Source organism: Pseudomonas chaetocerotis (genome assembly GCF_015712105.2).
Lineage (GTDB): Bacteria > Pseudomonadota > Gammaproteobacteria > Pseudomonadales > Pseudomonadaceae > Aquipseudomonas > Aquipseudomonas chaetocerotis.
On sequence record NZ_JACFYX020000001.1, the window covers coordinates 457371 to 515041 of the forward strand.

47 protein-coding genes (2 of these 47 cut by a window edge) are annotated in these 57671 nt (G+C 63.5%); 26 read left to right on the forward strand and 21 right to left on the reverse strand.

The window, feature by feature from the left end; genetic code table 11:
- From H3221_RS02145 to H3221_RS02155, 3 genes are all read right to left on the reverse strand, one after another.
- Positions 1-191, reverse strand: the 5' end (the start) of a protein-coding gene (locus tag H3221_RS02145) for a substrate-binding periplasmic protein (protein ID WP_397427951.1). It extends 568 nt beyond the left edge of the window; 191 of the gene's 759 nt are visible here — the first part of the coding sequence; the start codon lies at positions 189-191; its stop codon lies off the left edge, out of view.
- Between the two features lie 55 nt (positions 192-246).
- Positions 247-1017, reverse strand: a complete 771-nt coding sequence (locus H3221_RS02150; RefSeq protein WP_196473874.1) for a substrate-binding periplasmic protein — start codon at positions 1015-1017, stop codon at positions 247-249.
- A 79-nt stretch (positions 1018-1096) separates the two neighbouring features.
- Complete coding sequence (locus H3221_RS02155; RefSeq protein WP_196473875.1) at positions 1097-2020, reverse strand: substrate-binding domain-containing protein; 924 nt, start codon at positions 2018-2020, stop codon at positions 1097-1099.
- 165 nt (positions 2021-2185) lie between these two features.
- On the opposite strand from H3221_RS02155, the gene H3221_RS02160 reads away from it, so the two are divergent.
- From H3221_RS02160 to H3221_RS02190, 7 genes are all read left to right on the forward strand, one after another.
- Positions 2186-2914 (forward strand): VC0807 family protein, encoded by a 729-nt coding sequence (locus H3221_RS02160; protein WP_196473876.1) that lies wholly within the window; start codon positions 2186-2188, stop codon positions 2912-2914.
- 34 nt (positions 2915-2948) lie between these two features.
- Positions 2949-3386 (forward strand): YqaA family protein, encoded by a 438-nt coding sequence (locus H3221_RS02165; protein WP_196473877.1) that lies wholly within the window; start codon positions 2949-2951, stop codon positions 3384-3386.
- Positions 3387-3567: 181 nt separating this feature from the next.
- Positions 3568-4539, forward strand: coding sequence for a lysylphosphatidylglycerol synthase transmembrane domain-containing protein (locus H3221_RS02170; protein WP_196473878.1), 972 nt, complete (start codon positions 3568-3570; stop codon positions 4537-4539).
- Between the two features lie 221 nt (positions 4540-4760).
- Positions 4761-6074 (forward strand): ferredoxin reductase family protein, encoded by a 1314-nt coding sequence (locus H3221_RS02175; RefSeq protein ID WP_196473879.1) that lies wholly within the window; start codon positions 4761-4763, stop codon positions 6072-6074.
- A gap of 253 nt (positions 6075-6327) precedes the next feature.
- On the forward strand, positions 6328-7593 hold the full coding sequence (locus H3221_RS02180) for an Hsp70 family protein (protein WP_196473880.1): 1266 nt from the start codon (positions 6328-6330) through the stop codon (positions 7591-7593).
- A gap of 88 nt (positions 7594-7681) precedes the next feature.
- Complete coding sequence (locus tag H3221_RS02185) at positions 7682-8215, forward strand: hypothetical protein (RefSeq protein ID WP_196473881.1); 534 nt, start codon at positions 7682-7684, stop codon at positions 8213-8215.
- Positions 8212-8640: a bleomycin resistance protein gene (locus H3221_RS02190; RefSeq protein ID WP_196473882.1), complete on the forward strand. Its 429-nt coding sequence runs from the start codon at positions 8212-8214 to the stop codon at positions 8638-8640. Before H3221_RS02185 ends, H3221_RS02190 begins: the two co-directional genes overlap by 4 nt.
- A gap of 78 nt (positions 8641-8718) precedes the next feature.
- Here H3221_RS02190 and H3221_RS02195 read toward each other — a convergent pair whose 3' ends face one another.
- From H3221_RS02195 to H3221_RS02215, 5 genes are all read right to left on the reverse strand, one after another.
- Complete coding sequence (locus tag H3221_RS02195; RefSeq protein ID WP_196473883.1) at positions 8719-9888, reverse strand: iron-containing alcohol dehydrogenase; 1170 nt, start codon at positions 9886-9888, stop codon at positions 8719-8721.
- A 10-nt stretch (positions 9889-9898) separates the two neighbouring features.
- A complete protein-coding gene (locus H3221_RS02200; protein ID WP_196473884.1) occupies positions 9899-11287 on the reverse strand; it encodes an aldehyde dehydrogenase family protein in 1389 nt (462 codons plus the stop codon).
- A gap of 94 nt (positions 11288-11381) precedes the next feature.
- A complete protein-coding gene (locus H3221_RS02205) occupies positions 11382-12755 on the reverse strand; it encodes a glutamine synthetase family protein (RefSeq protein WP_196473885.1) in 1374 nt (457 codons plus the stop codon).
- Between the two features lie 231 nt (positions 12756-12986).
- Positions 12987-13763, reverse strand: coding sequence for an SDR family oxidoreductase (locus H3221_RS02210; RefSeq protein ID WP_196473886.1), 777 nt, complete (start codon positions 13761-13763; stop codon positions 12987-12989).
- Positions 13760-14089: a nuclear transport factor 2 family protein gene (locus H3221_RS02215; RefSeq protein WP_196473887.1), complete on the reverse strand. Its 330-nt coding sequence runs from the start codon at positions 14087-14089 to the stop codon at positions 13760-13762. The genes H3221_RS02210 and H3221_RS02215 overlap by 4 nt, the downstream gene beginning before the upstream one ends.
- An 86-nt stretch (positions 14090-14175) precedes the next feature.
- Here H3221_RS02215 and H3221_RS02220 point away from each other — a divergent pair, with 86 nt between their 5' ends.
- A complete protein-coding gene (locus tag H3221_RS02220; RefSeq protein WP_263482648.1) occupies positions 14176-15123 on the forward strand; it encodes a LysR substrate-binding domain-containing protein in 948 nt (315 codons plus the stop codon).
- A gap of 62 nt (positions 15124-15185) precedes the next feature.
- Here H3221_RS02220 and H3221_RS02225 read toward each other — a convergent pair whose 3' ends face one another.
- From H3221_RS02225 to H3221_RS02245, 5 genes are all read right to left on the reverse strand, one after another.
- Complete coding sequence (locus H3221_RS02225) at positions 15186-16238, reverse strand: twin-arginine translocation signal domain-containing protein (RefSeq protein WP_160019258.1); 1053 nt, start codon at positions 16236-16238, stop codon at positions 15186-15188.
- Positions 16239-16365: 127 nt separating this feature from the next.
- Positions 16366-17691, reverse strand: a complete 1326-nt coding sequence (locus H3221_RS02230) for a TRAP transporter large permease (protein WP_196473888.1) — start codon at positions 17689-17691, stop codon at positions 16366-16368.
- Positions 17691-18197, reverse strand: coding sequence for a TRAP transporter small permease subunit (locus H3221_RS02235; RefSeq protein WP_196473889.1), 507 nt, complete (start codon positions 18195-18197; stop codon positions 17691-17693). Before H3221_RS02235 ends, H3221_RS02230 begins: the two co-directional genes overlap by 1 nt.
- A 158-nt stretch (positions 18198-18355) precedes the next feature.
- Positions 18356-19303, reverse strand: coding sequence for an alpha/beta fold hydrolase (locus H3221_RS02240; RefSeq protein ID WP_196473890.1), 948 nt, complete (start codon positions 19301-19303; stop codon positions 18356-18358).
- Between the two features lie 93 nt (positions 19304-19396).
- The gene (locus H3221_RS02245) at positions 19397-20296 is read right to left on the reverse strand and encodes an AEC family transporter (RefSeq protein WP_196473891.1); all 900 of its coding nucleotides are present in this window, start codon (positions 20294-20296) and stop codon (positions 19397-19399) included.
- A gap of 272 nt (positions 20297-20568) precedes the next feature.
- Between H3221_RS02245 and H3221_RS02250 the strand changes: the two genes are divergently transcribed.
- Positions 20569-20952: a hypothetical protein gene (locus tag H3221_RS02250; RefSeq protein ID WP_196473892.1), complete on the forward strand. Its 384-nt coding sequence runs from the start codon at positions 20569-20571 to the stop codon at positions 20950-20952.
- Positions 20953-21013: 61 nt separating this feature from the next.
- Here the strand turns inward: H3221_RS02250 and H3221_RS02255 are convergent, their stop codons facing one another.
- Positions 21014-22093 (reverse strand): fatty acid desaturase family protein, encoded by a 1080-nt coding sequence (locus tag H3221_RS02255; protein WP_196473893.1) that lies wholly within the window; start codon positions 22091-22093, stop codon positions 21014-21016.
- Positions 22093-23181, reverse strand: a complete 1089-nt coding sequence (locus tag H3221_RS02260) for a ferredoxin reductase (RefSeq protein WP_196473894.1) — start codon at positions 23179-23181, stop codon at positions 22093-22095. The genes H3221_RS02255 and H3221_RS02260 overlap by 1 nt, the downstream gene beginning before the upstream one ends.
- A 148-nt stretch (positions 23182-23329) precedes the next feature.
- On the opposite strand from H3221_RS02260, the gene fabR reads away from it, so the two are divergent.
- From fabR to azu, 10 genes are all read left to right on the forward strand, one after another.
- Complete coding sequence (gene fabR, locus H3221_RS02265) at positions 23330-23965, forward strand: HTH-type transcriptional repressor FabR (protein ID WP_196473895.1); 636 nt, start codon at positions 23330-23332, stop codon at positions 23963-23965.
- 163 nt (positions 23966-24128) lie between these two features.
- Positions 24129-24629, forward strand: coding sequence for an urease accessory protein UreE (ureE, locus tag H3221_RS02270; RefSeq protein WP_196473896.1), 501 nt, complete (start codon positions 24129-24131; stop codon positions 24627-24629).
- A 52-nt stretch (positions 24630-24681) separates the two neighbouring features.
- The gene (locus H3221_RS02275; RefSeq protein WP_196473897.1) at positions 24682-25356 is read left to right on the forward strand and encodes an urease accessory protein UreF; all 675 of its coding nucleotides are present in this window, start codon (positions 24682-24684) and stop codon (positions 25354-25356) included.
- A gap of 16 nt (positions 25357-25372) precedes the next feature.
- A complete protein-coding gene (gene ureG, locus H3221_RS02280) occupies positions 25373-25987 on the forward strand; it encodes an urease accessory protein UreG (protein WP_003246865.1) in 615 nt (204 codons plus the stop codon).
- Positions 25988-26009: 22 nt separating this feature from the next.
- Entirely contained in the window at positions 26010-26582 is a 573-nt protein-coding gene (locus H3221_RS02285) for a HupE/UreJ family protein (RefSeq protein WP_196473898.1), read from the forward strand.
- 216 nt (positions 26583-26798) lie between these two features.
- Positions 26799-27713 carry a glycerophosphodiester phosphodiesterase gene (locus H3221_RS02290; protein WP_196473899.1) on the forward strand — a complete coding sequence of 305 codons (915 nt, stop codon included), beginning with the start codon at positions 26799-26801 and terminating at the stop codon, positions 27711-27713.
- A gap of 522 nt (positions 27714-28235) precedes the next feature.
- Positions 28236-28850, forward strand: coding sequence for a LysE family transporter (locus H3221_RS02295; protein ID WP_196473900.1), 615 nt, complete (start codon positions 28236-28238; stop codon positions 28848-28850).
- A gap of 236 nt (positions 28851-29086) precedes the next feature.
- Complete coding sequence (locus tag H3221_RS02300; protein ID WP_196473901.1) at positions 29087-29674, forward strand: LOG family protein; 588 nt, start codon at positions 29087-29089, stop codon at positions 29672-29674.
- A gap of 66 nt (positions 29675-29740) precedes the next feature.
- Positions 29741-30676, forward strand: coding sequence for a DUF808 domain-containing protein (locus tag H3221_RS02305; RefSeq protein WP_196473902.1), 936 nt, complete (start codon positions 29741-29743; stop codon positions 30674-30676).
- Between the two features lie 390 nt (positions 30677-31066).
- The gene (gene azu, locus H3221_RS02310) at positions 31067-31516 is read left to right on the forward strand and encodes an azurin (protein WP_196473903.1); all 450 of its coding nucleotides are present in this window, start codon (positions 31067-31069) and stop codon (positions 31514-31516) included.
- Between the two features lie 49 nt (positions 31517-31565).
- Here azu and H3221_RS02315 read toward each other — a convergent pair whose 3' ends face one another.
- The 3 genes from H3221_RS02315 to H3221_RS02325 form a co-directional block, all read right to left on the reverse strand.
- Entirely contained in the window at positions 31566-32459 is an 894-nt protein-coding gene (locus H3221_RS02315; RefSeq protein ID WP_196473904.1) for a transglutaminase family protein, read from the reverse strand.
- Positions 32456-34942, reverse strand: a complete 2487-nt coding sequence (locus H3221_RS02320; RefSeq protein WP_196473905.1) for a circularly permuted type 2 ATP-grasp protein — start codon at positions 34940-34942, stop codon at positions 32456-32458. The genes H3221_RS02315 and H3221_RS02320 overlap by 4 nt, the downstream gene beginning before the upstream one ends.
- 105 nt (positions 34943-35047) lie before the next feature.
- Positions 35048-38341, reverse strand: coding sequence for a transglutaminase family protein (locus H3221_RS02325; protein ID WP_196473906.1), 3294 nt, complete (start codon positions 38339-38341; stop codon positions 35048-35050).
- 222 nt (positions 38342-38563) lie between these two features.
- Between H3221_RS02325 and H3221_RS02330 the strand changes: the two genes are divergently transcribed.
- The 5 genes from H3221_RS02330 (at position 38564) to H3221_RS02350 (ending at position 51163) form a co-directional block, all read left to right on the forward strand.
- Positions 38564-39346 (forward strand): efflux RND transporter periplasmic adaptor subunit, encoded by a 783-nt coding sequence (locus H3221_RS02330; protein WP_196473907.1) that lies wholly within the window; start codon positions 38564-38566, stop codon positions 39344-39346.
- Positions 39343-40662, forward strand: a complete 1320-nt coding sequence (locus tag H3221_RS02335; RefSeq protein ID WP_196473908.1) for an efflux RND transporter periplasmic adaptor subunit — start codon at positions 39343-39345, stop codon at positions 40660-40662. Before H3221_RS02330 ends, H3221_RS02335 begins: the two co-directional genes overlap by 4 nt.
- Positions 40659-42755 carry an efflux RND transporter periplasmic adaptor subunit gene (locus H3221_RS02340; RefSeq protein WP_196473931.1) on the forward strand — a complete coding sequence of 699 codons (2097 nt, stop codon included), beginning with the start codon at positions 40659-40661 and terminating at the stop codon, positions 42753-42755. The genes H3221_RS02335 and H3221_RS02340 overlap by 4 nt, the downstream gene beginning before the upstream one ends.
- 201 nt (positions 42756-42956) lie before the next feature.
- On the forward strand, positions 42957-49625 hold the full coding sequence (locus H3221_RS02345; RefSeq protein WP_196473909.1) for an Ig-like domain-containing protein: 6669 nt from the start codon (positions 42957-42959) through the stop codon (positions 49623-49625).
- Between the two features lie 53 nt (positions 49626-49678).
- Positions 49679-51163 (forward strand): TolC family protein, encoded by a 1485-nt coding sequence (locus H3221_RS02350; RefSeq protein ID WP_196473910.1) that lies wholly within the window; start codon positions 49679-49681, stop codon positions 51161-51163.
- A 4-nt stretch (positions 51164-51167) separates the two neighbouring features.
- On the opposite strand, the gene H3221_RS02355 is transcribed toward H3221_RS02350, so the two are convergent.
- On the reverse strand, positions 51168-52274 hold the full coding sequence (locus tag H3221_RS02355; protein WP_196473911.1) for an SO2930 family diheme c-type cytochrome: 1107 nt from the start codon (positions 52272-52274) through the stop codon (positions 51168-51170).
- 2 nt (positions 52275-52276) lie between these two features.
- Complete coding sequence (locus tag H3221_RS02360; protein WP_196473912.1) at positions 52277-53518, reverse strand: parallel beta-helix domain-containing protein; 1242 nt, start codon at positions 53516-53518, stop codon at positions 52277-52279.
- 162 nt (positions 53519-53680) lie between these two features.
- Between H3221_RS02360 and H3221_RS02365 the strand changes: the two genes are divergently transcribed.
- On the forward strand, positions 53681-54409 hold the full coding sequence (locus H3221_RS02365) for a class I SAM-dependent methyltransferase (RefSeq protein WP_196473913.1): 729 nt from the start codon (positions 53681-53683) through the stop codon (positions 54407-54409).
- 121 nt (positions 54410-54530) lie between these two features.
- Here H3221_RS02365 and H3221_RS02370 read toward each other — a convergent pair whose 3' ends face one another.
- On the reverse strand, positions 54531-56819 hold the full coding sequence (locus tag H3221_RS02370) for a YgiQ family radical SAM protein (protein ID WP_196473914.1): 2289 nt from the start codon (positions 56817-56819) through the stop codon (positions 54531-54533).
- A gap of 288 nt (positions 56820-57107) precedes the next feature.
- Between H3221_RS02370 and H3221_RS02375 the strand changes: the two genes are divergently transcribed.
- Positions 57108-57671 carry the beginning of a diguanylate cyclase gene (locus tag H3221_RS02375; RefSeq protein ID WP_196473915.1) on the forward strand. Its footprint extends 1344 nt past the window's final position, so 564 of the gene's 1908 nt are visible here — the first part of the coding sequence; its start codon is at positions 57108-57110; the stop codon falls past the right edge of the window.

Consider the following 57671-nt stretch of genomic DNA (forward strand, 5'->3'; position numbering starts at 1 on the left):
ATCTGACCGCTGTCGCCGGTGCGCGCCAGCAACGCTCTGACCACCTCGACGGAGAAGCCGCTGGGCTCGCCCCCGCGCATGAAGCTCATCGGCGGCGCATCCTCGGTGAGCAGGCGCAGCTGTGCCGCTACAGGTACGCATAGCACCACCAGCAAGGCACATAAGCATCGACACACCCGCTTGCCCATCATCATCGTGCCCCTCCCGATTGCAGCCTAGCAAGCCGTGGAGCGCCATGCAGCCGCTTCACTCGAGGCGCAACAGATCGACCAACGTCCGCTCATCGGCCGTCGGCAACCAGTGTCGATAGATCCGCTCCAGGCTGCCGTCCTGACGCATATGCTGCAGCGCCTGCTGCCATCGCGCGACACGTTCGGCATCCGTCTGAAGGGAAAAGGCGATATAGGAGTCATTAGTCATCAGGTCGAACTGCGCCTGCAGTTGCCCGGCATGCATGCCCTGTTCGGCAAGCATGCCGTCGAGGGTCAGGGTGTTGGCCAGCAGCAGCTTGACCCGACCATGGCGAAACATGCGCAGCATGTCCTGAGGCGTCGGCACGCCATACAGGTTATCCAGCGCCTGTTCACGCAGCAGTTCGTAGCTGTACCACTGCTTGGGCACGGCGAGGGTGCCGAGGTGGCGCACGTCGTCCAGGCTGGTGACTCGCAGCCCGGCATCCTTGTACGTGTAGAAACGCGTATAGCCTTGCGCGATCGGCCCGACCCACTGAAATTCAGCTTCGCGCTGCGCCGTGCGCACGGTGGAGAACAATGCCGTGTCGGCCTGATGACGAACCTGATGATAGCCGCGCGTCCAGGGCACCAGTTCGATGCGCGCCCGCTCGCCGGTACGGCGGATCAATTCTTCGACCACCGCCACAGCCATGCCACTCGGCTCGCCATTCTCGAGATAGCTGAAGGGTCGATAGTCTTCGGTATACAGCCGCAACTCGGCAGCCGTCACGTGGACGCAGAAGCTGCAGAACAACAGAACTGCGAGCAGGTACTTCAGATTCATTGCACGCCACCGTCTAGAGCGCGCCCTACAGCGAATTCAGGGCGGCCAGGACAAGGATCATAAACCCACGCCTCGCCCATCACCAAGGCTGTTGCGGCGCGGTCATATCGGCCAAATCCCTGGCAGTCAGTACCCGTGGTTCGAGCAACAGTTGCAGGCGTGAAATGGCGCGTTCGCCACTCAAGGCCCGATGCACCAGGCGCACCGCATGATCGCCCATGGCCTGCGGCTGCTGAAGCAACAGGGCGTGAATCTGTCCTTCGCGCACGGCATCGAACAGCAGGTCGCCGCCATCGAAGCCGACGAAGTCCACCGCTCCGGCCTTGCCCAGTTGGCGCAGAGCCGCGAGGGTCGCTCGGGTGCTGGTGCCGTTGGGGCTGAACAGGCCGTCGAGCCTGGGCAACTGCTCGCTCAGGGCCTCGGCGATGCGCTGGCGGTCATCCCCCAGATAGGTGTCGAACACCACCTGCAGCCCTGACGCCTGTGCCGCCAGCAGAAAGCCGCGCTCACGTTCCTCGGTCGATTGCAGCCCGGGACGCAAACGCAACACCCCGACCCTGCCACCCTGCCCGAGACGCTCGGCCAGTTGTTGTCCGGCCAACTGACCTGCGAGGAAGTTGTCGGTCGCCACCAGCGCGTAGGCGCCATCTCCCGCAACGCCGCGGTCGACATAGACGGTGGGAATACCTTCGTCACGCAAAACCGCGATACGGGTATCGATGGCATCGCCAGCCGGGGCGATGATCAGCGCTTTGCAGCCCTGTGCAAGCACGCGATCTATCAGTTGCAACTGCACCTCCACGCTACCTTCCTGGGTCGGGCCGCGTGTATAGAGTTCCAGTTGCAGATCATCAGCGGTGCGTCTCGCACCAGCCTCCAGCTCGCTCCAGAACGCCGAAGTGCCGGCCGGTACCATACCGATGCAGTCCCGCGCCCAGGCCGGTACAGGCGCCAGGAAAAGAACCGTCAGCAACAGGCAAATGAAAGGGATGATTCTTGGCATGTTCGACTCCCAGGCGCTGCTATCACTTTAGCATCGCCCGTCGAGTCTTCTCTCCTGTCGGATGGCTGTCGACTCATACTTTTTCACATTCAAAACCGACGGTCGGACTAGCCCTGGCGAACCGGGCAGGCGATCATCGGCGCTCCCATGCAGACTCCAGCTACCATGACCGCTACTACTGACAGCCGTACCCCGACTCACAAACCCCGCCCACTGATCGACCTGGCCATCAGCATCCTGATTCCCTCGTTCATCCTGATGAAGCTCAGTGGCGAGCACCGCCTCGGCGCCGATGGCGCGCTGATCCTGGCTCTGGCATTCCCGCTGGGCTGGGGCGCGTTCGAGCTGATCAGATACCGCAAATTCAACTTCATCGCCCTGCTCGGCCTGATCAGCGTCGCGCTGACCGGTGGTATCGGCCTGCTCAAGCTCGACACTCAGTGGCTGGCAGTCAAGGAAGCCTTGATTCCCGGTCTGATCGGCATTGCCGTGCTGGTTTCCACCCGCACCCGCTACCCGCTGATTCGCACCCTGCTGTTCAACAAGACGGTGCTCAACATCGACAAGATCCACGACCGCCTGGAGCAAGGCGGTCACGTCGAGCATTTCGAAACGCGCCTGATGCGAGCGACCTACTGGCTTAGCGGCACCTTCTTCTTCTCCTCGTTCATGAACTACGTGCTAGCCAAGTGGATCGTGGTCAGTCCGGCCGGCACCGAGGCGTTCAATGACGAACTGGGGCGCATGACCCTGCTCAGCTACCCGATGATCGCCATTCCATCGATGATCATGCTGATGGCCATCTTCTACTACCTGTGGAAGACCATTCACGGCCTGACCGGCCTGAGCCTGGAAGAGATCATGGCCAACAGCGGCCAGGAATCGCAGTCCTGACCCCCGCCGGCCCAACGGCCGGCGTGCTCCTGCCATGCTGAGTCTGTCCGCCTATCCGGCATTGTTTATCTCTGCCTTCGGCGCAGCGACGCTACTACCGCTGCAGTCCGAAGCGGTGCTGGTCGCCCTCCTGCTGGCAGGCCAGCATCCACTCTGGGCCTTGCTGCTGGTGGCGACTCTGGGCAATGTGCTGGGCTCCTGGATCAACTGGTTACTGGGCCGTTCCATCGAACACTATCGCGAGCGCCGCTGGTTCCCGGTCAGCCCGGCTCGGCTACAGCAGGCACAGGACTGGTACGCGCGCTATGGGCGCTGGTCGCTGCTGCTGAGCTGGATGCCGGTGATCGGCGATCCACTGACCCTGGTCGCGGGAGTGATGCGTGAGCGCCTGTGGATATTCGTTGCCATCGTCACACTGGCCAAAGCCGGTCGCTACGCCGCGCTGGCAGCCATCACACTGGCCTGGGTATGAATCGGATACGTGCTTGCCTGTTGAGCGAAAGCAGTGCCTCGCTGATACTGCGCAGCGCGCCGCGAAGCGCAGCATCAGTCTGCGGCCGTCGCGAGCCGACCTACAAGGTCGTGAACATTAGCCTCGACAGGCTCCCTGGCCGGCACGATCGCCTACCGGGCCTGTAGAGCGAGGAGTTGCAGTGTCCGTTGTCGAAGCCAAACCCAAGCTGAAACGCAGCGACCTGATCTGGACGCTGATCGGTCTGGTCGCCGTCGTGGCGTCCTGTTTCCTGCTTTACCGCGAGTTGCGCACCATCTCCCTCGACGAGATCGCCGATAGTCTGCGCGCGATCAGCCATCTGAACTGGCTGCTGGCGGCCGGTGCCACTCTGGGTGCTTACTGGGCCCTGGCCTGGTACGACCGCATCGCCGTTGCCCATCTCGGCAAGCAGATTCCCTGGCGTTTCATCACCCTGTGCTCCTTCACCACCTACGCCCTGGCTCACAACATCGGTGCCTCGGTGTTCTCCGGCGCGGTGGTGCGCTATCGCGCCTACCGCAGCAAGGGCCTGACGCCACAGGAAATCGGCATCCTCATCGTCTTCTGTTCCTTCACCTTCGCTCTGGGCGCCCTGCTGGCCAGCGGCTGCGTGCTGATCGCGCAGCCTGACCTGATCCACCGGGTCGCCAACATCACGCCGCTGGTCTCGGTGGTCATTGGCAGCGCGCTATTGAGCCTGGTCGGCCTCTATGTGCTGGGCTCCTGGCGCCAGTTCAAACCCTGGACCCTGGGCAAGCTGCACGTGGAATATCCGCGCCTGCCCATCGTCGGTCGGCAGTTGCTGGCCGGCCCGCTGGAGTTGCTCTGCGCGGCGGCCATCATCTACTTCGCCCTGCCAGCCGACAATCACCCCGGCTACCTGGTTGTGCTCGGTGTATTCCTCGCTTCTTTCTCGCTGGCGCTGCTATCTCATGCGCCGGGTGGCCTGGGTGTGCTGGAAGTCACCTTCCTCGCCGCCATGCCCGAACTGCCTGCGGCTGACGTACTCGCAGCACTGATCGTGTTCCGCATGTTCTACCTGCTGCTGCCGTTTGGGCTGTCGCTCCTGGTGGTGCTGGGCTTCGAATGGAGCCAATGGCAACGCCGCCAGCAAGACGCCAGGGGATCATGACCGCCGGATACAGCACCTGACACCGTCGAAAACTCCGCTCTGACGCGCAGGCGCAGCCCGTCATGGCGGCTGCGCAATGTCACGCCAGCCAACCCGGTGCACAAGGGATTGATCCAACTCAAAGGGCGCGGATAGACATCGTTGTAATGTCCGTGAAAAGAATCGGCTCCCCATGACGGGCCGATGCATGCAATCCTTTTCACGTCCTGAGGGTAACTGTCATGAAACGCTGGTTCTCGCTGGCTCTTGTCCTACCTACTGCGATCTGGCTGATAAGCATGCTGCCGCAGGGGGGGCCGGGAAGCGATTTCTGGACACTGCGAGGCAACAGCATCATCCTCAGCGGCATCGTCGCCTACTCATTGATGGCCTTTATCACGCTGCTCGCCACACGCCCAATGTGGCTGGAGGGCCTGCTCGGGGGCCTCGACCAAAGCTACCGACTGCACAAATGGCTGGGCATCACCGCTGGCGTACTGGTGTTCGTGCACTGGATGATGGAGATCGTGCCAAAGTCGATGGCCAAGGCTGGCTGGCTGACCCGACCGGCGAAGTCTGGCAATGCCCCGGAACGCATCTTCGAGTTTTTGCGCGACCCGGCCAAGGATATCGGCGAGTGGCTGGGTTATATCGCCATCACGCTGGTGCTGCTGGCACTGATCAAATACATCCCGTACCACTGGTTTCGCCGGCTGCACAAAGTCTTTCCGTTGGTATTCATTGCCGCCACCTTCCATGCCATCGTCCTGCTGCCGGATGCCCTCTGGCCAACGCTGAGCGGGGTCTGGGTGGTGATCGTAGCGCTGGCTGGCTGCCTGGCTGCGCTGGCCATCCTGTTCGGTCTGGACCAACGCGGCAAACACTACGCCGGCAGCGTGCAGAACATCGTGCGTCACGCCGACGGCGTCATGGAAATCCACTGCCGCCTGGATGATGACCACCTGAGGTTCAAACCCGGTCAGTTTGCCTTCGTGCGTTTTGCCAATACCAAGGACCCGCACCCGTTCAGCATCGCTTCCTCCGACACCGACCCGAGAAACATCAGTTTCTGCGTCAAGGTACTGGGGGACGATACCTTGCGACTGATGCAGTCACTGACAATCGGCAGCCGCATGCAGCTCGAAGGGCCCTATGGACGCTTCACCTTTGCCGATGGCGACAGCGCCCAGGTATGGGTAGGCGGTGGCGTAGGCGTGGCGCCGTTCATTTCCCGACTGGAGCATCTGGCAGCCGAGCCGGCAGCACAGCGGTCAGACAGCGATCTGCATTTCTTCTTCTGCACACCCGAACAATCGCCCCTGAACAGGCGCGTAGCGGACCTGTGCCAGCGCGCAGGCGTGCACCTGCACCTGATTCATCAATCGCGCGATGGCAATCTCGATCTGGAGAAAATCCGCACGACGACTGGCGGCCTCCATGAGGCCAGCCTGTGGTTCTGCGGCCCGTTCGGTCTGGGCGACCGGCTGTTGCAGGAGTGGTCGGCCTGCGGCCTGCCAGATGCGAGGTTTCATCGCGAGTATTTCAGGATGCGCTGACAGCAGCGGGCTGAACGACCGGCGCCAACCCTGCAAGGTTGGCGCCCTTTAGCGTTACAGCGGCGCCCTGAAAAAACCATGGCGAACGGACAATCTCCACCGATGCCGCACGCATGTTCAGCACATTTGACAACCCCACGCACTGACATAGAATGCGCGGCCGTTTCGTGACCTGCCACCTCAGGCAGCACGCCGGGTGCGTCGTCCGACGACGCAAGACACTTTCCCGGCAATCATTCTGGTCCTGCGTTTCATGTCATTCTCCACGCCCGCCCGCGCCTGCGGCATCGACTTCGGCACCTCCAACTCCACCGTCGGTTGGCTACGCCCCGGCCAGGACAGCTTGCTCGCACTGGAAGACGGCAAGATCACCCTGCCCTCGGTGATCTTCTTCAACATCGAAGAGCGCCGCCCGGTCTATGGTCGTCTGGCCCTGCACGAGTACCTGGAAGGCTATGAAGGGCGTCTGATGCGCTCGCTGAAAAGCCTGCTGGGCTCCAAGCTGCTGAAGAGCGAAACCACCGTGCTGGGCAGCGCCCTGCCGTTCAAGGACCTGCTTGGCTTCTTCATCGGCGAGCTGAAGAAGCGTGCCGAAGCCCAGGCCGAACGTCCCTTCGAGGAAGTGGTGCTGGGTCGCCCGGTGTTCTTCGTCGATGACGACCCGGCTGCCGATCAGGAAGCGCAGAACACCCTGGTGGCCGTGGCGCACAAGCTCGGTTTCAAGGACGTGTCGTTCCAGTACGAGCCCATCGCTGCGGCCTTCGACTACGAGTCGAACCTGGACCGCGAGGAGCTGGTGCTGATCGTCGACATCGGCGGCGGTACCTCGGACTTCTCCCTGGTGCGCCTGGCACCCGAGCGCCACCACCTGGCCGAGCGCCAGGACGACATCCTCGCCACGGGAGGCGTGCACATCGGCGGAACCGACTTCGACAAACAGCTATCGCTGGCCGGCGTGATGCCGCTGTTTGGCTACGGCAGCCGGATGAAGAGCGACGCGTTCATGCCCACCAGCTATCACCTCAACCTGGCGACCTGGCACACCATCAACGCGCTGTACGCGCAGAAGACCCAGCTGGCCCTGCAGAACATGCGCTACGACATCGTCGACGCCACCGGCATCGACCGCCTGTTCGGTCTGATCGAACAGCGCGCCGGGCACTGGCTGGCGATGCAGGTGGAAGAAAGCAAGATCGCCCTCAGCGAGCAGGACGCGCGGTCCATCGATCTGTCACGCGTGGAGCCGGGCCTGGTCGCCGAGCTGACTCGCCCGCTGTTCGAGAACGCCATCGAGCCGCTGCTCGAACGCATCCGCGCCAGCCTCACGCAATTGCTCGCCGATGCCGGAGTCAGCGCCGATCAGGTCGACACCCTGTTCTTCACCGGCGGCTCCAGCGGTGTGCCGGCGCTGCGCCAGAGCGTGGCAGCCATGCTGCCCAACGCGCGCAGTGTGGAAGGTAATACCTTCGGCAGCATCGGCAGTGGCCTGGCCATCGAAGCCAAGAAGCGTTACGGATGACGGTCTGCTATGCGTCGTTCCTGACCGGAACGCTTCGCATACACCTGATGATATTCTTGCCAACCTTTGATCCCCGAGGACATGTCCGATGAAAGCTCAGCTGGAAGAACTGATCGCCAAGATAAGCTCCGGCTGCCTGCCCGAGGACGAGATCGCCCGTATCGCCGATGAAGCCACCCAGGCCTATGCCGATCCGGCCGCCTTCCTCGCCGCCAACCCGGACGTCAATTACGACGACGAATTCCCCATCCCCCTGGGCGAATGGGTGGTGGTCGGCAGCCTGCCGGATACCGTGCTGTTCCAGGCCGACAGCTATGAAGAACTGTTCCAGCGCATCACCGAATCCTTCGGCCCGCAGGTACAGTTCGTGCTCAAGCCCAAGCAACTGGCCAAGGCCGAGCCGCTCAAGGCGCTCAACCGCATTCAGGTGCAGCTCTCTGCGCTGTCGCCAGAGACCGGTGGCTACGTGCTGCTGGACTTCAGCGAAGCGCTGGATGACGAGTTGCAAGCGGTACTGGTGTACGCCAGCGACCTGCCGCGAGTGATGGAACTGGCGGTGGAAGTGGGCATCTATGCCGCACCGGCACTGGAAGCCTTGCAGGCGGCGCAGGACCAGGCGTGAGTCGCACGCGCCTGCCGGCACTTACGCCTGAATTGCAGGTCAGTGATCTGCAGGACAGCCTGGCGTTCTACCAACAAGTGCTGGGTTTCAACCTGCTGTACCAACGCCCCGAGGATGGTTTTGCAGCTATCGTTCTGGGCGAAGCCGCGTTGATGCTGGAACAGATCGCCCCACATGCTCGGCCAGACGACCCCTGGACGGTCCAGCCACTCGACCGCCCACTGGGGCGCGGCATCAATCTGCAGATCGACGTGGCCGATCTGCAGCCGCTGTATCAGGCTTTGCTCGCCAATGACGTGCCGCTGCGCCTGCCACCGGAGACGGTGGAATACCGCACAGGCAACAGCTGGATCAGGGTGCGCCAGCTGATGATCCAGGACCCGGACGGTTATCTGCTGCGTTTCAGCCAGGTTCTTGACCGCTGACGCACTCCACGGCCCAGCCCCGTAGCCCGGATGAAATCCGGGGCAAAGCAGCGCAAGCGCTCCCGGATTGCATCCGGGCTACAAGGTCCCGCGCAACGCCTTAGCGAACAATGCGCTGTACTGCTCGGCGCTAAAGGCGATGGGGTTGGTGCCTGCCGAGGGATCGACCTCGGCCATGCGCCCGACCTGCTCGATGCGCGCATCGTCGATACCGATCTCGCTCAGGCTATGGGCGATGCCCACCTCGCTGCGCAGCGCCAGCACCCAGTCCAGAACGACATCGAAACCACTGCCCGGTAGCGCCAGATAGCGCGCCATCTTCTCCATCTGTGGCTCGATGGCGCCGCGGTTAGCCACCAGCACGTAAGGCATCAGCACTGCATTGAGCAGGCCGTGGTGGGCGTCGTACAGCGCCCCCAGCGGATGCGCCAGCGCATGCATGGCGCCGAGGCCGCGCTGGAAGGCGGTGGCGCCCATGCTCGACGCCACCAGCATCTGCAGGCGCGCCTCGACATCCGTGCCCTGGGCCACAGCACGCGGCAGGTACTGCTGCACCAGGCGCATGCCTTCCAGGGCGATGCCTTCGGCCATGGGATGAAACAGCGGCGAGCAGAAGGCTTCCAGGCTGTGCGACAGCGCGTCCATGCCGGTGGCGGCGGTGATCTTCGCCGGCAGGCCGACTGTCAGCTCGGGATCAAGAATCACCAGCGCCGGCAACATTCGTGCGTGGAAGATGATGCGTTTGATATGCGCAGCATCGTCGGTGATCACCGAGGCGCGGCCAACTTCAGATCCGGTGCCGGCGGTGGTCGGCACCGCCACTACTGGCGCCATGCCGGCGACGTTGACCCGGCTGGCGTTGTCGCCGATGTCCTCGAAATCCCACAACGGCCGGTCCTGGCCAACCATCAGGGCGATGGCTTTGCCGGCGTCCAGCGCCGAGCCGCCGCCGAAGGCGATCACCCCGTCGTGGCCGCCGGCCTTGAACGCGGCCACGCCATCCATCACGTTGGCCCCGGTGGGGTTGCCCTTGATCGCCGAGAACAGCCCGGCCTTCAGTCCGGCGTCACGACACTGACGCAGCGCCGCCTCGATCATCGGCAGTGCGGCCAGGCCGGGGTCGGTACACAGCAGCGGCGCGCGCATGCCAAGCTGGCGACAGGCCTCGGCCAGCTCGGCAATGCGGCCAACGCCGACGCGCATCGAGGTGGGGTAGTTCCAGTTCATGCGGTACTGATTCAGGTCCATGGCGCGCGCCTCACAGCTGAGTCTTGAAGTGAAAGGATTTCGGCCGGGTCAGTTGCTCATAGCCGACCCGCGACAAGGTGCAGCCGCGCCCGGAGTGCTTCACCCCGGTCCAGGCCAGGCCGGGGTCGAGGTAGTCGCAGCGGTTGAGAAATACCGTGCCGGCCTCTACCCGATCAGCCAGGGCCATGGCGGCATCGACGTCGCGGCTGAAGATCGCCGCGGTCAGGCCGAACTCGCTGTCGTTCATCAGCGCCAGCGCTTCCTCGTCGCTGGCGACCTTCTGAATGCCCACCACCGGACCGAAGGATTCCTCGGTCATCACGCGCATTTCATGGTTGACGTTGGTCAGCACCTGCGGCGCCAGGTAGGGCGTACCTGGCGCATCCAGGGGAAACTCGGCCGGGTCGATATGCGCCCTGGCGCCCTGCTCGACCGCCTCGGCGATCTGCGCGCGGACGAAATCGGCGGCGTCGCTGCGCACCAGCGGGCCAAGGGTGGTCTGCGGGTCGTCCGAACGCCCCAACTTGTACTGGCGCACCAGCGCCACGGCGCGCTCGACGAACTCATCGAACAATGACGCGTGCACATAGATGCGCTCGATACCGCAGCAGGACTGCCCGGAGTTGAAGAAGGCGCCGTCGATGGCGGTTTCCACCGCGTGCTGCAGATCGGCGTCGGCCCTGACATAGGCCGGGTCCTTGCCACCAAGTTCCAGACCGACGCTGATGAAGCGTCCTGCAGCCGCGCGCTCGACCATGGCGCCCCCGGGCACCGAACCGGTGAAAGCGACGTGGTCGATGCTCGGCGAGCGAATCAGCGCCTCGGTCTCACCATGGCTCAGGTGCAGGTACTGGAACACGCCTTCGGGCAGACCGGCCTCGACAAAGGCTTCGACCATGCGTTCAGCGCACAGCGGTGTCTGCGCCGAGTGTTTGAGCAGCACCACGTTGCCCGCCAGCAGCGCCGGCATCACCGCGTTGACGGCAGTCAGGTAGGGGTAGTTCCAGGGGGCGATGATCAAGGCCAGGCCCAGTGGCTCACGACGAATGAAACGGGTGAAACCGGCCTTGTCCGGCAGGCGGATATCGGCCAGCGAGCCCTCGGCGATATCCGCCATATGGCTGGCGCGTTCGACGAAGCCACGGATCTCGCCAGCGGCGTAACGGATCGGCCGCCCCATCATCCAGCACAACTCCTCGGCCAACTGCGCCTCACGCGCGGCGAAGATCTCGATGGCGCGCCGGCCAATGGCGATACGCTCGCGCAGCGGCGTCTGCTTCCAGGCCTGCTGCGCCAGCTCGGCCTTGGCCAGCGCCACCAGTACCTCGGGATTGGACGCCAGATGACGTTCGACGTAGACCGAGCCGTCGATGGGGGAAATGCATTGCAGCTTGCTCATAAGGTGCTCCATAAACCTTGCACGCGCAGCCCGGATGCAATCCGGGACACTCGACGAAACCGCCCGGATTGCATCCGGGCTACGGACGGTGGAATCAGATGATTTCGAAGTAGCGATCCAGCTCCCAATCGCTGACATGCCGACGGTACTCGCGCTCTTCCCATTCGCGGCTGGCGGCGAAGTGCTCGACGAAGGCATCGCCGAACAATTCGCGGGCGGCCTGTGAGCCCTTCAGACGCTGCGCGGCGTCCCACAGCGTGCGCGGCAGCGCCAGTTCCTCGGGATGCTTGACCGCATAGGCGTTACCGCTGACCGGTTCGGTCGGTTCCCACTCCTGCATGACGCCGTACAAGCCCGAACCGATGGCCACCGACAGCGCCAGGAACGGATTGCCGTCGGCGGCGCCGAGGCGGTACTCCTGACGCTGCGACTTGTCGCTACCGGGGATCACCCGCAGCGCCGCGGTGCGGTTCTCCACGCCCCAGGTGGCGTCGGTAGGTGCCCAGAAGCCGGGGATCAGGCGCCGATAGCTGTTCAACGTCGGCGCCACCATGCACAGGAATTCCGGCATCAGGCGCTGCTGCCCAGCGAGAAAGTGCCGCTGCAGCTTGCTCATGTTGTGTGCCTGGCTGGGGTCGTAGAAGGCCGACTTGTCGCTCTTGCGGTCGCGCAGCGAGACGTGGATATGCCCACTCTGCCCCGGATACTTGCCGGACCACTTGGCCATGAAGGTGGCCATCAGGCCGCTGCGCTGGGCCAGCACCTTCATGAAGGTCTTGAACAGCGCGCCCTTGTCCGCCGCGGCTTCGGCACGGTCGTAGGCGATGGCTGCCTCGAGCACACCGGGGCCGGTCTCGGTGTGCAGGCCCTCGATGGGAAAGTCCATCGCCTCGCCCATTTCGAGAATCTGGTGATAGAGCTCGGCATGCACCGAATTGCGGATCATCGAGTAGCCGAACCAGTCCGGGGTGAATGGCTTGAGATCGCGAAACCCCTTGGCCCGTGCCGAGTCCGGCGTTTCATCGAACATGAAGAATTCATATTCCAGCGCGGCATAGGGCTCGAACCCCATGTCCTGGCAGCGCTGGATCACCCGGCGCAGGGTGCCGCGCGGGCACACCGCCTCGGCCTGCTGGTCGAATTCGGCGAGAAACAGCAGCATGCCGTTCTCGAAGGGAATCTCGCGGCAAGTGTGCGGCAGGATGCGCACCGGCGCGTCCGGATAGCCACTGTGCCAGCCGGTGTACTGAGCGTTGTCGTAGAGCTGATCCTTGACGTCCCAGCCGAGCACCACATCGCAGAAGGCGAAACCATGCTCGAGGGCAGAGAAGAACTTGCTGCGGCTCATGTATTTGCCGCGCATCACCCCATCGTTATCGAACAGGCCCACCTTCACGTGGCTCAGGCCACGCTCCTCGACAATGCGCCGGGCCTCGCCGACGGTCTTTACATCCCGTGGTTTGAACATGCTACCCCCTGTGTCTTGTTGTTATCGCGGACGGGTTCAGCGAAGGGCTGGGCATCCATGACCGGCCAGGCAGGGCCGACGACGCACGAGCGCAGTACGACGCGTGTGACAGCGTCCGTTTCAGGCTCATAGAGTGTGGTACAGGATTGCCGGGATGGCAGGGAGCTGGGCAGAAAAATAGGCGATGACGATCAAGGCGGTGGACAACCGCAGGCTGTCCACCGCGACGCACTATGCTGTCGGCACCGTGCCGCCATCGATCAGGAATTCACTGCCGGTGATGGCGGCTGCCCGAGGTGACGCCAGGAAAGCGATCAGTTCAGCGACTTCCGACGGTTTCGATGGGCGGCCGAGCGGAATGCCTCCCAGCGTCTCCATGATGATGCGCTTGCCGCCTTCGTAATCGGTGCCCGCCTTCTCTGCCAATCGCTCGGCCAGGGCCACCGATGCCTCGGTTTCGATCCAGCCCGGAGCAACCCTCACGACGCGCACGCCCTTGGGTGACACCTCCTTCGACAGACTCTTGCTGTAAGTCGAGAGTGCGGCCTTGGCTGCGGCATATGCGGTGGTCGCCTCGGGCAGTGGCAAACGACTCTGGATGGATGTCACATGAATGATCACGCCCGCTGCGCGCTGAAGCATGCCCGGAAGCAGCGCACGGTCCAGACGTACAGCCGGAAACAGGTTCAGATCGAGCTCGCGCTGCCATTGCTCGTCGTCCAGCGCAGCAAAACCTCCGCCGGGAGCAGACGAGCCACCCAGCACATGCACAAGGATGTCGACCCCGCCCAAGCGCTGCTCCGTCGCCGCCACCAGCGCAGCGCAACCTTCTCGGGTACAAAGATCGGCCTCAACGAAGATATCTGGCGGTACGGCGCTATCGGCCTGTCGCGCCGCGGTCAGCACCCGCGCACCCTCGGCGTGGAACAGACGAACCACTGCGAGCCCCACGCCTTTGGTACCACCGGTGACCAGGACCCGCTTGCCGGCAAGCTCAAGGTTCATCATGGGGCAATCTCCAGTGAGCTGATCCGCCCATCACGGAGCGTGAAGACATGCCTGAGCGGTAGCGGGCTGCCGGAAAAATCACCGCTCACCATTGCCGTGACGCTCAGTTGATCACCCTCGCCAGATGACTCGATGGGCTCCACCCGATAGGTGAATGCCTGCCGCGCGGCCCGCTGCCAGGATTCGATGGCTTCGATCCCCTGATGGCTGCGATTTTCATCGGTCACGCTGGCGTCCGCGCAGAAACACGCCGCCATGCGTGAGATGTCATCACCGTTGCTGATCTCGAAGTAGGCCTGAACGGCGCTCGGCAATTGCAGGTTCATAAGTTGGGTCCTCTCAGGGTTGTCAGGCTTGCAGGACTGCCATCTTGCCTCGCGCGAGATAATCTGCTCAATTGGGACAGATATTGATGACCAATCCCGCATGGCAGGACAATTCGATGTCCGATTCACGTCTTACCCTTCATGAGCTGGAGGCCGTCCTGGCCGTGGCCCGCCGCGCCTCGTTTCGGCGGGCAGCTATCGACCTGAATGTTTCCACCACTGCGCTGAGCAGCACCATCGCCAAGCTGGAGACGACTCTGCAGACGCGACTGTTCAATCGCACCACACGCAGCGTGTCGCTGACAGAGTCGGGCAGGCGGTATCTTGAGCAGGTGGAACCAGCCCTGCAGGCTCTGCGCGGCGCACTGGATACGGTTCGCTCGCACAACGCAGAACCTGCTGGCGTGATAAGAATCAACGCATTTGCCAGCGCAGCGCGCACAGCCCTGCTGCCACTGGTCCTTGAGTTTGCCGACCGCTACCCGCGCGTCCAGATCGATCTGGTGACGGAGGAGCGACTGGTGGACGTCGTCGCGGAAGGCTTCGATCTGGGCGTGCGCGCATCCAGCCTGATCCCCAATGACATGATCACCATCTCACTGGGCCAGACACAGCGTTATGCCGTGGTGGGAACAGCCAAGTACTTCGCCGAACGCGGCCAGCCGCAAACCCCTGTCGATTTGAAGCAGCATGAATGCCTGCGCATCCGGCTGCCCAACGGCGCCATCTATCCCTGGTACTTCGAACATGCGGGCGAAGTACTCAGGCTCGATATCGGGGGCCAGTTCACCGTGGACGAGCCGAGTGTGGCCAAGGCCATCGTGCAGGCGAACGTGGCGCTCGGACTCTTTCTGGAGCAGGAGGTCCAGGCGGAAGTCGACGCTGGAGACCTGCAGCGGGTGCTGCAGGACTGGACGCCGCCGAGAGATGAACTGTGTCTGTACTACCCCAATCGACGCAATCCGTCTGCAGCGCTCAAGGCATTCACAGACCTGGCCCGAGAGAGTTTGCAGCGCCGCAAGCATCCGGCATGACCTGTCTGCAGCAGAACAGCCTACCCGCAGGGTGAGCGGCGGGCAGGCTGTCGGGAGCGACATCAACCGCGATAAGGCGCTCCGGCCTTGGCCATCAGTGCGTTGTACTTCTTGAAGATGTCCACCACCTTGGCGCAGCGCGGGCTGGTCTTGGCGATTTCGTCCCAGAACTTCAACGCCTCGGCCTCTACCGTGGCCCACTCCTCGGCCGGAATGGAGGTCAGTTCCAGCTTGCCGCCTTCGACCCGCAGTTGCGCCTCGCCGCCCCAGTACCAGTGTTGGCGATAGTAGTTGGAGCTGTCCATGCACAGCTTGAACAGGGTCTTGAGATGCTCCGGCACTTCCGCCCATTTGTCCGAGTTGGCGAAGTAGGAGCCGCACCAGGCACCGGAGATGTTATTGGTCAGGAAGTACTTGGTGACGTTGGCCCAGCCTACGGTGTAGTCCTCGGTGATGCCGGACCAGGCGATGCCGTCCAGCTCACCGGTCTGGATCGCCACCTCGACGTCTTCCCAGGGCAGCGTCACCGGAATCACGCCGAAACGCGTGAGGAATTTGCCGGCGGTGGGAAAGGTAAAGATGCGCTTGCCCTTGAGGTGCTCAAGCCTGGTGATCGGCTCAACCGTGGCGAAGTGGCAAGGGTCCCAGGCGCCAGCGCCGAGCCAGGTTACGCCCTTGACCTCGCCGTAGGCCTCGGCCCAGATCTCGTTGAGTCCGTACTGTTCGAACAGCACCGGCACATCGAGGCTGTAGCGGGTGGCGAAGGGGAAGTAACCACCGAATACCGAGACATCCACCGGCGCGGCAATCGAGTCGTCATCACTCTGCACCGCATCGATGGTGCCGCGCTGCATGGCGCGGAACAGCTCGCCGGTCGGCACCAACTGGTCGGCGAAATACAGCTGGATCTCCATCTGGCCGTTGGCGGCCTTGTTGAAGGCGTCGATCGAGGGTTTGATCACGTGCTCGGCCAACGCAGCGCCGGCGTAGGTCTGCAATCGCCAGGTGATCTTCTTCGGCTCGGCGGCATAAATGTGCGACGAACCGAGGGTAGCGGTGCCGACGGCACCGGTGGTGACCGCGGCGGTCTTGAGGAAATCGCGTCTCGTACTCATGCTGGTCTCTCCATAGTGTCGATGCAGATGCAATACAACCGCTCAATGCCGCCATAGCTGACGGCCTTACCAGTGGCCGGACGAACCGGCTCGACTGCTGGCGCGCGCTCGCGCCGATTTCCGTTGATCAGCCGCCGTAATGCAGTTGCGGCAACCACAGCGCCAGCTGCGGAAAGACCATGACCAGGGTCAGCGCCAGGACCATGATGAAGACAAAGGGTATGACCGAGACGTAGATGTCGCGCAGGCTCACCTCGGGAGGTGCCATCGCGCGCATGAGGAACAGGTTGTAGCCGAACGGCGGGGTCATGTAGGCGATCTGGCAGGTGATGGTGTAGAGCACGCCGTACCAGATCAGGTCGAAGCCCAGAGCGCCGACCAGCGGGATGTAGAGTGGCGCGACGATCACCAGCATGGCGGTGTCGTCGAGGAACATGCCCATCAGGATGAACGAGATCTGCATCAGGATGAGGATCTGCCACGGCCCCAGGTGCAGGCTGTCGACGAAGAAGCCTTCGATGGCCCTGACCGCGCCGAGACCGTCGAACACCGCGCCGAAGCACAGCGCGGCGAGAATGATCCACATGAACATGCAACTGATGGCCAGGGTCTTGCGCAGCGTTTCCTCCATCACCTTGCCACTCAGCCGCCCCTTGAATAGCGCCGCCAGGGTCGCCGCAGCGGCACCGACGGCCGAGCTTTCCACCAGGCTGGTGTAGCCCATCAGGAACAGCCCGGTCATCGACAGGAAGATGAACACTGGCACCAGCCCGGCACTGAGTAGCCGCAGTTTCTCCTGCATGCTGATCTGCTCACGCTCGGCCTGCGCCAGCGGTGGGCCGAGATGCGGCTGCAGGCGGCAGCGAATGGCGATGTAGAGCATGAACATGCCGGCCATCATCAGCCCCGGAATGGCCCCGGCCAGCCACAACTGCCCCACCGGCTGGCGCGCGATCATGCCGTAGAGCACCAGCACCACACTGGGCGGAATCAGAATACCGAGCGAGCTGCCCGCCTGAATCACCCCGGTGATCATGATCTTGTCGTAGCCACGCCTGAGCAGTTCGGGCAAGGCGATGCTGGCGCCGATTGCCATGCCGGCCACGCTCAGGCCGTTCATCGCCGAGATCGCCACCATCAGGAAGATGGTGCCGATGGCCAGACCGCCCGGCAGCGGTCCCATCCACACATGGAACATCCTGTACAGGTCTTCGGCGATGCCCGACTCGGAGAGCATGTAGCCCATGAACACGAACATCGGCAGGGTCAGCAGCGGGTACCACTTCATCAGTTTCATGGCCGCGCTGAAGGCCATCTCCGAGCCGCCATCGCCCCACAACAGCAACGCAGCCGCCGCCGCGACGAAGCCGATGGCGCCGAATACCCGCTTGCCGGTGAGCAGCAGCAACATCATCGAGGAGAACATCAGAAGCGCGATCAGCTCGTAGCTCATCAGAGCGTCTCCCCACGGGCGGCGTACAGATCCTTGAAGAAGGTGGAGATCGCCTGCAACAGCATCAGGGCGATGCCGAAACACATGACGATCTTGATCGGCGCCATGTAAGGCGACCACGCCGAGTAGCTGGTCTCCTTGTATTCGATGGCGTACTCGGTGGAGGAGATGCCGCCGACCAGCAGCATTACCAGGTAGAAGATCAGCATGAGCACGGTGATGGCATCGACCACGGCGCGCGTACGCGGCGACCAGGCGCTGTAGGCCAGGTCCATGCGCACATGGGCGTCGAGCTGCATCGAGTAGGCACCGCCGAGCAGGAAGTAGGCGACCATGAGGAATTGGGCGCTTTCCAGGGTCCAGATCGATGGTGTGAAGAAGGTCTTGCTCATGGAGGAGTACAGGAGCACCGCCAGCATGGCGAAGATCAGGTACATGGCGAAGCGCCCGACCCTCCGGTTGAATGCGTCCACGACCCGGACGAAAGCTCTAATGCCCTTGCGCATGCAGTTTCCTGCTTTTTTTGTTCGTTATCCCGTCAGCCTAGACGAAGATTCGCCAAAGCCAACCGCCCCGCCGAGCCATAGCAGGAAACGCGCCAGCCACTAACGGCTAGCGCTTCCACGAACAAAATCAAAGGCTTGGAAAATACCGCGCCAGAGCCTCAACGTGCCAGGAAGCTGATAAGCACCGCGACGGTGCGCTGCGGCTCCTCTTCCTGGGGCACGTGGCCGAGGGCTTCGAACAGCACCAACTGGCTGCCCTCGATATCGGCGGCGAAACGCTTGGCATTGCTCACAGGAATCAGCCGGTCCCGCCCCCCCCAGATGATCAGCGTGGGCAATTCGAGTTCGCCAATGCGCTCATGCAGCTCGCCGCTGGGAGCCTGGGCGAAGCGCTGGCGCAAGGCCTGACGATTGCCGGCACGCAGGGTCAGTTGGTAGTAACGCTCGACCAGTCCGTCATCGACCTTGTCTGGATCGCCATAAACGTTGCGCACGCTCGACTCGATCATGCTTCGCGGCAACAGCCGGCCCATCAACGGCGCCAAGGCAGGAATGCCGGCCAGACGAAAGCCTATCGGCACCGACTCGGCATTGCGCGGGTAGCCGGCAGCATCCACCAGCACCAGACGCGCACTGCGCTCGGGATGAGCCAGGGCAAAGCGCCAGGCCAACTGGCCGCCGAAACTGTTGCCGACCAGCACCACGCGATTGACCCGCAGATGATCGAGCAGAGCCAGGAGGAAATGCGTGTAGTGCTCAACGCGGTAATCGCCATCGGGAAATGGTCCGGTCAGGCCGAAACCGGGTAAGTCCAGGCTGATCACGCGACGCTGCCTGGCCAGCTCTTTTACCCAACCTTCCCAGGTGTGCAGGCTGGCGGAGGTACCGTGCAGCAGCAGGATGGGCTCGGGGTCATCGCGCCGCCCCTGGTCACGCAGGTGCACCGACATGCCATCGATCTCGACGAACTGCGAAGGCGGTGGCGCCCAGCGCGCAGTGAGTTCGTCCAGCGGGCGATCCGGAGCCCAACTGAGCGTGACGAAGGCAGCAAGAGTCAACCCGAACACCAACAGCAGGCCGAGCAGCATGCGGGCGAATCGTTTCATCGATGCAGTCCTGAACAGAGCGGGAAGCGCGATGCTAGCCAGGCATCGCGTCTACGCCTATCGCCCGGAAGAACGAATCTCCAGGCGATGCACTCAGAAGCCCACCAGCAGCATCCACAACGGCAGTGAAACCGCCGCCAGCAGCGTGGACAGCGAAATCGCCGCGCTGACGCTGCGACTGTCCTCCGCGCTACGGGCAAAGGCCATCACGTTGACCCCGCTGGGGCAGGCAGCGAGCAGCACCAGCACGCTGCGCGCCGTCTCGTTCAGACCGGGGAGCTGGCCACTGAGCCACCACACCAGCGCCGGGAACAGCAGCAGCTTGGCCAAGGCCACCCCCCAGGCCTCGCCGGTAGGGCGCAGGCGATAACGCGACAGGCTGGCGCCAAGCACGATCAGCGCGCAGGGCAGCGCGGCCTGGCCGAGCCAGGTGATTGCCCGCCACAAACTGTCCGGCAGTTGCAGCCCGGACAGGTTGAGCAGTGCGCCCAGTCCCAGGCCGATGATCATGGGGTTGGCCAGGTTCTTCAGCAGCGCGCGACCGTCAACGCGTTCCTGGCTGCCAAAGGCGGCGTAGAAACTGTGCAGGGAAAACAGCGTGAGGCTGTGGAACACCAGGATGGCGAACACGTAGAGCAGACCATCGTTACCCATCAGGCTGGCGATCAGCGGGATGCCCACCAGCACGTTGTTGGAGAACGCCGCCACCAATCCCAGCGGCGTCGCTGTACCGCGACGCCAGTGCGCCAGCGCGTTGACCGCAACGAACACCAGCAGTACCGGCAGGTAATAGGCCAACAGCAGCATCGGCGACAGGCCTTCGGCCAGCGATGCCTTGGCGATGCCGGCGAACAGCAGCGTCGGCATGAACAGCTTGAAGGTGATGTTGGCCAAGCCGGCCGCCGACTCGTTGGTGAGCCACTGGCGCCAGCCGAGCAGATAGCCGAGAACGATCAGAGCGAAGATCGGCAAAATTGCCTGTGCCGCGAGCATTGCTGAGCCTGCCTCCAGGGAACTGAGAAGAGGACGGATCGAGCACGACCCGCAAGGGTCGCCAAGCATACGCGCGCCCGGCATTCAGCGCGATGCCTCGCCAAACATTCGTCGCCACGTTTGACACCCGACCACAAGGCCCGAGATAGAGCCTCCCGCTAGAGTATTGAGGGGGTCGATGTTCACTATCAAGCCAGTCAAGTTCTTATCTGCGCTCATGTCCTCAAGAATTGCCTCCGACGCTACTTACTACTCCTCAAGGAGACATCGACATGAAAGCTCAATTGACCCTCGTCACTCTGGCCCTTAGCCTGATCACCACCACCGTATTCGCCGCCTCGAGCAGCGCGCCCTTCCCTCTGGTGGGCGAAGCCAAGGACAGCCAGGTACAACAGCAACCCATCGCACCGCTGGCCGAAGACGGCTCCGACCGCACGCCGGGCGCCCAACGCATCCACCTGGCTGAAGACGGTTCTGACCGCACTCCCGGCAGCCAGCGCATCCAGCTGGTAGAGGGTGGCTATGAGCGTACCCCAGGTGCACAGCGCATCCAGCTGGCCGAAGGTGGCTACGAGCGCACGCCGGGCGCCCAGCGTGTTCAGCTGGCCGAGGGTGGTTCCGATCGCCTGATCGAGCAGCGTGGCCACACGGCCTGAGCCCTGTCGTAACCCCCCAAAGCCCGGCGCATGCCGGGCTTTTTTATGCCTTTCACGCGAGTCACGTCATCCCGGCAGCGGGCAAACGGTAGATCCAGATACGCCGCAGCACGGTCGAGAACTGCCCCCACAAGGTGCCGCAGTTGTAATGCTGGCCATAGCGCTGGGCGATCAGGCGCACCTCACGCGCCACTTCGGCATAGCGCCGTGCGGGCAGATCCGGGAACAGGTGATGCTCGATCTGATGGCTGAGGTTGCCGGTCAGGATATGCAGCAGCGGCCCACCGGACAGGTTGCTCGAACCGCGTAACTGACGCAGGTACCAGTGCCCACGCGTCTCCCCCTGCAGAACCTCGGGTGCGAACACCGCCGCCTGCTCGGTGAAATGACCGCAGAAGATCACCAGAAAGGTCCACAGGTTGCGCAGCAGGTTGGCCACCAGATTGCCTGTCAGCACGGCCAGCGCATTGGCACCGAACAGCAAGGCCAGTAGCGGAAACGCCAGGTAGTCCTTGCCCCACTGCCGCGCCAGCTTGGCGCCGAATTGACGCGCCAGCGGACGCACCTCTTCCTTGCTGATGCGGCCTTTCACCAGCTTGTCCAGACGCAGGTGCTGGATCGCCACGGCGTACTGGAACAGCAGCGCCTGGATCGTCACCCACAGCGGCTGCCAACGATAGAACGGCTTCCAGCGCTGCTCGGGGAACAGGCGCACCACGCCGTAGCCAACGTCATCGTCCATGCCCAGCACGTTGGTGTAGGTGTGATGCACGTGGTTATGGGTGTGCCGCCAGAAATCGGCGGGCCCGACGATGTCCCATTCGTACTGGCGGCCAGCGAATTCCGGATCGTTCATCCAGTCGTACTGGCCGTGCATCACGTTGTGGCCCAGCTCCATGTTCTCGAGGATCTTGCCCAGCCCTAGCAAGAAGGTGCCGAGCAGCCAGGTCGGCGGAAACCAACCGAACATCAGCAGCGCACGGCCACTCCAGCAGCAAAAACGCACCACGCCACGCACACGGCGGATATAACGCGCATCGGTCTCGTCCAGATCGGCCAGAGTACGCTGGCGCAGAGCATCCAGCTCCTGGCCGAAAGCTTCGAGTTCGGCGGGGTTCAACTCACGATCAACACGAGCCATCACAGATCGACCTCCACGTCCCCATGCGGGGCACTGACACATAGGCGTATGGGTTGATTGGGTTCGGCGAACAGCTCACCGCTGCGCAGATCACGCACCGTGCCGGCCAGCAGCAAACAGGTGCAGCTGGCGCAGATGCCCTGGCGACAGCCATGAGCTGGACGCAAACCATTGGCTTCGGCCTGCTCCAGCAGGCTGGCATTGCCGTTACCCAGTGCCTGCTGGCGGCTGCGGGCAAAGCTCAGGCGCACCTCAGGTGTCTGCTCCTCGGTCAGCACCGCCAGCGGGCTGAAACTTTCCGACTGCAGGCTGGTGCCGCGCCCGGCATCGCGCCACCAGCCGCACGCCGTGTCGACAAAACCGCGCGGACCGCACACCAGCAAGTGTTCGGCAGTCAGGGCAGCGATGTGATCGGCCGTCAGCCGGCCATCAGCCTCGGCACTGAAGGCCCAGCGCACCTGGAAGTTGGTGTAGCGCGCAGCCAGCGCCTGCAGCTCCTCGGCAAAGGCCTGCTGACCGTGACGACGGACCTGATGCAGCAGCGTCACAGGCGCAGAAAAGCCACGCGCCAGTGCATCACGCAACAAACCGAGCAACGGTGTGATGCCACTGCCAGCCGCCAGCAGCAACACGGCGTCCTGCTCCTGCGGCCAAACGAACTCGCCAAATGCCTGACCCAGCTCGATCACCTTACCCACCTCCAGATGATCGAGCAGCAGATTGGACAGGCGCCCGCCCGGCTGGCGCTTGATCGCAAGCTCGATACGCCCGTCGGCTGCCACCGAAGTGAGGCTGTAACTACGTCCGTGGCGCACACCGTCCTGCTCCAGATAAACCTGGACATGCTGCCCGGCCCGCCAGTCCCGCGCATTTCCATTGCAGCGCAGTTGCAGTGCCAGCATATCGTCGGCCACCCAACGCCGCGCCTCGACGCTGGCGAATACGCGGTTGAGACGCAGCGCCGGATGCAGCGAGCGCAAACACAGGTCGATATCCGCCTCGCGCAGCCAGCCGGTCGCACAGAGCCGGCGCAGCGGTCGCAGACATCCCGCAGCATGCCGCGCCAATGACAGGGAAAGCAGAGCCATCAGAAAAAATCCAGTGAACACTTGCTCACAAGGCTGACAGATAGCCTGCATTTCAGTCAACAGTCGTTCACCGAGCTGAATCTGCGCGGTTCGACGCTGGCGCCGCGCATTTGCTAGAGTGCGGCATCGCTCAACGACCCGATTTCGCATGACGCCACGCGCCGAACAGAAGCAGCAGACTCGCCAGTCACTGATGGACGCCGCCCTCGCCCTAATGGAGAGCGGGCGCGGCTTTGGCAGCCTGAGCCTGCGCGAGGTGACGCGCGTCGCCGGTATCGTGCCTACCGGTTTCTACCGCCACTTCGCCGACATGGACGAGCTGGGCCTGGCGCTGGTGGCAGAGGTGGGCGAAACCTTCCGTGCGGCGATCCGCCAGGTGCGCCGCCATGAGTTCGAGATGCGCGGCATGATCGACGCCTCGGTGCGTATCTTCCTCGCCGAAGTGGCCGCCAATCGCGCTCAGTTCCTGTTCCTCGCCCGCGAGCAGTACGGCGGCTCGCAGCCCGTACGCCAGGCCGTTTCGGCCCTGCGCGAACGCATCACCAGCGACCTGGCCGCCGACCTCAAGCTGATGAACCGCATGCCGCACCTCGATGATGCAGCGCTCGACGTGGTGTCGGATCTGGTGGTGAAGACGGTATTCGCCACCTTGCCCGAACTGATCGATCCGCCCGCCGAAACCTTGCCGGCGCACCTCACGGCAGAGGCCAAGGTCATCCAGCAACTGCGCTTCATCATGGTCGGTGGCAAGCACTGGCTGGGTCTGGGCAAGCCCTCCGAGTAGCGCGCACCACAACCGTGCGCGCACAGAAAAAACGCACCAAATAAATCCTGACTGCTTCGCCAAGTTATCCACAGCACGCAGAAATGCGCTTCCTTGCGCCACTCTCCAGCCTTGGCAAGCCACTTGCACTATTTCCGGGCACATTACCCCGGAATAAGCACAGATGCTGGTGATCCACGCCCGAATCGCACCGCAGAGTACCTGCGACGCCGAACTGGAACTGACCTTCGAAGCGCGCAGCAAAAGCCGCCTGCGCTGTTTCACCACCAGCGGTGAGGAGGTCGGCCTGTTTCTCGAGCGAGGCCAGCCAGCACTGGCCGACGGCGAATGCCTGCAGGCCAGGGACGGACGTATCGTCCGCGTACGCGCCAAGGCCGAGCCGCTGCTGCACGTCACCTGCGCCAGCCCGTTCGAACTGATGCGCGCCGCCTACCACCTTGGCAATCGCCATGTCGCCCTGCAACTGGGCGACGGCTGGCTGCGCCTGCCTGACGACTACGTGCTCAAGGCCATGCTCGAACAGCTCGGCGCCACGGTCGAAGCCATCGAAGCGCCCTATCAGCCCGAGCAAGGCGCCTATGGCGGCGGCCACCATCACTCCCATCATGGCGACGAGGAATTCAACTACGGCCCGCGCCTGCACCAGTTCGGTGTGCGCAAATGACGCAGAACCTATCGAGTCAAACAGGGTGCGCCACGCGCACCAGGGCAAAACCATGAAACCCGCCTGGGCTCTTCTGCGCCTGGCCAGCCCACAACTACCCATCGGCGGCTACAGCTATTCGCAGGGCCTGGAATGGGCTATCGACAGTGGCCTGATCACGGATGCCGATAACGCCGAACGCTGGCTGGCCGATCAACTGACGCTCAACCTCGCCCGCTTCGAAGCACCATTGCTGCTGGCTCACTGTCGCGCTGCGCAAGAAGGTGACTGGCCGCACCTGCAGGCGCTGGCCGAACAGCACCGCGCCAGTCGTGAAACCCGCGAGCTGGCCCTGGAGAGCCGGCAGATGGGTTATTCGCTGCGGCAACTGCTCGAAGGCCTGCCCGAGCTGGACGAGGCGGCGCGCGAAGCACTTGCAGCCCAGGACGAGCCCGGCCTGGCCGTGACCTGGGCGCTGGCCGCACGCGCCTGGCAGATCAGTCCGGACGATGCCCTGGCCGCCTGGCTCTGGGGCTGGCTGGAAAATCAGCTGGCCGTATTGATGAAAGTGCTGCCGCTGGGCCAACAGGCCGCCCAGCGCCTGACCAGCCGCCTGCTACCGCAACTCGAGGCCGCCCAGCAGCAGGCTGCCACCTTTTCCCCCGAACACTGGGGCAGCGCCGCCTTCGGCCTGGCCCTGGCGAGCATGGCGCACGAGCGCCAGTACTCGCGTCTCTTCCGCTCCTGACGAGGAACATCAGCACATGAACAGCCAACCCCTGCGTGTCGGCATCGGCGGCCCGGTCGGTTCCGGCAAGACCGCCCTGACCCTGGCCCTGTGCCGCGCCCTGCGCGAGCGCTACAACATCGCCGTGGTCACCAACGACATCTACACCCAGGAAGACGCCCAGTTCCTGGTGCGCAACGAGGCCCTGGAGCCCGAACGCATCATCGGCGTGGAAACCGGCGGCTGCCCGCATACCGCCATTCGCGAGGACGCCTCGATCAACCTGGAAGCCGTGGAGCAGCTCAACCGCCGCTTCCCCGGCCTGGACCTGATCATCGTCGAATCCGGTGGTGACAACCTCTCGGCCACCTTCAGCCCCGAGCTATCGGACCTGACCCTGTACGTGATCGACGTATCCGCCGGCGACAAGCTGCCGCGCAAGGGCGGCCCCGGCATCTGCAAGTCCGACCTGCTGGTGATCAACAAGGTCGATCTGGCGCCCATGGTCGGCGCCTCCCTGGAGGTGATGGAGCGCGACACCCTGAAGATGCGCGGCGACAAGCCCTTCGTCTTCAGCAACCAGAAAATCGGCCAGGGTCTCGACGAGATCATCGCCTTCATCGAACGCCAGGGCATGCTCACGGCGGCCTGATTCCCCATTCAAGGAGATACTCATGAATCTGCGCAAAACCCTCTACACCATCGCCCTGTTCTGCACCCCGGCGCTGGCCTTCGCCCACCCTGGGCACGGCGACTCCGGGATCATGGCCGGCCTGGCCCATCCGGTGTTCGGCCTGGATCACCTGCTGGCGATGTTCGCCGTCGGCCTGTGGGCTGCGCAGCAGAGTGGCGCGGCGCGCTGGGCGCTGCCTGTGACATTCGTCGGCACCATGCTGGTCGGCGGCCTTCTCGGCTTCGCCGGCGTGGAAATCCCGCTGATGGAAACCGGCATTGCCGGTTCGGTGCTGGCCTTCGGTCTGCTGGTGGCGGTGGCTGCACGCCTGCCCATGGTGGTTTCGGTCGCGCTGACCGCCATCTTCGCCCTCACCCACGGCGTCGCCCACGGCCTGGAGCTGCCGAACCTGGCCAGCCCCTTCGGTTATGCCATCGGCTTCATCGTCGCTACCGCTGCGCTGCACGCCATCGGTTTCGCCCTGGTGCGCTTTCTACCGCAAGCGGCGGCGCCGCTGGTACGCATCGCTGGCGCAGCCTCGGCAGTCACCGGTGCCTGGCTGCTGGCCAGCTAAGCGCCGACAACCCCTGGGGACGATTCTATCGTTCCAGGACACCCGCGGTGCGCGCGGCACATCCGACCTCATCCCGTAGGGTGCGCCATGCGCACCGATGTCGCCGCCTACATCGCAGACACTGCCGGTAGCGGTGCGCTACCGGCGTTTGCGTGGCACTTGCCAACGCCCCTGCGCTGGGGCACAAAGTCCCGAACCGCTCTCGAGACCCCGCCCATGCTGCGCTTCACTCGATTTCTGCTCGTCCCGCTGCTGCTGATCGGCGTCATCGTGCTGGTGCTGAAACTGACCAGCCGTCCGGCGAGCTTGCCTGCGGTTCTCGTAGACCTCGGCGAACGCCCTCTGGTGATCGCCCATCGCGGTGGCAAGGGGCTGTGGCCGGAGAACACCCTGTTCGCCTTCGAACGCGCCACTGCCCTCGGAGCCGACATGCTGGAGATGGACCTGCACCTGAGTCAGGACGCCAAGCTGGTGGTGATCCACGATGAAACCCTGGAACGCACCACCAATGGCCAGGGCCCGGTCGCGCACTTCAGCCTCGCCGAACTGCAAGCGCTCGATGCCGGCTATAAATGGACGGCAGATGGCGGTCAGAGCTATCCCTACCGCGGCCAGGGCACGCGTATTGCCGCGCTGGAAGAGGTGTTCGAGCGTTTCCCATTGATCCCCAAGGTGCTCGAAATCAAGGTGCCCGATATCGGCATGGAAGCCGTGCTCTGCGAAATGCTGGCGGCTTATGACCAACTCGATCGGGTCATCGTCGGCAGCTTTCATGAGCGCAGCCTCAAGCGCTTTCGTGAGCTCTGCCCGGAGGTCGCCACCTCGGCCGGACCGGTTTCGGTGCGCCTGCTGCTGGCGCTGAACTGGCTGGGACTGAGCGACCTGCTGTCACCCTCCTATTCAGTGCTGCAGATGCCTCCCCGACATAGCGGCCTGACATTGGCCACCCCGCGCCTGATACGCAATGCACAGGCGCGAGGTTTGCACGTACAGCTGTGGACGATCAACGAGCAGCCCGAAATGCGACGATTGCTGGAAATGGGCGCCAACGGTCTGGTCACCGATTACCCGGATCGTGCCTTGCAACTGCTCGGCCGCCCCACGCAGCTCAGCGCCTTACAGCCACAATGAAGGCCAGCAACTCGCCACGTGCGCACCAGCCAGGCCTGACAGGCGTTCCAAGGTTTTACCACCAGCTTATCCACAGAGCTGCCAACAAAATCCGGGGATAACCTGTTGCCTCCTGGAGTCGCACCCAGAAAACGCTGGACAATCCGCACCTTATCCTTATCGAAACGTCCGTCACCTGGCGCTGCTCAAAAAAAGAACGAAGCGCTGAGAGCCACGTCAAATGAGACCTACAGCAAAGCTTACAGCGCTTATCAACAAAAATATCCACAGCTATCGTGGACAATCAACAATCGCCCGAAAAACGCCTTTGAAATTGTCAACCCTCTGTGCACAAAGGAAAAATTCCGCTGCTCAAATATTCGTCAGCGCGGCCTGAACGACGCACGACGAGGCCGGCAGACGAGCACCACCAGCTTACCCACAGAGATACCCACAGCCCCCGTGGAAAACTTTATTATCAGCGCCTGGCACGCCACCTGCTATGACATCAGGCTTGCCTGCCTCTCCTACTAAGGACACTCCATGTTCAGCTTCTTCCTCGCCGCCATGCTCCTCGGCTTCGTCTTCAACGCCGCGCCGGGTGCCGTGTTCAGCGAAACCCTGCGCCGTGGGCTGCGTGACGGCTACAAACCTGCCTTGCTGGTACAGATAGGCTCGCTGGTGGGCGACGCCACCTGGGCCGCCCTGGGCCTGACCGGCCTGGCGCTGCTGCTCGACAGCGCACAGATTCGCTATCCGCTGACGCTGGCCAGCGCGCTCTACCTGGCCTGGCTCGGTTATCAGTCACTGCGCGACGCCCATCGCCCGCCGCACCCCAGCGACGATGGTCAGGTCGCCGCCGGTAGTGCCTTCGCCGCCGGCGCTGCGCTGTCGCTGACCAACCCGCAGAACATCGTCTACTGGGCCGCCATGGGCGGGGCGATGGCGGCCATCGGCGTCGCTCAGCCAACGCCGACGCACCTGGCGGTGTTCTTCGCCGGTTTCATGGTTTCTTCGCTGCTCTGGTGCTTCATCTGCGCCGGTCTGGTGGACTGGTTTCGCCGCGCCGCGTCACTGCTCTGGCATCGCCTGACCTACGCAGCCTGTGGCGTGGTGCTGTTGGGCCTGGCCGGGATGAGTGCGATGGAGCTGGTCTGATCGCGCTGCGCCTATCGCCATCATTGAAACAATCTAACGGCGCGCTGCCAGCAACGGGACTAGCCTGAACAACATGTCCCTGCGTCAGGAAGTCGCGCCATGTACCTCAACGACCTGCTCAAACAGTTGCTCGCCAGCTACGCCTGCGCCACCTGCGGCATTGATACGCGGTACTGACGCTTGGTCGGAACGCAGCGGCTGGTTACCCTTGGCGCATTCAGTCAAGGAATCCGTCCATGTCCCTGCATAGCGTTTGTGTCTTCTGTGGTGCCAGTCCTGGCGCCAGTCCCGTCTACCGTGAAGCTGCCGAAGCGCTCGGCCAGCACCTGGCCCAGCGCGGCATTCGCCTGATCTACGGCGGTGGTGCGGTCGGCCTGATGGGTGTGGTCGCCGATGCAGCGCTGAACGCCGGTGGCGAAGTGATCGGCATCATCCCGCAAAGCCTGGAGCGCGCCGAGATCGGCCACCGCAACCTGACCTGCCTGGAAGTGGTGGACGGCATGCATGCACGCAAGGCGCGCATGGCCGAGCTGTCAGACGCCTTCATCGCCCTGCCCGGCGGCCTCGGTACCCTGGAAGAGCTGTTCGAGGTATGGACCTGGGGACAGTTGGGCTACCACGCCAAACCGCTGGGCCTGCTGGAAGTGAACGGCTTCTACAGCAAGCTCGGCGACTTCCTCGATCATCTGGTCGCCGAACGCTTCGTTCGCCCGCAGCACCGCGAGATGCTGCAGATCGCAGGCAGCCCGCAGAACCTGCTCGACGCACTCAGCGAGTGGCGCCCCAGCGCAGCGCCGAAGTGGGTGGATCGCTCGCCGGACTGAGCCTATACGCAGACATGTAACACAATGCTACGCTCTGCGGCTTCTCTCTCTCACGGAAGCCGTAACATGGCCGGAAGCAGCCTGCTCGCCCTGATCGACGATATCAGCAGCGTACTCGATGACGTCGCCACCATGACCAAGATCGCCGCGCGCAAGACCGCAGGCGTGTTGGGCGACGACCTCGCGCTCAATGCCCAGCAGGTCACCGGCGTCAAGGCGGACCGCGAACTGCCGGTCGTCTGGGCAGTGGCCAAGGGTTCGCTGGTCAACAAGGCGATCCTGGTGCCAGCCGCACTGCTGATCAGCGCCGTCGCACCCTGGCTGGTGGTGCCGCTGCTGATGCTCGGCGGTCTGTTTCTCTGCTACGAAGGCGCCGAGAAGCTGATCCACAAACTGCTGCACAAGCAAGAGGATGACGAACAACAGGTGCACCTGAAGGCCATCGCCGATGCGCAGGTGGATCTGGTGGCATTCGAGCGCGACAAGATCCGTGGCGCGGTGCGCACCGACTTCGTGCTGTCGGCCGAGATCATCGCCATCACCCTGGGCACCGTCGCCGCCGCCAGTTTCCTAAATCAGGTGCTGGTGCTCAGCGGTATCGCCCTGCTGATGACCGTGGGCGTGTATGGCCTGGTGGCCGGCATCGTCAAGCTGGACGACGCCGGGCTCTACCTCAGCCAACGCACCAGCGTCTTCGCCCAGGCTTGTGGTCGCGGCATCCTGCGGCTGGCTCCCTGGCTGATGAAGGCATTGTCGGTGATTGGCACCGCGGCCATGTTCATGGTCGGCGGCGGCATTCTCAGTCACGGCCTGCCACCTGTGGAAAGTGCCGTGCATCACGCCGCCGAATGGGTCGCGCGCGATGCCGGCCACCTGCTTTCGGCCATGGTGCCAACGCTGCTCAATGCCCTGCTGGGCATCGTCGCCGGCTTGCTCAGCGTACCGCTGGTCAGCCTCGCCACACGTCTGTGGCAGACGCTACGCAAAAAACCGGTTCACTAGGAGCGCTCATTTTCTCATCAATCGTCTGCGCCCCCTGCCGGGCGCAGTCGAGGCCGGCTTTCCCCAAGCTTATCCACAGCTTGCTCCACATCTTTCGTGGATAACCGGCCAGTGGCTTTCCAGAGACGCGCAAAAGCCTTGACCTCTTGCTCAAGCAATTCATTTCAAAGCATTTTTCAGTGGCGATCAAACCGTCTGGGCAAAAGCTGAGCAGATACCGGGAAAGCCCGCGAGACCAGGCCTGGAACTGGCATTGCAGAGCTTCCCCACAGAATTATCCACAGCTTTTCTGGATAAACAGGCGTGGCGTTCAGTCGCATCCTTAAGTCCCGGAAGCTGTGCGAATCTCTTCAGACCTGACCGGAAATTCACAATCTGGAGGCTTCAAAGATGCTGCGTAACGTTGCTCTGATGGCACTGCTTGGCCTGGCCAGCACACCACTACTCGCTGCCGAATGCTCGGTGGACGTCGAATCGACCGACCAGATGACCTTCAACACCCAGGCCATCTCCGTCAGCAAGAGCTGCAAGACCTTCACGGTCAATCTCAAGCACGTAGGCTCACTGCCCAAGACCGCCATGGGCCACAACTGGGTGCTGAGCAAGACCGCCGACATGCCCGCCGTGGCCACCGAGGGCATTCCTGCCGGCCCGGACGCCAGCTACATCAAGGCCGGTGACGAGCGTGTGATCGCCCATACCGATCTGATCGGCGGCGGCGAAAGCACTTCGGTGACCTTCGACGTCAGCAAGCTGGCGGCAGGCGAGGATTACAGCTTCTTCTGCTCCTTCCCCGGCCACTACTCGCTGATGAAAGGCACCGTGAAGCTGGTCGACTGAGACCGCTACGAACCGTGGGAGATGCGCCTGTCGCACCCTCCCACGACTCTCATCCCAGTGGTAGCACCGTCACCTGCACGTCCGGGTCGTGACTGCCGCCTCCCAGGATCACCCCACGCAACGGCGAGACATCGGAGAAATCCCGGCCCCAGGCCAGGGTGATGTGCTCCAGTGCCGGGCGCACGTTGTTGGTCGGATCGAAATCCACCCAGCCCTGACGCGGGCAATACAGCGACACCCAGGCATGCGAGGCGTCGGCGCCGATCAGGCGCGGCTGGCCGGGCGGTGGCTGGGTCAGCAGGTAGCCGCTGACGTAACGCGCCGCCAGGCCGCGCGAGCGCAGACAGGCGAGCATCAGGTGGGCGAAGTCCTGGCAGACCCCGCGCTTTTCCTCCAGCACCTGCAGCAGCGGCGTCGCAACCTGAGTGGCTTCGGCATCGAAGCTGAACTCATCGAAGATCTTCTGCATCAGCGCCTGGCACGCCTGCAGCAACGGACGCCCCGGCGTGAAGCAATCGTCGGCGTAGTCGGCGAACACCTGCTTGAGACGCACGTAAGGCGACTCGAAACGGTAGCGCGCCGCTTCCAGCAACGCAGGCTCCATCCGTTTGCCGCTGTAGCTGAGCGCGGCGCACGCAGCCTCCCAGTTCGGCGAATCGTCCAGTTCCAGCGGCGCACGCGTGAGCACCTCGACGCGCAGCCGTGCGCTGACCACCAGTGCCTCGTGCGGGCGCTCGAACACCAAACGGGTCAGCGGGTTGCCGAATACGTCCAGGCCGTCGCGACGCTGACAGGGCATCGGGTCGATACGCAGCTCCTGCTCATGACAACGCTGCCAGGGGCATTCGCGCGGCCACAGGTGCGCCAGTTGTTGCGCCAGGGAAACCGGCGCCGAGTACCGGTAATGGGTGTCGTGAAGAACCTGATACGACGCGCTGCTCATGAGGATTGCGTCCGCTGGCTGACATCGACATGGGCGAAGAAGCGCAGCCCGAGATGATCGGAAACCGCGCCGGCGGCCTCGCTGATGGCCACCAGCATATCGGCCAAACCTTCGAGCACCGCCCGGGTGCTGCCGGGGCCGAACAGCGGGTTCTCCAGGCTGGCCAGGCTGAAGCCGGCGAGCTGCTGCTCCAGATAGACCAGGTAGCGCTCGGCCGGCAGCTCGAACCGCTCGTTGAGGCCTTCCAGCGAGCGAAGCAGGGTACGCATCTGGAAGATCACGGCGTGCGGGTTCTGCTCATCGAGCAGCAGCAGGTCGAGTACCGGGATCAACTGCGCTGACGCCAGGTAACGGGTGCGGTAGGTGATGCTGCTGTTGCCCAGCTCCAGCAGCCACTCCAGCGCCGACTGGTCGGTGGCCGAACCGCTGCGCAGGAAGCCGGCGAAGCTATCGCAGAGAAACTGCAAACGCTCGATATAGCGGCCGAGCATGAGAAAGCGCCAGCCGTCGTCGCGTGTCATGTCGTCGAAAGCGAAGCCCGACAGCGCCGCCAGCGACATCAGTAGACGGTTGAGAAAATCCAGTAGCTCGCCGAAGTCGGCCGGCTGACCCTCCAGCAACTGCGCCTCGCGCTGCAACTCCACCAGCGCCTGCCAGTTGGCCTGGGACAGCTTGCCGCGCACGCTGCCTGCAGCCCACTGCAAGCGCTGCAGGTTGGAGCGCAGGCTGGCCGGCCAGTCGCTGCCGAGCAGTGCCTGCAGCAGACGTTCCGCCAGCTCGCCCTCTTCGGGATCTGCCAACAGGCCCAATTCCTGCGCCAGCGCCAGCGCGCTCTGCAGTGCCTGCGGGTCGTCATCGTCATCGACGTAGCGCGCCAGCATAATGCGCAGCAGGCGCGCATTGCCCTCGCAGCGTTCGGCGTAACGACCGAACCAGTAGAGATTCTCCACTACGCGCGAGGGCAGGAAGGGGTCGCTACGCACCAGGTCGGCAGTACCTATGGTGCGTTGCGTCTGCCAGGGCTCGCCGACGCTCTGCCGCGTGCCGAGCACCCAGGTGTCCTTGCTCGCCCCGCCGCGCTGCATCGACACCACCTCGGCATCGGCCTCGGCGGCCACGCGGGTCAGGCCTCCGGGCATCACCCGGTAGCCATCGGCACTGGCCACGGCAAACACGCGCATGCCGATGGCCCGCGGCTGCAAACCGCTGCCATCCCACACTGGTGCCTGCGACAGCTTGGCCCGCGCTTGCGCAACGTAGGCGTAGGGGCGTGCCTGCAGTCGTTCAGCCAGCCTGGCACGCTGCGCCTCGTCCAGATCGCGGCCGAACACCGGGGTGAAGCTCTGCGAGGGGAAGGCCGGGCGCACCAGCAACTGGTCGAGTTGCTCCAGCGCCTCGTCCAGCACCGGCGGCTCACCGCCCCACCAACTGGCAATGGACGGCAGCATGAGTTCCTCACCGAGCAGGTGCTCGCTGATCGCTGGTAAAAAGCCGGGCAGGCCGGGCGATTCCAGTACACCGCTGCCCAGGGCATTGGCCACCAGCACGCGACCACGGCGCACGGCTTCGAGCAGGCCAGGGACGCCGAGGGCGGAGTCGGTGCGTAGCTCCAGCGGGTCGCAGTAGTCATCGTCGAGGCGGCGCAGCACCGCATGTACGCGGCGCAGGCCAGCCAGGGTCTTGAGGTAGAGGGTGGCGTCGCGCACGGTCAGGTCGCTGCCTTCGACCAGCGGATAGCCAAGCTGGCGCGCCAGATACAGGTGTTCGAAATAGCTTTCGTTGAAACGCCCCGGCGTCAGCAGCACCACCAGCGGTGTTTCGCCGCCGCTCGGGGCCTGGCGCGCCAGGGTGTCCTGCAGGGTGCGGAAGAAGCTGGCCAGGTACTGCACGCGCAGGTCGCGGTACAGCTCGGGGAAGGCGCGCGAGACGATCTGCCGGTTCTCCAGCGCGTAGCCAGCCCCGGAGGGTGCCTGGGTGCGGTCGGCGGTAACCCACCAACGACCGTCCGGCGCGCGGGCCAGATCCACTGCATACAGGTGCAGCCAGGTGCCCCCCGGCGCCTGCATGCCCTGGCACGGCCAGAGGAAGTTGTTATGGCCAAACACCAGTTCGGTCGGCAGCAGGCCTTCGGCGATCAGCTTCTGCGGGCCGTAGAGATCGGCCAGCACGCGGTTGAGCAGGGTCGCGCGCTGCGCCACGCCGGCGGCTATCTGCTGCCACTCGTCAGCCGGGATCAGGTTGGGTAGCAGGTCCAGCTCCCATGGCCGATCGGCACCATCAGGGTCAGCGTAGACGTTGTAGGTAACCCCATTTTCCTGGATCTGCCGCGCCAGCATGGCTTCGCGCTGCGCCAGGTGCTCGGGGCGGCTGCGTGCCAGTTGCTCGTAGAGACGGCGCCAGTGTGGGCGTACGTTGCCCTTGGCGTCGAGCAGTTCGTGGTAGGCGCCGTTGGGCGGAGGGTACTCAGCTAGCAGGTCGTGCATGGCAGGCTCGGCAGTGGCAAGGCGGTGCGGCTTTATGCTCCCCTCTCCCATTTATGGGAGAGGGGAATGATCGCGGTAGCCGACACTCAGGTGAGCAACATGTCGTCAGGCGCGACGCAGATCCAGGGTCATCGGCAGTTCATTATTGTCTATCGGCTGCATGACAGGGCGCTTGCCTGGGCTGTGACCCAATCGGAAGAAGCGCGCCAGGCGACGGCTCTCCGCCTCGTAGGCATTGACCGGTAGGCTGTCGTAGTTGCGACCGCCGGGATGCGCCACATGGTACTGGCAACCGCCCAGCGAGCGCTGCATCCAGGTATCGACCAGATCGAATACCAGCGGCGCGTGCACGCCGATGGTTGGCTGCAGGCAACTGGCCGGCTGCCAGGCACGAAAGCGCACGCCGCCAACGAACTCACCGACCTTGCCCGTCGGGCGCAAGGGCACCGGCACGCCGTTACAGGTCAGCACGTAGCGATCCGGCGCCATGCCACATACTTTCACCTGCATGCGCTCCAGCGACGAGTCGACGTAGCGTACCGTACCGCCGGTAGCGCCCTCCTCGCCCAGCACGTGCCAAGGCTCCAGCGCCTGGCGCAGCTCCAGGTCGATACCCTTGACGGCAAAATCACCGGCCTTGGGAAAACGGAACTCCAGATGCGGGGCGAACCACTCGCTGCGCAGGCGATAGCCGAAGGCGCCCAGCTCTTGCAGCACGTCGGCGAAATCCTGCTCGATGAAGTGCGGCAGCAGGAAGCGGTCGTGCAACTCGCTGCCCCAGCGCACCAGTTTCGCCGGCTGGTAGGGCTCCTGCCAGAAACGGGCGATCAGCGCGCGCAGCAGCAGTTGTTGAGCCAGGCTCATCTGCGCATGCGGCGGCATCTCGAAAGCGCGCAACTCGAGCAGGCCGAGGCGGCCACTGGCCGAATCCGGCGAGTACAGCTTGTCGATGCAGAACTCGGCGCGGTGCGTGTTGCCGGTGACGTCAACCAGCAGGTTGCGCAGCAGCCGGTCGACCAGCCAGGGCGGGCAATCGCGGCCCGGCTCGGGCATCTGCGCGAAGGCGATCTCCAGCTCATACAAGGCATCGTTGCGCGCCTCATCCACACGCGGCGCCTGCGAGGTCGGCCCGATGAACAGGCCGCTGAACAGGTAGGACAGCGACGGATGGTTGTGCCAGTAACTGATCAGGCTGCGCAGCAGGTCGGGGCGACGCAGGAACGGCGAATCCCCCGGCGTGGCGCCGCCGAGGACGAAGTGGTTGCCGCCGCCGGTGCCAGTGTGGCGCCCGTCGATCATGAACTTCTCGCTGGACAGGCGCGACTGGCGCGCTGCCTCGTAGAGAAATTCGCAGCGCTCGACCAGTTCATCCCAGCTTGCAGCCGGGTGGATGTTAACCTCGATCACGCCTGGATCGGGGGTGACGCGGAAGAACTGCAGGCGTGGGTCCAGCGGCGGCTCATAGCCTTCCAGCAAGACCGGACAACTGAGCTCGGCAGCGACGTCCTCGATGGCAGCGACCAGCTCCAGGTAGTCTTCGAGATGGCTAAGCGGCGGCATGAACAGATACAGGCGACCCTCGCGCGGCTCGGCACAGAGCGCGGTGCGCACGATACCGGCAGCCGATTGCCCACTGGCCGGCCTCGCGCTCTGCGGGCCGGCACTGGCGCCGCGCCAGACACCGCGCAGCTGACGCTGGATTTGCGCCGGGCTAGGCAGCGGCGGCAGCGCCTGACTGGGGTCGACCGGATTGACGTAGGGGTAGTCGGCCTGACTGACCCAGGGCATGGAATCCAGCGGCAGGCGATAGCCCAGCGCCGAATCGCCGGGCAACAGACGGCAATGTTCGTCACGCAGGAACCAGCGCCCACTTTGCCAGCCCTCGCCGACCACCTGACGAGCCAACGGCAGCACATGCCCCACCACCGAGTCGAGCCCCTGATCGAACACCTTGCGCAGGCGCTCGCGCTCAAGCGGGTCGCTCAGGCGCGGATCGTCCGGAGTGACGTTGTCCGGCAGCTTGCGCTCGCGCCACAGGTAGTAGAACCAGTCTTCATAGGCGGGAAAGACGTTACCGCCGTCCACGCCCAGATGCGCCGCCAGGGTGGCGAGAAAGCGCGCGGCCGTTTCTGCCGTGGCACCATAGCCACGCTTCTCATCGGCCAGCAGCTTGGGGTCATGCCACAGCGGTTCGCCATCGCGGCGCCAGAAGCAGTTAAGCGACCAGCGCGGCAACTGCTCGCCGGGGTACCACTTGCCCTGGCCGAAATGCACCAGCGCCTTGGGCGCGTAATGACTGCGCAGGCGGTAGAACAGGTCGGCAGCCAGGCGGCGCTTGTTCGGCCCGAGCGCGGCAGTGTTCCACTCGTCATCATCGGGGTAATCAAGGGCAACGAAGGTCGGCTCGCCGCCCATGGTCAGGCGCACATCGTGCTTGAGCAGGTCATCATCGATCTGTCGGCCCAGCGCCTGGATCGCCTGCCACTGCGCCTCGCTGTAGGGCTTGGTAACGCGCGGTGCCTCCCACACGCGCTCGACGCTCATCAGGTGCTCGAACTCCACCTCGCACTCGTCCAGCCCACCCGTGATCGGCGCCGCCGAGGAGGGCTCCGGGCTGCAGGCCAGCGGGATATGGCCTTCGCCAGCAAACAGACCTGAAGTCGGGTCGAGACCGATCCAGCCGGCACCCGGCAAATACACCTCGCACCAGGCGTGCAGGTCGGTGAAGTCCTTGTCGGTGCCGGAGGGGCCGTCGAGGGCCTTGACGTCGGCAGTGAGCTGGATCAGGTAGCCGGAGACGAAGCGCGCCGCCAGGCCCAGGTGACGCAGCAACTGCACCAGCAGCCAGGCCGAATCACGGCACGAACCGGCGGCCAGCTCGAGCGACTGCTCGGGCGTCTGCACGCCCGGCTCCATGCGGATCAGGTAGCGGATGTCGGCCGACAGGCGCTGGTTCAGCTCGACCAGAAAGTCGATGCTGGGCACCGGCTCGCGGGATATGCCGGCCAGGTACTTGGCGAACAGCGGCGTGGCCTGCAGCTTGACCAGATACGGCGCCAGCTCGCGCTGCTCGCCCTCGGTGTAGGCGAAAGGGATGTGCTCGGCGTAGGGCTCGAGGAAGAAGTCGAAGGGATTGAACACCGCCATCTCGGCGACCAGGTCCACCTCGACCTTGAACTCGCGCGTCTTCTCGGGGAACACCAGGCGCGCCAGGTAGTTGCCCTGCGGGTCCTGCTGCCAGTTGATGAAGTGTTCGCCCGGCTCGACCTTCAGCGCATAGGAAAGGATGCGTGTTCGGCTGTGCGGTGCCGGCCGCAGACGTACGACTTGTGGCCCAAGGTTCACCGCACGGTCGTAGCGGTAGTGGGTGACATGGTGCAGCGCGACATGAATCGACACGGCGGCCTCCTGCTAGCCTGGACGATACTCAGTGCAGCGCAAGACTTATGCCAGGGCTCAGACCACGCGCCAGCTAGGCCGGCCAGACAGCCCACGCACCAGAAGCAGGCCGTGCACGCACCAGAGTCGACATCATGCACCATATAGATGCGCAGTTACGGCCAATTTGCCGGGCCCGACTTCTGCCGTAGACTGCGCTGACTTCATGCAAGGACGTATGCCATGCCGCGCCACAGCCCTCTTTCGCCCCTCCTCGGCCTGCTGTTCTTGGCGTTCAGCCCGTTACTCTGGGCCGACGACCCGCTGCTCGATTCACCGACTCCCACCTCCACCCAATCCGGTGAGCGCCAGGTGCGCGGCATCCTGCGCGCGCAAAACCAGGCGGTACTGTCCAGCGAACTGCCTGGCCGCATTATCGAAATGCCGTTCAGCGATGGCCAGGATTTCAACAAGGGCGACGTTCTGGTGCGCTTTGACTGCAGCGCTTACCAGGCCCAGCTCAATGCGGCCCAAGCCGCCACTCGCGCCACCCGTGAAGAGCTGAACCACAAGAAGCAGTTGGCCGCCCTCAATTCGGTTGGCCGCTTCGAAGTGGCACTGGCCGAGGCTAGGCAGGCTCAGGCTCAGGCGGAAACCCAGGTGTATCAGGTACAGGTGAAGCGCTGCAGCGTTGTCGCCCCCTTCGATGGCCGTGTGGTTATGCGCCGCGCACAACCCCACGAAAGCGTAGCCAGTGGCACCCCGCTGCTGGAGGTCGTGGATAACGGCACGCTGGAAATTTATCTGCTGGTGCCGTCCAACTGGCTTAGCCGCTTGCAGCCGGGCCAAACCTTCGACTTCACTCCCGACGAAACCGGCAAGCCGCTCAAGGCCAAGGTCAAGCGCCTGGGCGCGCGTATCGATGAGGGCAGCCAAACCCTTCTGCTGATCGGTAGCCTGTCCGATGATGCCAAGGGCTTGCTCGCCGGCATGAGTGGCACGGCCCAGTTCCAGGTGACGGAATGAACGCACCGCTGCCCAGCACGGCCGAACGCGCATTCGCCCTGTTTCTCGGGCTCGAGCAACAGGCGCGCAAAGCCGGTAACACCGAGCAACTGGCCTTCGCCATGGTCAATGACGGCCAGGCACTGTTCGGCTTCCGCCACGCAGCCCTGCTGATCGCCGGCAGGGTGCAGGCGTTGACCGGTATCAGCGTGGTGGAAGCGCATGCACCGTTCGTGGCCTTCGTCGAACGCGCCACCTCGGCCTTGCTCAAGCACGGCCGACTGGATGAAGGCCACAGCGTCGACCCTACCCAGTTGGACGAGCAGGCCCGCGCCGACATGAACGACCTGTCCGCCCCGCATGCCTATTGGCTGCCGCTGAAAAGCCGCAGCGGCGAAACCTTCGGTGGCCTATGGCTGGCTCGCGACACCCCCTTCAGCGAAGCGGAGCAATCGTTGCTCAGGCAGTTGGCCGATACCTACGCCCACGCCTGGCTGGCGCTGCAACCGCACAAGCCCTGGCGCATGCGTTGGCCGCGCAAGAAGCTGCTGGCCGTCGCGGCGGCGCTCTCGCTCCTGTTGCTGATCCCGGTACGCCAGTCGGTACTGGCACCTGCCGAAGTCGTCCCGCTGGGTGGCCGGGTGGTCGCCGCGCCGCTGGATGGCGTGATCGCCGAATTTCTGGTCAAGCCCAATCAAAGCGTCACCGCCGGTGACCTGCTGGTGCGCTTCGAGGCTACCAGCCTCAAGGCTCAGGCCGATGTGGCCGAACGCGCACTGGGCGTGGCCGAGGCCGAACTCAAGGCCAACAGCCAGCGCGCCTTCGCCGATACCGAATCCGGCGCCCGCCTCGACCTGCTGGCCGCACGCGTCGAACAGAAGCGCGCCGAACGCGACTATGCCAGGCAGCTGCTGGCCCGCAGCGAAGTACGCGCTGAACGCTCAGGCATCGCCGTTTTCGCCGATGCCGAACGCCTGACCGGCAAGCCCGTGCAGACTGGCGAACGGCTGATGCAGATCGCCGACCCGAGCCAGGCCGAGTTACGCATCGAACTGCCGGTGGGTGACGCCATCGCCCTGCAGCCGGGCGCCGAAGTGGCGCTGTTTCTCGACAGCGACCCACTCGATCATCATGAGGCCCAGCTGGAGCGCTCCGCCTACGAAGCGCAGACCACCGCCGCTGGGCAATTGGCCTACCGACTGGATGCGCGCTTCGTCGATACTCCACCACGTGTAGGGCTGCGTGGCACTGCCAAGCTGTTCGGTGATCGTGCGCCGCTGGCCTATTACCTCCTGCGCCGGCCTCTGGCCGCGGCCCGCCAGAGCCTGGGTTTCTGATGCTGCCTGCCCTGCGCCCCGATCTGCAGCTATCACAAGCTGCACCCGGCCTCGACGGCGCCCCGCAATGGACGCTGGCGGACCCGCTACGCGGTCGCTACTTCAAACTCGGCGCCGCCGCCGTGCGCCTGCTGCGTCACTGGACGCTGGGCGAGCCGCAGCGCGTGTTGGCGGCTGCCAATGCCGAGCCTGGCCTGCCCCTGGGTCAGGCCGAACTCGAGGACATGCTGCGCTTTCTCAGCAGCCATGACCTGATCGCAGCCCTGGATGACAAGCAGCGTGCCAGCTACGCGATGAAAGCCGCCGCCCAGCGCCAGAGCCCGTGGAAGCGGGTCCTGCATCAATACCTGTTCTTCCGAATTCCGCTGTGGCGGCCCGATCCCTTCCTCAATCGCGCCTGGCCCGTGCTCGAACGCCACGCCCCCTGGCTGCTGCGCTGGGGCCTGCCGCTGGTCTTTGTGCTGGGCTTGTTCCTGGTGATGCGCGATTGGCAGCGCTTCCTCGCCACCTTCCCCCATCTGTTCAGCCTCGGAGGCGCATTGGCCTTCGGCATCGCGCTGACCTTCGCCAAGCTCTGTCACGAGTTCGGCCACGCCTTCATGGCCAAGCGCGCCGGCTGCCGGGTACAGAGCATGGGCCTGGCCTTCATGGTGTTGCTGCCGATGTTCTACACCGATGTCAGCGATGCCTGGCGCGTGCGCAACCGGCGTTCGCGACTGCTGATCGGAGCAGGCGGCGTGTTTGCCGAACTGCTGCTGGCGGTGCTGGCACTGCTGGCCTGGTCATTGCTGCCGGACGGCCCCTTGCGTACCTCGGCCTTCATGCTGGCCAGCGCGACCTGGATCACCACGTTGGTGATCAACCTCAATCCCTTCATGCGCTTCGATGGCTACTTCCTGATCAGCGATCTGTGGGGCGTCGATAACCTGCAGAACCGTGCCTTCGCCCTGTGTCGCTGGCGCCTGCGCGAAGCCCTGTTCGGCTATGGCGAACCGGCGCCGGAACCCTGGTCACCCAGCATGACCCGGCGTCTGCTGATCTGGGGCTACGGCTCCTGGATATGGCGCGCAATTCTGTTCCTCGGCATCGCCTTGGCGGTCTATCACCTGTTCTTCAAGGTGCTCGGCATCTTCCTGATGGTGGTTGAACTGCTCTGGTTCATTGGCCTGCCCATCTGGCGCGAGCTGGGCGAATGGTGGCAACGCCGTGAGCAGGCCGACTCACGCAAGGTGCTGATCACCGGCCTGAGCCTTGGCGCGGTAATGCTGGTGCTCATCGTGCCCTGGCGCAGTTCGGTGGAAATCCCTGCAGTGCTCGAAGCCTCACGCACCAGCGCCTTGCATGCGCCGGTGGCCTCGCGCTTGAAAGCCGTGCACGTGCAAGACGGGCAGAGCGTGGCAGTCGGCGACCTGCTGCTGGAACTGGATTCGCCCGACCTGGACTCACGCCAGAACATTGTCCGGCGCGAGACCGAAATTCTCCAGCTGCAACTCCGCCGCCAGTCCGCACGCAGCGAAACGGCGGCCGATGCAGGCATCCTCGAACAACGTCTGGCCGAAGCCGTGACCGAGTACCGCGGCCTGGCTGCCCAGCGTGAGCGTCTGCAGCTACGCGCACCGCAGGCTGGTGTGGTACGCGACCTGCAACGCGACCTGAGCGTGGATCGCTGGCTGCACCCTGCCGAATCACTTGCACGCATCGTCGAGCCGGGGCTACGTCTGCGCGGCTATCTGGCCGAAGAAAACCTCTGGCGGATCGAAACGGGCAGCGAAGGACGCTTCATCACTGACGACCCGGCGCGCCCGGCGGTGAAAGTACGCCTGGAGGAAGTGGACGCCACCGGCGTCGCCTATCTGGAACTGGAAGCGCTCAGCTCGGATCACGGCGGCCCCATCGCCGTACGCCGTGACGCACAGCGCCGCGCAGAACCTGTGCAAGCACAGTACGGCGTGCGTCTGACGCTATTGGATAACCACATCCATCCCGATCACCCACTGCGCGGCGTGGTGATACTGGACGGAGAGCGGCAGTCGCTGCTGGGCGCGGCCTGGCGGCGGATCGCGGCGCTCGGCGTGCGCGAGAGCGGCTTTTAATTATTGGTCTGCACGCACCGTCAGGTGCCGATCTGGCGGCCATTGACATCTAGACTCAATGCGACCCTAATCCGCTTACCCACCTAATGGCACGATGCGATCAAAGGGAGCTACGTCATGTTCTGGAATGATAAGAAGTCATCGCCTCGTTCCCCAGTCGCCACTCCTAGAACACCATTAGCCATATCCTTGGAACCGCGCATGCTGTTCGACGGCGCGGTTGCCGCCACCGTGGCCGATGCTGCGGCCAATCAGCCCGCCGCGACACCCAGCGCCCAGGAAAGCACCACCACCGATACCGCCAGCCACGACGGGCTGGCAGCCACGCCTACCGCCGGCACCGCCGACCAGCGCCAGGAAGTGGTGTTCATCGATGGCCAGGTCACCAATAAGCAGCAATTGATCGAGGGCTTCGCACCAGGCACCGAAGTGGTCGTGCTCGATAGCAGCCAGGATGGCTTGCAGCAGATCGCCAACTACCTGGAGGGACGTGAAGGCATCGACGCGGTGCATATTTTCAGCCACGGCAGCGCAGGCAAGCTATTGCTTGGTAACACCTGGATCGATGCAGGCACACTCGATGCCCGAAGCGATGTATTGGCCCAGCTGGGAAACGTGTTCAGCGAACAGGGCGATCTGCTGCTTTACGGATGCGATGTCGCCAGCGGCGATAAGGGCGCCGACTTCATTCAACGCCTGGCAAGCGCTACGGGCACCGACGTGGCAGCGAGCAACGATGACTCCGGTTCCAGCAGCATTGGCGGCGATAGCGAACTGGAAGTGCACATCGGCGGCGTGGAAGCGGCAGTGCTGTCGCTGGAGTCCTATCAGGCAAAGCTCGATGGCGGCACCCTTGCCTACGGCATGACGGGTGACCAAAACTTCGGATCAGTATTCAACGATGGCGAAGGTGGCACCCTGAACCTGTCGGAAGTTGATCTGAACATCTACTTCATCGACTCGTCCGGAAATACCACTGGCAACGTGATTGGCTGGCATCCTGACGACTACCCTGGCCTATATCCTGAAATACCTACGCTTGCATCGGATATCTACTGGATCAACAACGGAGATCCCAGACCACGCCCTGATCGCATGGTCATAGAGTCTGTCGACGGCAGTGAATTCAACTTCGAAAGTATCACCCTCGTCGACCATCAGTGGTTTACCACAGACCCCCGATGGAGCAGCAATGACATTCTGCAGACCGTTACGGCCTACAGGGATGGAGCACAGGTTGCCTACGCGGAGTTTTTCATACCGCTGAACACAACCAGCGGTATTTACACCATCAACCAGACGGACGTCCTCAACGATATAGACTTCCAGTCCGCCGACAAGATCGTTTTTGGATATGCCGGCGCCAACGACGGCATGTACTACGGCTTCAACAATGTCGTGATCGGCAGCTCCAATGCGGCTCCCGTGGTCAATGGCCTCAACGGCGACAGCGTCGCCTGGGCCGGTGTAGGCAACACCGTGTCGCTGGATGCCGGTGGCAATGCCAATCTAGCCGACGCGGAACTGGATGCGCTTAACAGTGGCAATGGCAACTGGGCAGATGCCACGCTGACTGTCCAACGCTCTGGCATGGCCATTACGTCGGATATTTTTGGTTTCAACACGTCAGGGGCACTGTTTACGGTTAGCGGTAGCGATCTGCAATCCGACGGTCAAACCTTCGCGACCTTCACCAACACCAACGGTGTATTGGCCATCACCTTTACCAGCACTGGTACAACGGCGACCAACGCACTGGTCGATAACGTTGTCCAACGCATTACCTATCGCAGTGATACCCCAGCCGGCGATGCCACGATCAGCTTTGCCCTGACCGATGGCGACGGAGGCACTGCGACAACCGCAAATGTCACCGTCACCAGCGATAGCATCTACGTCACCAATAACACCGATACAGCGAGTATCAACGTCAGCAACGGCGTGAGCTTCAGCGAGGCCGTGGCCATTGCCGCCGCCGACAACACCGGCAGCCAGACCATCGTCTTCGATGGCTCCCTGGCAGGCCAGACGCTCAACCTAAACGTCGTATCGATCAACGAAAGCCTGACCTTCAACATGGATCAGGTGAGCGGTCTCACGCTCACCGGCGGCACCATCACCCTGGCCGGCGGCACCACCCAGACCTTCACCAACGGTTCGGGAGACACTGCATCCATCGTCAGCGTGGTCGCCGGCAGCGGCGCACTGACCAAGGCAGGGATCGGCAATCTGACCCTGAGCGGCAGTAGCAACACCTTTTCCGGCGCCACCACCATCTCCGCTGGCACTCTCACAGTCGCCGGCGGCAGTGCCCTTTCCGACAGCAGCAACGTGTCCATCGCCGCAGGCGCCACCCTGGCACTATCGAGCAGCGAAACCATCGGCAACCTCTCCGGCGCGGGCTCTATAACCCTGGGCAGCAATACCCTGACCACCCAACAGACCGCAGACACCACCTTCTCCGGCAATATCAGTGGCAGCGGTGGCCTGTCGATCAACCAGGGCAGCTCGGCCAGCTATGCGCTGACCCTCTCTGGCAACAACAGCTATAGCGGCAGCACCACACTGCTCAATTACGGCTGGCTGAAGCTCGACGGCGAGGCCTCGATGTCCAGCAGCAGTGCGGTACGGGTCAACGGCAACAGCGTGCTGACGCTGCTCTCGGATCAGACCATCGGCAGCCTGGCGAGCAACAACGTCTCGGCCAGGATCCAACTGGGCAACTACACCCTGACCAGCGGAGGCGACAACACCACCACCACAGTAAGCGGTGTCATATCCGGCAGCGGTTCCCTGATCAAGCTGGGCAACGGCACCCTGACCCTGAGCGGCAACAACACCTACGGCGGCACCACCACCCTCTCCAACGGCACCCTGATGGTCACCAGTGACGCCAACCTGGGGGTCGGTGCCGTCAGCCTGGCGGAAGGAACCACGCTAAACGTAACGGGCGTCACCACCATCGACAACTCCATCGGCCTTATCGGCAACGCCACGATTGCAAACCCGCAAGATGTCACGCTGTCCGGCATCATCAGCGGCCCCTACGCGCTGACCAAGTCGAACTCAGGCACCCTGACCCTGTCGGCCAGCAACAACTACGGTGCCACCGTTGTCAACGCCGGCACACTTGCAGTGGCCAGCGATGTCAACCTCGGCAGCGGTGCGGTCACACTGGGCAATGGCACCCTCTTGCAAGTGACCGGGGCTACCACCATCGACAATGACATCCTCCTGACGGGAGATGCCACCGTGAGCACCTCGGCGGCGGTCACCCTGTCGGGCGTCGTCAGCGGTTCGCATACCCTTACCAAGGCGGGCGCCTCGACCCTCACGCTGTCCGGCAACAATGCCTACGGTGCCACTACCGTCAGCGCCGGTACCCTGAGCGTCGCCAGCGACGCCAACCTGGGCAGCGGCACACTGACCCTGGCGGCCGGCAGCACCCTGGCCACCAGTAACGCCACCACCATCGACAACGCCATTGCCCTGAGCGGTAACGCCACGGTGAACACTGACGCAAACACCACGCTCTCCGGCATTATCAGCGGCAGCAACAACCTGACCAAGGCCGGCGCCGCGACGCTGACCCTGAGCGGCAGCAACACCTATAGCGGCAGCACCAGCGTCAATGCCGGCACCCTGAGTATCGCCAGCGACACCAACCTGGGCTCTGGTAGCCTCAACCTGGCTAATGGCACCACGCTGCAGATCAGCGGCAACACCACCATAGACAACGCCCTGGCGTTGACTGGACTGGTCACCGTCAATGCCGGCGCCGCAGCCACGCTGTCCGGCACCATCAGCGGCACCGGCAGCCTGACCAAGACCGGCGCCAGCAACCTGACCCTCTCCGGCAGCAACACCAACAGTGGGGCCACCACCGTTTCCGTCGGTACTCTGCTGGTCGACGGCAGTACCAACAGCGCCACCACGGTGGGCACCGGTGCGACCCTGGCCGGCAGCGGCACTCTGGGCGGCGACGTCACCGTGCAAAACGGCGGTACCCTGTCACCGGGCAACTCAGGCGCCGGCACCCTGACCGTCAATGGCAACTTGACCCTGGACTTCGGCAGCACCCTGGCGCTGGACATCAACGGCGCCACCGCCGGCACCGGCTACGACCGGGTGGCGGTCAACGGCAACGTCGACGTCTCCGGCGCCACCCTGGCAGTCACCCATGGCTACGCGGCCGGCAGCGGCGACAGCTACACGGTGATCGTCAACGACGTCGCCGACGCGGTAGTCGGAACCTTCAGCGGCATCAGCGAAGGCGGTAAATTCAATGCGGCGGGTAATGGCACCGAGCTGACCACCAGTTACATAGGCGGTGATGGCAACGACCTGACCCTGACCGCCCCCATCGCCCCGACCGTCACCAGCGTGTCGTCCAGTACCGCCAACGGCACCTACAAGATCGGCGATGTCATCATCGTCAACGTGCAGTTCGACTCGGCGGTGAACGTGACCGGCACGCCGACGCTGACACTGGAGACAGGTGCCACCGACCGGGTGCTCAACTATGTGTCTGGCTCGGGCAGCAATACCCTGAGCTTCAGTTACACCGTGCAGGCGGGCGACAGCTCCGCCGACCTCGACTACGTTTCCACCTCGGCCCTGAGCCTCAACGGCGGCAGCATCCGGGACGGCGCCAACCAGTCTGCCATCCTCACCCTGGCTACTCCTGGCGCGGCGGGCTCCCTCGGCGCCAACAAGTCCCTGGTCGTCGACGGCGTGCGCCCGGCAGCCACCAGCATCACCCTCAGCGACACGGCCCTTGGCATAGGCGAAACCGCCACCGTCACCATCACCTTCAACGAGGCGGTGCTCGGCCTGGACGTCGGCGACTTCAACGTAGCCAATGGCAGCCTCAGCAACCCCAGCAGCAGTGACGGCGGCCTGACCTGGACGGCCACCTTCACGCCGAGCAGCAATATCATCGATACCAGTAACATCATCACGCTCGACAACACAGGTGTTATGGATTCGGCCGGTAACATCGGCAGCGGCACCACCGATTCGGCCAACTACACGATCGACACCGAACGCCCGACCGCCACTGTCGTGGTCAGCGACAGCCTCCTGAAGGCCGGACAGAGCACCACCGTCACCATCACCTTCAGCGAAGCGGTCACCGGGCTGACCACCGCCGATTTCAGCGTCGCCAACGGCAGCCTAAGCAACCTGTTCACCTCGGACAACATCACCTATACCGCCACCCTGACGCCAAGCGCCAACATCAACGACGCCAGCAACCTGATTACCCTGGACAATACCGGCGTGCAGGACGTGGCAGGCAACGCCGGCACTAGCACCACCGATTCCAACAACTACGCCATCGACACCCAGCGCCCAACGGCCGGCATCGTGATCACCGATACCGCGCTCAAGGCTGGGCAGAGCACCACAGTCACAATCACTTTCAGCGAGGCTGTGATTGGGCTGACCACAGCGGACTTTAGCGTGGCCAACGCCACGCTCGGCAACCTCAGCAGCAGTGACGGCGGCATCACCTGGACAGCGACCCTGACGCCTGACGCCGACGTCACCGACGCTACCAACCTGATCACCCTGGACAACACCAGTTACACCGATGCCGCCGGCAATACCGGCACCGGCACCACCGATTCCAACAACTGCGCCATCGACAGCAAGGCACCGGCTATCACCTCTGTCGGCGTGCCGGCCAACGGCACCTACGTGGCGGGGGACGCCCTCGACTTCACGGTGAACTTCGACGAAGCCGTAACCGTTGATACTGCTGGCGGCACACCACGCCTGGCGATCACCCTGGATACCGGCGGCACCGTCTACGCCAACTACCTGAGTGGCTCGGGCAGCAACGCGCTGGTGTTCCGCCTGACCGTTGCCAATGGCCAGCAGGACAGCAACGGCATTGCCGTCGGCACCAACTTCCAGAGCAACGGCGCAACCCTGCGCGATGCCGCCGGCAATGATGCCCAGACCGCGCTCAATGGCGTTCCCTCCACAGCAGACGTGTTGGTGGATGCCGCACCGCCACAGGTGACCGGCATCGCCCTCGACGGCACATCGCCCACCACCAATACCACCCTCGGCTTCACCGTTACGTTCAGCGAAGACGTCAACGGCGTGGATCTGACCGACTTCGCTCTGGCCACCACGGGCAGCGCCAGCGGTACCCTCCTCTCGCTGGTACAGATCGATGCACGCACCTATCGCATCACTGTCGGCGGTGTGACCGGCCAGGGCACGCTTGGCTTGTCGCTCACGGCCGCTGGCAGCGGCATTGTTGATAGCGTCGGTAACACCTTGCAGAGCAACTTCTCCAGCGCCGGCTATACGCTGGGCGGGCTCAATACCGGCGATCCGGAGTTCCGCGCCAACCCGACGCCCAACGTGCCTACTACACCGCCCACACCGCCTCAACCCAATGTGCCCGGCGCGCCACCCTCCAGCACCACCTCGCCACTGTTGCCGCCGCCACTGTTCGAGCAACCGACTCTCGGCAGTGGCGTACCCACGTTGGGCAACATCTTCATCAACAACGGTGCGCTGGCGCCCAGCTACATAGCCCAGGTCTTCGCCAGCAGCGACAGCGGTTCCGGCAATGGCAGCGGCATTGGTTTCCTCGGCTTTGGCGGGGGCGACGGCGGCGTGTTCGGCAGCAGCAGCTTCTCCAGCATGTTCAGCAAGGACGTACCGCTGGAGTCAGGCGAAATCCAGCTTCGCTGGGGTAATTCAAACAGCAATGGCCTGGGCGGGGGAGAGATTCTCGGAGCACCGACTCTGAGCCAGCAACTCCAGGAAATAGGAGATAGCGAACAACGCCAGGTAAGAGACCTTGCCTGGGCGTTGGGAGAAATTCCGTTGCAGATGCCACAAGCGTAATCGACAAAACAGATAAGAATCGAATGAGTGCCGTACCAGGGGGCGGCCCAAGGATGAGCAAAGCAGCGAAATTTTTCAGTATCAGTCTACTGACGCTAGCCGTTGGTGGCTGCGCGGTGACCAGCCAACCTATCGACCGCAGCGTCAGCGAGCAACGCGCGCAGCAGGATCTGGCGACCATGTTCAAGGATCAGGAGCCGCTCAGCGGCCCACTGACCTTGCACGAAGCCATGGCCCGCGCGGTGAAGTACAACCTCGAGGCGCGCCTGAAGGTCATGGAAGAAGCCATGGCCCAGCGTCAGGTCGACCTGGCCACCTTCGACATGCTGCCACGCATGGCGCTGTCCGCCGGCTATGCCGGACGTAACAACGTCAGCGCCTCCAGCAGCCAGAGCATCGAAACCGGCACCCAGTCTCTGGAGCCGTCCACCTCGCAGGACCGCGACCGTGGCGTGGCGGATCTGACCATGGTGTGGAACGTGCTGGACTTCGGTGTCAGTTACGTCAGTGCCAAGCAACAGGGTGACCAGCGCCTGATCGTGCAGGAGCGCCGGCGCAAGGTGGTGCACACCATCATTCAGGATGTGCGCTCCGCGTACTGGCGTGCCGTGGCGGCAGATCGTCTGCTGACCCAGATCGACAGCCTGATGGCACGCGTTGCCCAGGCCCGCGACAACAGCCAGCGCCTGAGCGAGCAGCGTATCGGCGACCCGATCCAGGCCCTGAGCTATCAGCGCGCGCTGATCGAGGCTAGCCGTCAGCTGGAAGAGCAACGCCGCGCCCTGTCGCTGGCCAAGACCGAACTGGCCACTCTGATCAACCTGCCACTGGGCACTCAGGTCGAACTGGCGCCTGACGCCGGTTATCAGATGCCGGAGCTCAAGATTGAACTGAGCACACTGGAGCAGGAAGCTCTGGCCAGTCGTCCCGAACTGCGCGAGCAGGATTACCAGGCACGCATCAGCGCTGCAGAAACACGCAAAGCCATGCTCCGTCTGTTGCCAGGCCTGGAGTTTTCCGCCGGTGGGCACTACGACAGCAACTCGTTCCTGGTGAACCAAAGCTGGGCCGACTACGGCGTGAAAGTCACCTGGAACCTGTTCAATGTACTCTCCGCGCCAGCCGCCATCGATGTTGCCAAGGCCGGCCAGGAGGTCGCCGATGCACGGCGTCAGGCCATGTCGATGGCCATCCTCGCCCAACTGCACGTTGCCAATGCCAACTTCCGCGAGGCTCAGCGTCAGTTCCAGACCAGCCAGCAACTGGCCGGACTGGACGGGCAGATCGTCGAGCAACTGCGTAATCGCTACCAGGCCCAGGGCATTGGCGAGCTGGAACTGATCCAGGGCGAGCTGAACACGCTGCAGGCGGACCTGCGCCGCGACCTGGCCTACGCCGAGCTGCGTAACAGCTATGGCCAGCTATTCGCCAGCGTCGGCCTCGACCCACTGCCGGAGAGCGTTGCCTCCGACAGCGTCGCGGATATCGCTGCTGCGCTATCCAGCCGCGAAGCGCAATGGCAGGCAGGCCAGCTCTAGTCTGTCAGCATTCACCATCGAGACTGGCGATCCAACGGTCGATCACCTCCAGCCCTTCGCGGTGGGAGGTGGAGCGGCCCAGTTCGGGCATCATGATGCTGGGGTCGGTGCTGTGCAGGCGGAAGCTCAGCACCGACTTCTCTGGTACACCGGGATGAATGTCCACCAGACGATCACCGGAGCCCTTGCCCGCTGCCACTGGCTGCTTGCACAGGCCATAGGCGATGCTCAGCGGCGTAGCCGGATCGAGATATAAACCTGAGGTACGCCCCGGCCCTTCACGGTTATGGCAGTGCGAGCAGTTGGCATCCAGATAACTGCGTGCCTGATGCTCCAGGCTCTCCCCTTCGCGCGGCGCGCTCCACAGGGCATTACGTGGAACGCTGGCCATGTCGGCCGGCATACCTTGCAGGAAGCCGATGTTCTGCCAGTGCAACAACTGGTTGGCCGCACCATCGGCGTAGGCGAAATCCTTGTTCAGATGGCGCGCCTTCGGCCCCAGGGGTTGCACACCCTTGCCAGCCTGCTCCTCGTGACACCCCGCGCACTGGTTGGCATCGGGCACCTGATAGTCGACCGCCAGCACCTCGCCGGCCTCATCATGCAGGGCCAGATCGAAACTGGCGCCTGCCCAGTCCAGCGTGGCCTCGCGTTGCGCCTCGTCCCAGATGTAAGGCAGAGCGACCCAGCCCTGCTCCTGGCGCAGCAGAATACGCGTCTCGATCAGCCGCACCCGCTTCAGTTCCACCGCCTCGGCACCGTGCTGCTCGCTACGCAGCAGCCGGCCCTGGGTATCGATCGGGTAGTAGAAGGTTTTGCTCAGCACGGTGCCAACGGGGTAATCGAAACGTGCTTCGGCATAGCGAGCATGGCGCCCTTCGGGCAGCCAGATCGTACGCAGCTTGTGCGCATAATCGGTGAACAGCGGCGTATTCAGATCGTAGGGCTGTACACCTTCGACGGGCTGCAACTGGCCGTCACGCTGCTGCAGCACACCCCAGGCGCTGAGCTTCTGCGGATAGTCCTCACTGCTGGGCAGATACAGGGGCGTGCGCGCTTGCTCACAGGCGCCGAGCAGCACGGCGGCAATCAACAGCCAGGCGTGCTTCATGCTTACTCACCTGCCTCGGCCAGGGCTGCGCGCAACTCGACGACAGGAAGACGGGGCAGCTCGCAGCGATGTGGCTCGATGTCCGTGCTGATGTTCTTGTAGCCGCCGGGGCCGTCGACGTTAACGATGCCGGCATCACCATTGTCGATGCAGATGGCCAGTTCCACCGGTAGTTTGCCATCGACCAGCTTTTCGGGGTTCACGTAGCCGTCCCAGAGGATGTCCGGCAGGCGGCCATTGAGACCGAACTTGGCCAGCCTCAGCGCTTTCAGCTCGAGGTTATCGGGGCTGTCGCCACCAGGCCCGAAGCGGTTGCCATGGATATGAATAGCCTCCGGGTAGGGATCGAAGTCCGCCTCGGTGGAGAGGTCGGTGTAGCCGGTGCTGAAGTAGCTGCTGACGATGACGTTGGCGGTGCGGTGGTCGCCAATATCGTTATCGAATATCTCTACTTTGTCGTTGGAGTTGACCAGCACGCCAGAGCCCGCCGGCACACTGGCGACCGGCGTGCCCTGGTGGCCAAAGTTCTTGTGGTTGTTGCTCTCGACCTTGTTGCGGTAGACCCGCGTGGTGTGACCTGGCTGCGGCAGGTTGGGCATGTTGAACACCAGGATGCCGCCGGTATTGCCGATGGCGATATTGTCATAGACGTCGGCGCCTATGGTGTTCTCGATCTCGATGCCGGCGACGTTGCGCTCGGCACGGCTGTTGCGCACCACCACGTTGCGCGACTGGCCCACATAGATGCCGGCGTCCGAAGCACCGATGGCCACCACGCCGTCGATCAGCACATTCTCGGTCTGTACCGGATAGATGCCGTAGGCACCATTCTCGGTAGCCGGGCCATTGGTCCACTCGGTGCGCACGCGACGAATGATGATGTTCTGGCCACCGACCACCTTGAGCGCATCGCCCTTGGTGTCTTCCAACGCCAGGTCCTCGATGGTGAAGTCGGAGGCGCTCACCAGCAGCCCTTCGGCGCCGGATTTCTGCCCCTTGAAGTTGAGGATGGTCTGATCCATGCCGGCACCGCGCAATGTCACGCCACTGACCTTGAGACTCAGACTGCGGTCGAGCAGCCAGGTGCCGGCGGGAATCTCGACCACCTCCCCCGGCTTGGCCTTGATCAGCTGCGTCTGCAGCTGCTTCTGAAAGTCGAGATTGGCCGCGGGCGGCGCTTCGCTCTCCCCACATGCCGTCAGCAGCAAGGACAGAGCAATAACCGAGGGAGCAGCAAGGCGCATGATGGGACTCCACTGTTGTTTTTATATTCTGGAACTATAGTACCAAAATAAATAAACAAGCCAACTCTCACAAGCAACACCATGAAACCAGGGGAGATGCTTGCAGCCCCCACCGGGAAGCAACAGACTACGAGCACTTTCGCAGCCCAAGGACAGGCAGCCATGCACACCCTTGAACGCATCTATCCCTTGAAGATGGATGAGCGTCTGGCCGCCGACCTGGCCACTCTCGAGTTGCACATGCAGCGCTACGCATTCGCCAGCGACTCACTGGCAGGCTCGCGCGTGCTCGATATGGCGTGCGGCTGTGGATATGGCAGTGCATTGCTGGCCGAACGGCATCCGGACAAGCAGATCACCGGTATCGACATCGATCCCGAAGCCATTGCCTACGCGCAGGCGAATTATCAGCGACCCAACCTGCGCTATCAGTGCGCCAATGCCGAAACCTTCGCCGACAGTTCAGGCTTCGACAGCATCGTCAGCCTGGAAACCATCGAGCATCTACCAGACCCGCTGCGCCTGGCAGAAAACCTCGTACGACTGCTGGCCCGGGGTGGCCGTATCATCGCCTCGGTGCCGACCACACCAACACTCGACGGCAACCCGCACCACCTGCATGACTTCAGCGCGGCCAGCTTCGCGCGCCTGTTCAGTTGCCATGGGCTGCGCCCGCATGAGCGTTTCGAGCAGATCCAGCGCTGGGAGTTTTCCGGGTTGTTCAAGAAGTCGGAGAAAAAGGAGGCGCTCCAGCACCGCTCGGAAGGTGTCGGCACTGCCGTGCTGGCGTATTACCGCAGCCACCCGTTTTATCTGTTCAGGCGCTTGTGGTCGATCCTGCGCTATGGCCCGAGCAATCGCTACCTGACGTGCCGCTTCAGCACGGACTGAGACAAGCCGCAGGTCACGGCGACGATGGTGGGCCGAAGCCCACCCTACGAGGCGCTGGCCAGGGCTTCTGAAACGAAAACGCCAGCACATTGCTGGCGTTTTCGTGAGTGCTGCTGATGATTCAGCGCGGTACCGCTGGCTTCTTCCCGGGCTTCTTGCCCTTGCCTTTGGCGGCGCCCGCACGTTCACGCGCGGCTTGCTGGTTACGCGCCTCAGCCGCCGCCTTGGCCTGCTCACGCTTGTCCCAGGGCTTGCTGCCGTCGCTGGCACGAGGCGGCAAGCCGGTGTGCTGGGTCAGGATCTTGCCCACTTTCTTGCTGCCGGCGGGCGTCGAGTTCTTGCGTCGGGCGCTCTGGTACTCGTCGCTCTGCGGCTGGTAGGTGGGGATCAGTTGATGCTTGCCATTGCCGATCAGATCGCTACGGCCCATGCGCTCCAGCGCTTCACGCAGCAGCGGCCACCCTTTCGGATCGTGATAGCGCAGGAAGGCCTTGTGCAGGCGACGCTGCTGATCGCTCTTGACGATCTCGACGCCGTCGCTCTTGTAGGTGACCTTGCGCAGCGGATTCTTGCCCGAGTGATACATGGCGGTGGCCGTAGCCATCGGCGACGGGTAGAAGGCCTGTACCTGGTCAGCACGGAAGCCGTTGCGCTTGAGCCACAGGGCGAGGTTCATCATGTCCTCGTCGGTGGTGCCCGGGTGCGCAGCGATGAAGTACGGAATCAGGTACTGCTCCTTGCCCGCCTCCTTCGAGTACTTCTCGAACATCTGCTTGAAGCGGTCGTAGCTGCCGATCCCCGGCTTCATCATCTTGTCCAGCGGGCCACGCTCGGTGTGTTCCGGGGCGATCTTCAGGTAGCCGCCGACGTGATGGGTGACCAGTTCCTTGACGTACTCCGGCGACTCCACGGCCAGGTCATAGCGCAGACCGGAAGCGATCAGGATCTTCTTCACGCCCGGCAGCGCGCGGGCCTTGCGGTACAGCTCAATCAGGGACGAGTGGTCGGTATTGAGGTTCTCGCAGATGCCCGGAAATACACACGACGGCTTGCGGCAGTGCTTCTCGATCTCCGGGTCCTTGCAGGCGATGCGGTACATGTTGGCGGTCGGACCACCCAGGTCGGAAACCACACCAGTGAAGCCCGGCACCTTGTCGCGCATCTCCTCGATCTCGCGGATGATCGACTCATGCGAACGGTTCTGAATGATGCGCCCCTCGTGCTCGGTGATCGAGCAGAAGGTACAGCCGCCGAAGCAGCCGCGCATGATGTTCACCGAGAAACGGATCATTTCGTAGGCCGGAATCTTCTCCTTGCCATAAGCCGGGTGCGGCACGCGCGCATAGGGCATGCCGAACACGTAGTCCATTTCCTCGGTGGTCATGGGGATGGGTGGTGGGTTGAACCACACGTCCACCTCGCCATGTCTCTGCACCAGCGCGCGGGCGTTGCCCGGGTTGGTTTCCAGGTGCAGCACGCGGTTGGCGTGGGCATAGAGCACCGGGTCGTTACGCACTTTCTCGAACGACGGCAGACGGATCACCGTCTTGTCGCGGGTCATGCGCGGGCTGTCGAGAATCTGCACCACCTTGGCTTCGTTGGGGTCTTCAACCTCACCTTTGGCCTGTTCGATGGCACAGGCCTCGGTGTCCTGCGTATTGACGTAGGGGTTGATGATCTTGTCGACGCGGCCCGGACGGTCGATACGGGTGGAGTCGACCTCATACCAGCCTTCGGGCGTGTCACGACGGATGAAGGCCGTACCGCGTACATCGCTGATGGTTTCGACCTGCTCGCCACGCGACAGACGTTGGGCGATCTCCACCACCGCGCGCTCGGCGTTGCCATAGAGCAGGATATCGGCGGTGGCGTCCATTAGGATCGAACGGCGGACCTTGTCCTGCCAGTAATCGTAATGGGCGATACGGCGCAAGGATGCCTCGATGCCGCCCAGCACCACCGGCACGTGGCTGTAGGCCTCCTTGCAGCGCTGGCTGTAAACCAGGCTGGCGCGATCCGGGCGCTTGCCGGCCAGGCCGCCGGGCGTATAGGCGTCGTCGGAACGAATCTTCTTGTCGGCGGTGTAGCGGTTGATCATCGAGTCCATGTTGCCGGCGGCGACGCCGAAGAACAGGTTCGGCTCGCCGAGCTTCATGAAGTCGTCTTTGCTGCGCCAATCCGGCTGGGCAATGATGCCCACACGAAAGCCCTGAGCTTCGAGCAGGCGACCGATGATGGCCATGCCGAACGAAGGATGATCGACGTAGGCGTCACCGGTGACGATGATGATGTCGCAGCTGTCCCAGCCGAGCTGATCCATCTCTTCCCGGCTCATCGGCAGGAAGGGCGCAGGCCCGAAACACTCGGCCCAGTACTTGGGATAGTCGAACAGCGGCTTGGCGGCTTGCATATTTTTTGATCAATTGGCTATCACGAGGGGCGCGGATAATAGCACAAATATTGACCAAACCAGACTAAAGCGCTGGGTTTAATAGCGTCCCCACGCACTGCGACAAACACTCAAGCGCGGGGCTGGCTAACCCGCCGGATTAGCGGCGCTTGCACAGAACCGGCTTCGGCAAAGAAAGGACAGAAAATCAGACATCTTCCTGCAGTAGCCTTACGCCATATTTGTTTTCGTCCGATAACAATCCTGTGCATATACTCAATTACTCGGTCAGCCGTCTCCAGGACACCTATGCTGCAGCGTTTCGCCTTTCTGCTCGCTCTTCTGCTCGGACTGTCGACCACGGGCCTGGCAGCGACGTCCGTGGTGCTCACCGACGCCAGCAGCGGCATGCCGCTCAATGCGCATATCGAGCTGCTGGAGGACGCTCAGGGCAGCCTGACCATCGATGACCTTGCCGCCCCTGAGCTGCAGTCGCGCTTTCAACCCGCCAATGGCCGTGCCAGTGTCGGTCAGAGCCTCAATCCCTGGTGGATCAAGCTCACCCTGCAAGGCGATATGCGTGCCCCTGCCCGTTGGGTGCTGGAAGTGGGCTCGGTGACCCAACGCGACCTGCAGCTCTACCAGCCCGACGGCCAGGGCGGCTGGCTGGTGCGTCAATCCGGTGAGCGCGTCGCCTTCAGCGAGAACCGCGACCACCCCTACCGACGCATGGTGTTCGACCTGCCAGCCCTGAGTGAACAGCCAACGACCTTCTACTTGCGCGCCTTCGACCCGGCGGGCAACTCCTTCCCGCTGCGCATCTGGCAACTTGATGACCTGGAACAACTGGCAGCCCGCGAGAACCTTGCGCTT

Coding starts and splice junctions, on each gene's coding strand:
- H3221_RS02175 (WP_196473879.1), top strand. CDS start 4,761: ATGAAACGCTGGTTCTCGCTGGCTCTTGTCCTACCTACTGCGATCTGG.
- H3221_RS02180 (WP_196473880.1), top strand. CDS start 6,328: ATGTCATTCTCCACGCCCGCCCGCGCCTGCGGCATCGACTTCGGCACC.
- H3221_RS02160 (WP_196473876.1), top strand. CDS start 2,186: ATGACCGCTACTACTGACAGCCGTACCCCGACTCACAAACCCCGCCCA.
- fabR (WP_196473895.1), top strand. CDS start 23,330: ATGACGCCACGCGCCGAACAGAAGCAGCAGACTCGCCAGTCACTGATG.
- H3221_RS02225 (WP_160019258.1), bottom strand. CDS start 16,238: ATGAGTACGAGACGCGATTTCCTCAAGACCGCCGCGGTCACCACCGGT.
- H3221_RS02315 (WP_196473904.1), bottom strand. CDS start 32,459: ATGAGCAGCGCGTCGTATCAGGTTCTTCACGACACCCATTACCGGTAC.
- H3221_RS02155 (WP_196473875.1), bottom strand. CDS start 2,020: ATGCCAAGAATCATCCCTTTCATTTGCCTGTTGCTGACGGTTCTTTTC.
- H3221_RS02290 (WP_196473899.1), top strand. CDS start 26,799: ATGCTGCGCTTCACTCGATTTCTGCTCGTCCCGCTGCTGCTGATCGGC.
- H3221_RS02275 (WP_196473897.1), top strand. CDS start 24,682: ATGAAACCCGCCTGGGCTCTTCTGCGCCTGGCCAGCCCACAACTACCC.
- H3221_RS02230 (WP_196473888.1), bottom strand. CDS start 17,691: ATGAGCTACGAGCTGATCGCGCTTCTGATGTTCTCCTCGATGATGTTG.
- H3221_RS02285 (WP_196473898.1), top strand. CDS start 26,010: ATGAATCTGCGCAAAACCCTCTACACCATCGCCCTGTTCTGCACCCCG.
- H3221_RS02305 (WP_196473902.1), top strand. CDS start 29,741: ATGGCCGGAAGCAGCCTGCTCGCCCTGATCGACGATATCAGCAGCGTA.
- H3221_RS02355 (WP_196473911.1), bottom strand. CDS start 52,274: ATGAAGCACGCCTGGCTGTTGATTGCCGCCGTGCTGCTCGGCGCCTGT.
- H3221_RS02165 (WP_196473877.1), top strand. CDS start 2,949: ATGCTGAGTCTGTCCGCCTATCCGGCATTGTTTATCTCTGCCTTCGGC.
- H3221_RS02350 (WP_196473910.1), top strand. CDS start 49,679: ATGAGCAAAGCAGCGAAATTTTTCAGTATCAGTCTACTGACGCTAGCC.
- H3221_RS02295 (WP_196473900.1), top strand. CDS start 28,236: ATGTTCAGCTTCTTCCTCGCCGCCATGCTCCTCGGCTTCGTCTTCAAC.
- ureG (WP_003246865.1), top strand. CDS start 25,373: ATGAACAGCCAACCCCTGCGTGTCGGCATCGGCGGCCCGGTCGGTTCC.
- H3221_RS02185 (WP_196473881.1), top strand. CDS start 7,682: ATGAAAGCTCAGCTGGAAGAACTGATCGCCAAGATAAGCTCCGGCTGC.
- azu (WP_196473903.1), top strand. CDS start 31,067: ATGCTGCGTAACGTTGCTCTGATGGCACTGCTTGGCCTGGCCAGCACA.
- H3221_RS02260 (WP_196473894.1), bottom strand. CDS start 23,181: ATGGCTCTGCTTTCCCTGTCATTGGCGCGGCATGCTGCGGGATGTCTG.
- H3221_RS02320 (WP_196473905.1), bottom strand. CDS start 34,942: ATGCACGACCTGCTAGCTGAGTACCCTCCGCCCAACGGCGCCTACCAC.
- ureE (WP_196473896.1), top strand. CDS start 24,129: ATGCTGGTGATCCACGCCCGAATCGCACCGCAGAGTACCTGCGACGCC.
- H3221_RS02255 (WP_196473893.1), bottom strand. CDS start 22,093: ATGGCTCGTGTTGATCGTGAGTTGAACCCCGCCGAACTCGAAGCTTTC.
- H3221_RS02250 (WP_196473892.1), top strand. CDS start 20,569: ATGAAAGCTCAATTGACCCTCGTCACTCTGGCCCTTAGCCTGATCACC.
- H3221_RS02215 (WP_196473887.1), bottom strand. CDS start 14,089: ATGAACCTGCAATTGCCGAGCGCCGTTCAGGCCTACTTCGAGATCAGC.
- H3221_RS02365 (WP_196473913.1), top strand. CDS start 53,681: ATGCACACCCTTGAACGCATCTATCCCTTGAAGATGGATGAGCGTCTG.
- H3221_RS02330 (WP_196473907.1), top strand. CDS start 38,564: ATGCCGCGCCACAGCCCTCTTTCGCCCCTCCTCGGCCTGCTGTTCTTG.
- H3221_RS02300 (WP_196473901.1), top strand. CDS start 29,087: ATGTCCCTGCATAGCGTTTGTGTCTTCTGTGGTGCCAGTCCTGGCGCC.
- H3221_RS02360 (WP_196473912.1), bottom strand. CDS start 53,518: ATGCGCCTTGCTGCTCCCTCGGTTATTGCTCTGTCCTTGCTGCTGACG.
- H3221_RS02210 (WP_196473886.1), bottom strand. CDS start 13,763: ATGATGAACCTTGAGCTTGCCGGCAAGCGGGTCCTGGTCACCGGTGGT.
- H3221_RS02245 (WP_196473891.1), bottom strand. CDS start 20,296: ATGCTCGCGGCACAGGCAATTTTGCCGATCTTCGCTCTGATCGTTCTC.
- H3221_RS02235 (WP_196473889.1), bottom strand. CDS start 18,197: ATGCGCAAGGGCATTAGAGCTTTCGTCCGGGTCGTGGACGCATTCAAC.
- H3221_RS02195 (WP_196473883.1), bottom strand. CDS start 9,888: ATGGACCTGAATCAGTACCGCATGAACTGGAACTACCCCACCTCGATG.
- H3221_RS02240 (WP_196473890.1), bottom strand. CDS start 19,303: ATGAAACGATTCGCCCGCATGCTGCTCGGCCTGCTGTTGGTGTTCGGG.
- H3221_RS02335 (WP_196473908.1), top strand. CDS start 39,343: ATGAACGCACCGCTGCCCAGCACGGCCGAACGCGCATTCGCCCTGTTT.
- H3221_RS02370 (WP_196473914.1), bottom strand. CDS start 56,819: ATGCAAGCCGCCAAGCCGCTGTTCGACTATCCCAAGTACTGGGCCGAG.
- H3221_RS02205 (WP_196473885.1), bottom strand. CDS start 12,755: ATGTTCAAACCACGGGATGTAAAGACCGTCGGCGAGGCCCGGCGCATT.
- H3221_RS02220 (WP_263482648.1), top strand. CDS start 14,176: ATGACCAATCCCGCATGGCAGGACAATTCGATGTCCGATTCACGTCTT.
- H3221_RS02200 (WP_196473884.1), bottom strand. CDS start 11,287: ATGAGCAAGCTGCAATGCATTTCCCCCATCGACGGCTCGGTCTACGTC.
- H3221_RS02345 (WP_196473909.1), top strand. CDS start 42,957: ATGCTGTTCGACGGCGCGGTTGCCGCCACCGTGGCCGATGCTGCGGCC.
- H3221_RS02150 (WP_196473874.1), bottom strand. CDS start 1,017: ATGAATCTGAAGTACCTGCTCGCAGTTCTGTTGTTCTGCAGCTTCTGC.